Consider the following 56695-nt stretch of genomic DNA (forward strand, 5'->3'; position numbering starts at 1 on the left):
CGAGAGCGCCCCCGGCGTAGGCGAAGAGCCCGGGGATCGCACTGATCAGCCGCGCCCGAACACTGTCGTAGGCGATGCCGACGGAGACCGCGCCGACGATGCGGTGGTCCGCGTCGTACAGCGGCACCTTGCCGCGCGCCGAGCGTCCGAGGGTGCCCCTGTCGATCTCCATGACCTCGTCGCCGGCCAGCGCGTCGGTCGGGTCGGTGGAGACGCGCCGGCCGATCCGGGAGGCCGTGGGATGCGACCAGCGCACCCAGTCCCGGCCCAGCACCACGATGTACTCGGCGTGGGTGGCCCGCCGGATCCGTTCCGCCTCCCGCTGCACCGGGCCGTCCGCGGTCGGCCGGGTGGCGCGGACCCCCTCGGCGATCTGCGGGTCCTGGGCGGTGGTCGCGGCGATGGCGAGCGCGCGCCGCATGGCCTCCTGGTCCAGCTGCCTGCTCAGCGGCGCGAGGAACAGTCCGGTCGCGAGCACCGCGACTCCCGCGGCGATCGCCACCTGCATCAGCAGCACCTGTGAGAACACCCGCCGCGGCAGACCCAGGCGCAGACGGCGGGCGGGGGAGGTGGGGCTCATGCCCCCGACGGTACGTGTCGGGCACCGACGCACCCCAGGGGGTGTGGCGTGGATCTCCTGGCCGGTTCTCGGGGCAACGGCGACTCGTCCCGGCGGGGGCTCGGACCCCTCTCGGCGAGCTTGACGCAGATCGCCGCTCGGCAGGCCGGCGCCGTCGGTCGTGCGTCACGCGCAGACCCGGTGGCGTTCAGGTAGGCCGGCGCCGTCGGTCGTACGTCACGCGCCTGCCCGGTGGCGTTCAGGCAGGCCGGCGCCGTCGGTCGTACGTCACGCGCCTGCCCGGTGGCGTTCAGCGGGCCGGTTCCGTCCGTCGGTCGGTCGTACGTCACGCGCCCGTCCGATGGCGTTCAGCAGACCGGTTCCGTCGGTCGGTCGTACCTCGCGCGCCCGCGCAACGGCGTGCCACAGGCCGGCGCCATCGGTCGCACCTCGTGCGCGAGCGCCGCTCAGCGGGCCGGTTCCGTCGGTCGTACCTCGCGCACCGCCACCACGTCCATCCGCGCGGGAGTGCCCAGTACCGCCGCGCCGCAGCTCTCCGGGCGCGGCGGCAGCGACGCCGCCTGTGCCACGCTGACCCGCCAGCGGCGGCCGTCGGCGTGGCCGACGGTGACCTCCCAGCGCGGGGCCGCCCCGTCGGTACGCAGGACGTTCAGCACGCCTGCCCGGTATTCGCCCGCAGCCGACCGGACGGCCAGCTCGGCCGCCTGGCCGGGCCGTTCCCAGGCGGAGCACCCGCGGCACCCCTCGACGACCACGCGGCCCTCCTGGACGCCGTGCAGGGCCTCCTTGACGGTGTGTGCCTCGGCGCGGCCGTACGCGTAGCCGTACGGCAGGACGAGCACCGTCGGCGAGAAGCGATGTCCACCCAGATGGGTGACCTCCCAGACCCCGTGCACCCCGGAGGCGATCAGCTCCGCGGCGAGGGGGCGGCCCAGGAGGGCGCAGCAGCGGTCGCGCTTGCCGTTGGTGCACACGAGCGCGAGGGGGTCGCCGCGGTCCGGACGGCCACCGAGCACCGAGCCGAAGGAGCGGTGGTCGCCCGCGCCGAGGGCGGCGAAGTCGAGTTCGAGCAGCCGCCGCGGATCGCGGGTGCTGGTGCTGTGCAGCCACACCCGGCCCGGAACGGTGTGGGCGGCGTACACCCGCCGGATCGGAGGCGGCCCGGGGTCGGCGTGGCGCCCCGGGCGCCGGATGAGCGCGACGCGCACACCGGTGCCCTTCGCCGCGGCCTCCAGGGCGCGGCCCAGCGCGGGGTCCAGGTGGCTCGAGGTGAGCGCCTTGGCACCCCACGGGCCGGGCTGTTCCAGCAGCAGCCATGTCGTCGCCGTGGCGGCGGTACCGGAGACGGGCTCGTCGAGGCCCCGGGAGACGGTGGCACACCTACTCACAGAGGTGAGCCTAACCTGAGCCTGCCCAGGGCGACTTCCGGCCGTGCCCGCGACCTGCCCCGTGCCCTACTCCGGCAGGGGCTGCGGCGGTCGCGGGCCGACGTAGTGACCGCTGGGCCGCATGCGCAGCGGCCGCTCGCCGTACTCCTCCATGGCGTGCGCGATCCAGCCCGCCGTCCGGGCGACGGCGAAGATCGTCTCGCCTGCCGTGGCCGGCATCCCGCAGGAGGCGGTGAACACCGCGAGGGCCAGGTCCACGTTGGCGTGCAGGGGAGTGTGCCGTGCGGTCGTGGCCACGATGTCGCGGGCGGCGAGCAGCGCGGGCTCCGCGCGCGGGACCTGCTCCAGCAGGCCGAAGAGCACGCGGGCGCGAGGGTCCTCGCCGGCGTAGAGCCGGTGTCCGAGACCGGGGACGCGGCGGCCCGCGCGCAGTTCGTCGGCGATCACCGGAACCGCTGTGCCCTGGTCGAGCACGTCGAGCAGCATGCGGTGGGCCAGTCCGCTGGCGGCGCCGTGCAGCGGGCCCTCCAGGACGCCGAGACCGGCCGAGACGGCCGCGTAGGCGTGCGCGCGTGCCGAGGCCGCGACGCGGACGGCGAGGGTGGAGGCGGCCAGGTCGTGGTCGGCGAGCAGGGCCAGCGCGGTGTCCAGGACGCGCAGGGAGGCCTCGTCGGCGGGACGGCCGGTCAGCCGGCCCCAGAGCCGGTGGGCCAGCGGGCCGTCGCTCCGGTGGCCGTGCGGGGCGGGGGGCAGCGCCGCGACGAGTGTGGGGATGAGCAGGCGCGCCGTGTTCAGCACGGCCTCTTCGGACAGGTCGAAGCGCAGCGGGTCCTCGGCGGCCGCGGCGATCGCCGCCACCCGCAGACGGTCGGAGGGGGAGGCGTGCTCGGACAGGGCGTCCACCGCACGCCGGGCGACCCGGACGGTGGTCCCGGGTGCAGAGAACGTCACGCCCGGGGTCAGCCGGCCCGTCCACAGCCACTCCGCGACCTCTTCGTAGGAATGCCGGGAGGCCAGCTCCACGGCGTCGACGCCCCGGAAGAAGTACCGGTCCTTCTCGATGAGCGTGATGCGGGTCCGTACCGACAGGTCGCTCCCGGAGCCCGGCCCCCCGGCGGCCTCGCGCCGGTTGCGCCGGGCGAGGGCCTCCACCTCCTTCGCCTCGAAGGTGCTGGCCCGGCCGCCGGGTTCGCGTCGGCTGCTGAGCAGGCCGCGACTCACGTACGCGTAGACCGTCTCGGGCTTCACGCCGAGCACCTCGGCGGTCTCCTTGGTGGTCAGCCGCCCCTCGAGGCGGCCGGGAACGGGTTCGTGATCGCGCATGGGGGTCACCGTAGCCGCCTCTGCACACCTTGATGGATCTACATTGATTGATCAATATTGACAGGCAATCAGTCAAGCATGGACAGTCTGATCAAGTCCAGGGAGGAGAATCATGGCCATCAACAGGACCGCCACGCCCCTCATCGACGCACCGCGCGGTCTCGCGGGTGTCGTCGTCGCCGAGACCCGCATCGGTGACGTCCGGGGGACCGAGGGCTTCTACCACTACCGCCAGTACTCGGCCGTCGAACTCGCGCGGACCCGGGGCTTCGAGGACGTCTGGCACCTCCTGGTGCACGGCGAACTCCCGGACGCGCGGCGCGGCGCCGCGTTCGCCGCCGAGACCGCGGCGCTGCGGACACTGCCCGCGGAAGTGCGCGCGGCGCTGCCGGCCATCGCCGCGGCCGGCCGGGTCTCAGGCCCGCTGGCCGGACTGCGCACGGCCCTGTCGCTGTTGGGCGCGGCACGGGGGCTCCGGCCGGTGTACGACGTCGACGCCGGCCGGCGTCGGGACGACACCGTGGCGGTCTGCGCGGTCGTGCCCACGCTGCTCACCGCGCTGCACCGGCTAGGGCAGGGCCTCGATCCGGTCGAGCCGCGCGAGGATCTCTCCTACGCGGCCAACTACCTGTACATGTTGACGGGTTCGGAACCGGACCCGCGTCGGGTCCGTGCGGTCGAGCAATACCTCATCTCAACCATTGATCACGGATTCAATGCGTCAACCTTCACCGCGCGGGTCATCGCGTCCACGGGGGCCGACGTCGCGGCCTGCCTGGCCGGCGCGGTCGGTGCGCTGTCGGGACCGCTGCACGGGGGTGCTCCCAGCCGGGCCCTGGACACCCTGGACGCGATCGGCACGCCGGACCGGATCGACACCTGGATCCGGCAGCGAGTGCTCGCCGGGGACCGGATCATGGGCTTCGGGCACGCCGTCTACCGCACCGAGGACCCCCGTTCGCGGATGCTGAGGGAGACGGCCCAGTCCTTCGGCGGCCCACGCGTGGACTTCGCCGTGGAGGTCGAACGCCGGGTGGAGGCGATACTCGCCGAACTGAAGCCGGGCCGCGAACTCCACACGAACGTCGAGTTCTACGCGGGCGTGGTCATGGAGCTGTGCGGTCTGCCCCGCGAGATGTTCACCCCCACCTTCGCGGCCGCACGCGTGGTGGGCTGGAGCGCCAACATCCTGGAGCAGGCGGCCGATCCGAAGATCATTCGCCCGGTGGCACGCTACGTCGGGCCCGAGCCGCCGGTCGCGGTGCCGGTGGCCGGGTGAGCCGGATCGGAGCCGGTGGTCGCGGTGCCGGTGGCCGGGTGAGCCGGATCGGAGCCGGTGGTCGCGGTGCCGGTGGCCGGCGCGCCGCGGATCCGCCCGCTCGTATGCTGGTCGCGTAGTCGATCCCCGTCCCGGCGCCGGGCCCGAGCCGGCCGGTGCGCGGAGGGGGATCCATGTGGAACCGTAGGAAAGAGGCCGTCCGTTGGGGAGCAGCAGTCCGCAGCAGATCCCGGTCGTCGTGCTCGCCGGATTCCTGGGCTCCGGGAAGACCACGCTCCTCAACCACCTGCTGCACCGCAGCGGAGGCAGCCGCATCGGGGCGATCGTCAACGACTTCGGGGCCATCGAGATCGACGCGATGGCCGTGGCCGGCGCGCTCGGCGACTCGACCGTCTCGCTCGGCAACGGCTGTCTGTGCTGTGCCGTGGACGCCGGCGAACTGGACGTCTATCTCGACCGGCTCGCGGCGCCCGCCGTCGGCATCGACGTGATCGTCATCGAGGCGAGCGGGCTCGCCGAACCGGAGGAGCTCGTGCGGATGGTGCTCGCCAGTGAGCATCCCCGCATCGTCTACGGGGGGCTGATCGAGGTCGTCGACGCCGCAGAGTTCGACGGCACGCGTGCGAAGCACCCCGAGATCGACCGGCACCTGGCCCTCGCCGACCTCGTCGTCGTCAACAAGCTCGACCGCGCGGACGACGCCGACCGGGTCCTGGGGCTCGTCCGCTCGCTCACCGACCGCACCGCCGTCGTCCCCGCCACCTACGGCCGCATCGACCCCGAGTTCCTCTTCGACTGCAGGCCGAGCGAGGAGCGCATCGGTCAGCTGTCCTTCGACGACCTGCACGACCGCACGGCGCCGGCGGACGCCGGCCAGGAGCACACCGGCGACGAGTACACCGGCCACGAGTACCCGGCGCACGGCCGCAGCGCACAGGACCACACCGGACAGGACCACACCGGGCAGGTCCACACCCGACGGGACCACACCGGACAGGTCCACACCACACACGACCACGGCCCCCACCTGCACACGGGGTACGACAGTCTGCCCTTCACCTCTGATATGCCGATGGAGCCCCGGCGACTCATGCGGTTCCTGGACAGCCGGCCCGAGGGCCTGTACCGGATCAAGGGGTACGTCGATTTCGGGCCGTACGACACGGCCAACCGGTACGCGGTGCACGCCGTCGGCCGGTTCCTTCGCTTCTACCCCGAGCCCTGGACGCCCGCTGACACCCGCCTCACCCAACTGGTGCTGATCGGCTCCGGTATCGACGCCGACGCCCTCGGCAAGGAGCTGAGGGAGTGCGAGAACGACGCCCCGCACACCGACGAGCACGGCATGTGGGGCGTCCTGCGCTATGTGCAGGGGCCGCAGGAGGCGGCGCCGGGCGGGGTGGCCGGCCCGGACGAGGCGGACCTGGAGGATCCGCCCGCCTAGACCACCTGCCGGGACAGCGCCTCGAGCAGCCGAGGCCGGGCCGGGACAGTGCCTGGGGCAGCCCGCCCGGGACGCCGCCTGGAGCAGTCCGGCCGGGATGCCGCCTGGAGCAGCCCGCCCGGGACGCCGCCTAGAGCACCGGACCCGCGACCACCGCCACCGTCTTCGGCAGCGAGGTGCCCGAGCCGTCCCGGCGCGGGTCCGGCTCCGGCAGCTCGACCGGCGTGCCGTTCTTCTGCGCCGCGTGCGCGGGGACCGGGCCCGCCCAGCCGAGCGACAGGCAGTCCTCGCCCTTCAGGAACCGCTGGCAGCGCACGCCGCCGGTGGCCCGGCCCTTGCGCGGGTACTGGTCGAACGGGGTCAGCTTGGCCGTCGTCTGCACCGAGTCGTCCAGCGTGCCGCGCGACCCCGCCACCGTGAACACCACCGCGTCGGTCGCCGGGTCGACCGCCGTGAAGCAGATGACCTTCGCACCCTCGGCGAGCTTGACGCCCGCCATACCGCCCGCCGGACGGCCCTGCGGACGCACGATCGAGGCCTGGAAGCGCAGCAGTTGCGCGTCGTCCGTGATGAACACCAGGTCCTCCTCGCCGGTGCGCAGCTCCACCGCGCCGACGATCCGGTCGCCGTCCCTGAGGGTGATGACCTCCAACTCGTCCTTGTTGGACGGATAGTCGGCCACCACACGCTTCACCACACCCTGCTCGGTGCCGAGGGCCAGGCCCGGTGAGGACTCGTCCAGCGTGGTCAGGCAGACCACGCTCTCGTCGCCCTCCAGCGAGACGAACTCGGCCAGCGGCGCCCCGCCGGAGAGATTCGGCGCGCCCGTCGCCTCGGGCAGCTGCGGCAGGTCGACCACGTTGATCCGCAGCAGGCGGCCCGCCGAGGTCACCGCGCCGATCTCGCCGCGCGCCGTCGCCGGCACCGCCGAGACGATCACGTCGTGCTTGACCCGCTTCGCGCCGGCCGCCTCCGGGAACGGCTCGGCGGTCGCCGTACGGGCCAGCAGACCCGTCGAGGACAGCAGCACCCGGCACGGGTCGTCGGCGACCTGCAGCGGCACGGTGGCCACCGGGGCACCCGCGGACTCCAGCAGGACCGAACGCCGGCCGGTGCCGAACTTCTTGGCGACCGCGGCCAGTTCCGTCGAGACCAGCTTGCGCAGCTCCGCGTCCGAGTCCAGGATCCGGGTCAGCTCCGCGATCTCCGCGGTGAGCCTCTCCTTCTCCGCCTCCAGCTCGACGCGGTCGTACTTGGTGAGCCGGCGCAGCGGCGTGTCGAGGATGTACTGCGTCTGCACCTCGCTCAGCGAGAAGCGCCGCATCAGGCGCTCCTTGGCCTGCGCGGAGTTCTCGCTGGACCGGATCAGCCGGATGACCTCGTCGATGTCGACCAGCGCGGTGAGCAGACCCTCGACCAGGTGCAGCCGGTCCCGCTTCTTGCCGCGGCGGAACTCGCTGCGGCGCCGGACCACGTCGAAGCGGTGGTCGAGATAGACCTCCAGCAGTTCCTTCAGGCCCAGGGTGAGCGGCTGGCCGTCCACCAGGGCCACGTTGTTGATACCGAAGGACTCCTCCATCGGCGTCAGCTTGTACAGCTGCTCCAGGATCGCCTCGGGCACGAAGCCGTTCTTGACCTCGATGACCAGGCGCAGGCCGTGCTCGCGGTCCGTGAGGTCCTTGACGTCGGCGATGCCCTGGACCTTCTTGGCGTTGACCAGGTCCTTGATCTTCGCGATGACCTTCTCGGGGCCGACCGCGAACGGCAGCTCGGTGATCACCAGGCCCTTGCGGCGGGCGGTCACGGTCTCGACCGAGACCGTCGCGCGGATCTTGAAGGTGCCGCGGCCCGTCGCGTACGCGTCGCGGATGCCGTCCAGGCCGACGATCCGGCCGCCGGTGGGCAGGTCCGGGCCCGGGACGTGCTTCATCAGCGCGTCCAGGTCGGCGTTCGGGAAGCGGATCAGATGGCGGGCGGCGGAGATGACCTCGCGCAGGTTGTGCGGCGGCATGTTCGTCGCCATGCCGACGGCGATGCCGGAGGAGCCGTTGACCAGGAGGTTCGGGAAGGCGGCGGGCAGCGCGACCGGCTCCCGCTCCTGCCCGTCGTAGTTCGGCGTGAAGTCGACCGTGTCCTCTTCGATCGACTCCGTCATCAGGCTCGTCGCCTCGGCCATCCGGCACTCGGTGTACCGCATGGCGGCCGGCGGGTCGTCGTTGCCCAGCGAGCCGAAGTTCCCGTGGCCGTCGACGAGCGGCACCCGCATGGAGAAGGGCTGGGCCATGCGCACCAGCGCGTCGTAGATCGACGCGTCGCCGTGCGGGTGCAGCTTGCCCATGACCTCGCCGACGACACGCGCGCACTTCACATAGCCGCGCTCGGGGCGCAGCCCCATGTCGCTCATCTGATAGACGATCCGGCGATGCACCGGCTTGAGGCCGTCGCGGGCGTCCGGCAGGGCGCGCGAGTAGATGACCGAGTACGCGTACTCGAGGTAGGAGCCACGCATCTCGTCCACGACGTCGATGTCGAGGATCCTCTCCTCGAACGAATCGTCGGGCGGCGGGGTCTTCGTGCTGCGGCGGGCCATCGCTGCCGGCTCCTCCTGATCTGGTCGCTCACCGAGGGGGCGCGCACCCCCCGGTTCGCTCTTGCTGAAGCGATTGACGGATCTGTCGCGGACCATTGTGGACCGCGGTACTGACAACCCGGGCCGCGACCCGGTCTCCGCGGGCCCGTCCGGTGCCGGGGAGGCGGCCGGAGACGGGTCGGACGCAGGCTACGCGATCCGCTGTGGGCGTACGTCCGGCGGGAACTTCGCCGAGGCCCCGCACGCTTTGCATACAGTGGCAGGAACGGCAGGAAAACCGCGGTTTCGACGACCGCCTCCGCTCGCGAAGGGACGTACATGCCCATGGGTCACACGACCACGGCCGAGGCAGGCTCCGGGGGCCTGACAGCGACCGAGCACCGGCTGGCCAACGGTCTCCGCGTGGTGCTCTCCGAGGATCACCTGACCCCGGTGGCGGCGGTCTGCCTCTGGTACGACGTCGGTTCCCGCCACGAAGTCAAGGGGCGCACCGGCCTGGCTCACCTTTTCGAGCACCTGATGTTCCAGGGCTCGGCGCAGGTCACGGGCAACGGCCACTTCGAGCTGGTGCAGGGCGCCGGCGGCTCGCTCAACGGCACCACCAGCTTCGAGCGGACCAACTACTTCGAGACCATGCCGGCCCACCAGCTGGAGCTCGCCCTGTGGCTCGAGGCCGACCGCATGGGCTCGCTGCTCGCCGCCCTGGACGAGGAGTCCATGGAGAACCAGCGGGACGTCGTCAAGAACGAGCGCCGCCAGCGCTACGACAACGTGCCCTACGGCACCGCCTTCGAGAAGCTGACCGCCCTGTCGTACCCGGAGGGCCACCCCTACCACCACACGCCGATCGGCTCGATGGCTGACCTGGACGCGGCCACCCTGGAGGACGCGCGCCGGTTCTTCCGCACCTATTACGCGCCGAACAACGCGGTGCTGTCGGTGGTCGGCGACATCGACCCCGAGCAGACCCTCGCCTGGGTCGAGAAGTACTTCGGCTCGATCGCGTCCCACGACGGCAAGCCCGCCCCCCGCGACGGCGCCCTGCCGGAGGTCATCGGCGAACAGCTGCGCGAGGTCGTCGTCGAGGAGGTGCCGGCGCGCGCCCTGATGGCCGCCTACCGGCTCCCGCAGGACGGCACGCGCGAGGCGGACGCGGCCGACCTCGCCCTGACCGTCCTCGGCGGGGGCGAGTCCTCCCGCCTGTACAACCGGCTGGTGCGCCGCGACCGTACGGCCGTAGCGGCCGGTTTCGGCCTGCTGCGCCTGGCCGGCGCGCCCTCGATGGGCTGGCTGGACGTGAAGACCTCCGGTGACGTCGAGGTGCCGGTCATCGAGGCCGCGATCGACGAGGAGCTGGCCCGGTTCGCCGCGGACGGCCCCACCCCCGAGGAAATGGAGCGGGCCCAGGCCCAGTTGGAGCGCGAGTGGCTGGACCGGCTCGGCACGGTCGCCGGCCGCGCCGACGAACTGTGCAGGTTCGCCGTCCTGTTCGGGGACCCGCAGCTCGCCCTGACCGCCGTCAAGCGCGTCCTGGAGGTGACCCCCGAGGAGGTCCGCGAGGTCGCCAAGGCCCGCCTGCGACCGGACAACCGCGCGGTGCTCGTCTACGAGCCGAAGTCCCCGGAGGCCGTCGAGGACACCGGCATCCCGGAGGATCCGGAGCGGGAAGCGACCGTAGAGGCCGGTAACGAGAACGAGGAGACGGCCAAGTGACCGAGCTCGCCACCATGGACTTCCACCCCCGGCCGGAGCCGGGCGACGCCAAGCCGTGGGCGTTCCCGGCGCCGGGACGCGGCACGCTGGACAACGGCCTGACGGTGCTGAGCTGCCACCGCCCGGGCCAGCAGGTCGTCGCCGTCGAGGTGCTGCTGGACGCGCCCCTGGACGCCGAGCCGGCCGGCCTGGACGGTGTCGCCACGATCATGTCGCGGGCCTTCTCCGAGGGCACCGACCAGCACTCCGCCGAGGAGTACGCCGCCGAGCTGGAGCGCGCGGGCGCCACGCTGGACGCGCACGCCGACCACCCCGGTGTCCGGCTCAGCCTGGAGGTCCCGGCCTCCCGCCTGGCCAAGGGCCTCGGCCTGCTCGCCGACGCCCTGCGCGCCCCGGCCTTCGCCGAGAGCGAGGTCGAGCGGCTGGTCCGCAACCGCCTGGACGAGATTCCGCACGAGCTGGCCAGCCCCGCCCGCCGGGCCGCCAAGGAGCTCTCCAAGGAGCTGTTCCCGGCGACCTCGCGCATGTCCCGCCCGCGCCAGGGCACCGAGGAGACGGTCGAGAAGATCGACGCGGCCTCCGTACGCGCCTTCTACGACCGGCACGTCCGGCCCGCGACGGCCACCGCGGTCGTCGTCGGCGACCTCTCCGGGATCGACCTGGACGCGCTGCTCGGGGACACCCTGGGCGCGTGGACCGGTACTCCGGGCGAGCCGCGGCCGGTGCCGCCGGTGACAGCCGACGACACCGGGCGCGTGGTCATCGTGGACCGGCCCGGCGCCGTGCAGACGCAGCTGCTCCTCGGCCGGATCGGCCCGGACCGGCACGACCGCGTCTGGCCGGCCCAGGTGCTCGGCACCTACTGCCTCGGCGGCACTCTCACCTCCCGCCTGGACCGCGTCCTGCGCGAGGAGAAGGGCTACACCTACGGCGTGCGCGCCTTCGGCCAGGTCATGCGGTCCGCCCCGGACGGCTCGGGAGCCTCGATGCTCGCCATCAGCGGCTCGGTGGACACCCCCAACACCGGTCCGGCGCTGGACGACCTGTGGAAGGTGCTGCGCACGCTCGCGGCGGAGGGTCTGACCGACGCAGAGCGGGACGTCGCCGTGCAGAACCTGGTCGGGGTGGCACCGCTCAAGTACGAGACCGCGGCGGCCGTGGCGAGCACCCTGGCCGACCAGGTCGAGCAGCACCTGCCCGACGACTTCCAGGCGACGATGTACCAGCGGCTGGCCGCGACGGGCACGGTGGAGGCCACCGCGGCCGCCGTCAACGCCTTCCCGGTGGACCGGCTGGTGACCGTCCTCGTCGGTGACGCGTCCCAGATCAAGGCTCCCGTCGAGGCGCTGGGCATCGGCGAAGTCACCGTCGTCGCCGCCGAGTAGCCGTCGCCGCGGAGCAACCGTCGCCGCCGAGGAGCGGCAACGCGCGCGTGGGGCCCTGACGACCTACGGATCGTCAGGGCCCCAAGCTGTTCCACTCCCTCTCCCAGATGCCCGATTTGGGACGGAGGTTTCCTGTCTGCCCTGTGGGATGCGCTACAAAAGACCGGATCCGTTTGAGGATCGAAAGCCGGGATCCGTACGGTCATGCAGGCTGTTCGTCAGGCACCGCGCCGCACCCGCGGCACCGGACAGTCATCGCCGAGTCCCCGTACGGCGCGAGCCAGGGGAGCCGGGGACCCATCGTCCCTGGGGTGAATCGGGCGCCCGCGCGTGAGCGAGGGGGCCCGTAGGAGACCTTCCTGCTCCGAACCCGTCAGCTAACCCGGTAGGCGAGAGGGAAGGAAAGGACCAGCCACTTCATGGCGTTCATGTGCGCCACCGGGAAGCATCGCAAGCCCGGCCGGGTCAAGCGCACCACCGCTCAGGCGGCCGGTATCGCGGCCCTCACCACCACCGGTGTCATCGGCACCCTCGCCGCCTCCCCGGCGCTCGCCGCCGAGAACCCCGTGGAGCAGACCGGCCTCACGCCCGTCATCGCCGTGAGCGACGACGTGGCCGAGCAGATCGACGCGCAGGCGGACGCCCAGCGGCAGGCCGCCGAGCAGAAGGCGGCCGAGCAGGCCGCGGCCAAGGCGGCCGCCGAGAGGGTGAAGCTGGAGCGTGAGGCCAAGGAACGTGCGGCCCGCGAGGCCGAGCGCAAGCGCCTGAACGCGTTCGTCGCCCCGATAGCGCAGTCCTACGTCTCCACGGGCTACCAGGCCAGCAGCTCGCTGTGGTCCTCCGGCTCGCACACCGGCATCGACTTCCACGCGGCCAGCGGCACGACCGTCCACGCGGTCGGCTCCGGCACCGTCGAGTCCACCGGCTGGGGCGGGGCGTACGGCAACCAGATCGTGATCCGGATGGCCGACGGGACGTACACCCAGTACGGTCACCTGTCGTCCATCGGGGTCACCGTGGGCCAGAAGGTCGTCCCGGGCCAGCAGATCGGCCTGTCCGGCGCGACCGGCAACGTCACCGGCCCGCACCTCCACTTCGAGGCCCGCACGAGCCCCGACTACGGCTCCGACATCGACCCCGTCGCCTACCTCCGCAAGCACGGCGTGAACGTCTAGATCGATCCGCCCGGGCCCGGCGCGTACGTCCGGCACCTCCGCCCGGGCCTGGCGTGTAGGTCCGACGCGCCGTCCGCGCGGCATCCGAAAGCCCCGGCTCACGAGCCGGGGCTTTCGCCGTTTTCGGCAAGGTTCGCCGGCCCCGCTGGCCAAAAAATATCCATGGATTCCGGTCTGCCGTCGGAAATTCCCGCGCATTGGAATAGAGTCGCGGAACACACGTCCATCGTCGACGTTTCACGGTAATTAAGACGGAGGTCGGGCATGCGTATTCCGGCGCACTCGGTGTGCACGGCGATCAGGGACGACATCGTCGCCGGCGTCCACGAGCGCGGCGGCCGCCTCACCGAGGAAGTCCTGGCCCGCCGCTACGGCGTCTCGCGTGTCCCCGTCCGCGAGGCCCTGCGCACCCTGGAGGCGGAGGGGTTCGTGGTGACCCGCCGGCACGCGGGCGCGTGCGTGGCCGAGCCCACCGAGCAGGAGGCCGCCGACCTGCTGGAGATGCGCATGCTCCTGGAGCCGCTCGGCGCCTGCCGGGCCGCGCAGCGGCGTACGGAGGCGCACCTCAAAGTGCTGCGCGGCCTGGTCAGGCTGGGTCAGGAGCGGGCCAGGAGGGGTGGCGGCGAGGATCTGCGCTCACTGGGCGGCTGGTTCCACGAGACGCTCGCGCAGGCCTCCGGCAGCCCCTCGCTGACCTCGATGCTCGCCCAGCTGCGCCACAAGATCGCCTGGATGTACGCGGTGGAGGCCCTGCCGAGCCCACTGGAGGCCTGGGCGGAGCACGGCGCGATCGTGGACGCGGTGGCGCGGGGCGACGGTGAGCGAGCGCGGGCGGTCACGGCGCTGCACGCCGAGCGCGCGACGGCCGTGCACCGCCTTCGGTCCTCCGGCGGCGCGGAACGCGTGAGGACTTCGCAACAAGCCGTAAACATGCCGGGGCGGCGGTATTAACACGGAGGTCGTATACAAAGAAGGGTAATTCCGTGGCGGGCTGCTTACGGTGTCCTCATTCTGGTGTGCCGAAATTCATGCGGGACGCGAAAGCAGTGCCGAGCCTTAATCGAGGAATATCAGGCGGATCGCGGATCGCGGATCGCGGATCGCGGATCGCGGATCGCGGCGCGGACGGTGGACCAGGCGGACCGTGGATCGTGGCGCGGGACGTGGACCACGGCGCGGCCTGTCGGCTGTGGCGCGTGGAACGTCGCGCGCAGACGGCGAAGCCGCGCCGCCCCCGGAGGGGCGACGCGGCTCGGGTCTGCGCGCGCGAGGCGCTCAGACGGTCTCGGGCAGCTCTTCCAGGCCCTCGGCGACCAGCTTGGCCAGCCGGTCCAGGGCGGCGTCGGCGCCTTCGGCGTCGGACGCGAGGACGATCTCCTCGCCACCCTGGGCGCCCAGGCCCAGGACGGCCAGCATGGATGCCGCGTTGACGGGGTTGCCCCCGGCCTTGGCGATCGTCACCGGGACGCCTGCGGCCGTGGCGGCTCGGACGAAGATGGAGGCGGGACGGGCGTGGAGGCCCTCGGCCCAGCCGACGTTGACGCGGCGCTCAGCCATGTGTTGCTGCCCTTCAGTCTTCAGGGTTGTCTAGACCAGTTTCCCATACGGTGAAGCATGCCCGGAGCGGACCTTCGTCCCCTCCGGTGCGACGCCGGACCGCGGCCTCGGTCCGGGGTGCCGTCCTCCACAGACTGCCTCGCGCCGTTGTCGTACGCGAGCCGTACTCTGGGGCCCATGCAGACCCCGGCGGACCGGCAGGACCGGCACGAGTACCCCGCCCACTGGGAGGCGGACGTGGTCCTGCGCGACGGTGGCACCGCGCGCATCCGGCCCATCACCGTCGATGACGCCGACCGCCTGGTCAGTTTCTACGAGCAGGTCTCGGACGAGTCGAAGTACTACCGCTTCTTCGCGCCGTACCCCAGGCTCTCCGCCAAGGACGTCCACCGCTTCACGCACCACGACTTCGTGGACCGGGTGGGACTCGCGGCCACCATCGGCGGCGAGTTCATCGCCACCGTACGCTACGACCGCATCGGGACCGACGGGATGCCCGCCTCCGCGCCCGCCGACGAGGCCGAGGTCGCCTTCCTGGTGCAGGACGGCCACCAGGGCCGCGGGGTCGCCTCCGCCCTGCTGGAGCACATCGCGGCCGTGGCGCGCGAGCGGGGGATCCGCCGCTTCGCCGCCGAGGTGCTGCCCGCCAACAGCAAGATGATCAAGGTGTTCACGGACGCCGGCTACACCCAGAAGCGCAGCTTCGAGGACGGTGTCGTACGCCTGGAGTTCGGCCTCGAACCGACCGACCGCTCCCTCGCCGTCCAGCGCGCGCGGGAGCAGCGCGCCGAGGGCCGCTCGGTACGACGGCTCCTCATGCCCGGCTCCGTGGCGGTCGTCGGGGTCGGCCGCGCCCCCGGCGGGGTGGGCCGCAGCATCCTCGGCAACCTCAGGGAGGCCGGCTACCCGGGCAGGCTGCACGCGGTGAACAGGGCCTTCCCCGAGGACCTCGACGAGGTCGAGGGGGTGCCGGCGTACCGCTCGGTGCGGGACATCGACGGACACGTGGACCTCGCCGTCGTCGCCGTACCCGCCGAGCACGTGCCCGCGGTGGTCGTCGAGTGCGGCGAGCACGGCGTTCAGGGGCTCGTCGTGCTCTCCGCCGGGTACGCCGAGAGCGGCACCGGGGGGCGGGAGCGGCAGCGGGCCCTCGTCCGGGCCGCGCGCGCGTACGGCATGCGGATCATCGGCCCGAACGCCTTCGGGGTCATCAACACCGCCCCCGACGTCCGGCTGAACGCCTCCCTCGCCCCGGAGATGCCCCGCCCCGGGCGCATCGGGCTGTTCGCCCAGTCCGGTGCCATCGGCATCGCCCTGCTGTCCCGGCTGCACAGGCGCGGCGGAGGAGTCACCGGGGTCACGGGCGTCTCCACCTTCGTCTCCGCAGGCAACCGCGCCGACGTCTCCGGCAACGACGTCCTGCAGTACTGGTACGACGACCCCGAGACCGACGTCGTCCTCATGTACCTGGAGTCCATCGGCAACCCCCGCAAGTTCACCCGGCTCGCCCGGCGGACGGCGGCGGCCAAGCCGCTGGTCGTGGTGCAGGGCACGGGGGCGGCGCCGCAGGGCCACGCCGTACGCGCGACGCGGCTGCCGCACGCGACCGTGTCCGCACTGCTCCGGCAGGCCGGGGTGATCCGGGTCGACACCATCACCGAACTGGTCGACGCCGGCCTGCTGCTCGCCCGGCAGCCGCTGCCCGCCGGGCCGCGCGTGGCCATCCTCGGCAACTCCGAGTCGCTGGGCGTCCTGACCTACGACCGCTGCCTCGCGGAGGGGCTGCGTCCGTCGCGACCGCTGGACCTGACGACCGCGGCGACGGCGGAGGACTTCCACCGGGCGCTCGCCGCCGCGCTGGCCGACGACACGAACGACGCCGTCGTCGTCACGGCCATCCCCGCGATCGGCGAGGGGTCGCCGGGGGACGCGGAGCTGGCGGAGGCGTTGCGGTCGGCCGCGGCGGCGGTCCCCGGCAAGCCGGTGCTGGTGGTGCACGTGGAGCTCGGAGGGCTCGCGGAGGCGCTGTCCGCCGCGGCCAGCACCGCCCCCCGGGCAGCCTGGAGAGCGGCGAACAGGGACGGCGGGCCGGGCGGCCCGCCGGCGGTCGGGGACGGCCGGCCGGCGGCGGCCGGGGCGGGGGCGGCCGGGGTGGGGGCGGAAGGGGCGGAGGCGGAAGGGGCGCCCGGTGCACCGGCCGTCGCGGTCGGTTCGCCTCCGGCCGAAGGCACCCGGCTCATCCCCGCCTACCCCGCCGCCGAGCGCGCCGTACGGGCTCTCGCCGAAGCCGTGAAGTACGCGCAGTGGCGGCGCGAGGCCGTCGACCCCGGGAAGGTACCGGAGTACGACGACATCGACGAGAAGGGTGCCGCACGGCTGATCGGTGAGCTGCTCGCGCGGGACGAGGGGCTCACCATCTCCGACGCGGAGACCTGCGAGTTGCTCGGCAGGTACGGCGTGCACGTGCGCCGGGCGTTCCCCGCTGCCACCCCGGACGCCGCCGCCGAGGCCGCCCGCACCCTCGGCTACCCGGTGGCCCTCAAGGCCACCGCCCCGCACCTGCGGCACCGCGCCGACCTCGGCGGCGTCCGCCTCGACCTCGCGGACGAGGAGCAACTGCGCCGCGCGTACGCCGAGTTGACCGAGCTGTTCGGTAAGCCGGAGGAGCTGCGGCCGGTGGTGCAGGGCATGGCACCCCGGGGCGTCGACACCGTCGTACGCGCGGTGATCGATCCGGCGGCCGGTGCCGTGCTGTCCTTCAGCCTGGCCGGTGCCGCCTCGCAGCTGCTCGGGGACATGGCGCACCGGCTGATCCCGGTCACCGACCGCGAGGCGACCTCGCTGGTGCGGTCGATCCGCACGGCGCCGCTGCTGTTCGGCTGGCGCGGTTCCACGCCCGTCGACACCCCCGCGCTGGAAGAACTGCTGCTGCGCGTCTCCCGGCTCGTGGACGATCACCCGGAGGTCGTCGCGGTCACCCTGGAGCCGGTCGTCGTCGCCCCGCGCGGCGTGAGCGTCCTCGGCGCCACCGTCCGGCTCGCGCCGCCGCCCGCCCGCGACGACCTCGGCCCGCGCACGCTGCCGGCCTACTGACCCGGCCCGGGACCGGCGAGACGGCTCGGCTCGCCCGGACGCACGGGCGGTCCCCGGTCCGTACGACTGGCCCGGACCGCCCCTGCCCACGGATTAAGATGGACGCCATGGCCAAGACCAGTACGACGACCCAGGGGCTGCGCGCGGCGATCGAGCGCAGCGGCTACTACCCGGCCCTCGTGGCCGAGGCGGTGGAGGCCGCCGTGGGCGGCGAGCCCGTCCGGTCGTACCTGGTCCACCAGGAGACGACGTTCGACCAGAACGAGGTGCGCCGGCACGTCACCGTGCTGGTCCTCACCGGCAACCGCTTCATCGTCAGCCACACCGACGAGCAGGCCGCCGACAGCACCTCACCGACGCCGTACGCCACCACCTCCACGGAGTCCGTGAAGCTCGGCCGGATCTCCTCCGTCGTGGTGAGCCGCGTGGTCGCGAATCCGGAGCAGTACAAGCCGGGCACGCTGCCCCGCGAAGTCGTGCTGACCATCGGCTGGGGCGCGGTCAGCCGCCTCGACCTGGAACCCGCCGCCTGCGGTGACCCGAACTGCGACGCCGACCACGGCTACACCGGCAGTTCCACGGCGGACGACCTCAGCCTGCGTGTCAGCGAGGCCGGGGACGGCCCGGAGACGGTGCGCCAGACGCTCGCGTTCGCGCAGGCCGTCTCGGAGGCGACCGCGGACCTCACGCGCTGATGTCCCAGCTCTCCGCCTGGGACCACCCGGAACCGCTCGCGCTGGACACCGCGCCGCTGCCCGAGTACGGCAGCGGCTCCCTCGCCGATCTGCTGCCCACCCTGGCCGCGGGAATGGGCGTGCCCGGTCTCACCCCGTCGATCGGGGAACTGACCGCGACCGACCGGGCCTGTGTCTTCCTCGTCGACGGGCTCGGCTGGGAGCAACTGCGGGCGCACCCCGACGAGGCGCCGTTCCTGAACTCCCTGCTGGGCACCTCCCGCGGCGCCACCGGCCGACCACTGACCGCCGGCTACCCGGCGACCACCGCGACCTCTCTGGCCTCCGTCGGCACCGGCCTGCCGCCGGGCGCCCACGGCCTGCCCGGGTACACCGTGCGCAATCCGGCCACCGGCGAGCTGATGAACCAGCTCCGCTGGCAGCCCTGGACCTCGCCGGGCCCCTGGCAGCCGTACCCCACCGTCTTCCAGCTGGCCCACGAGGCCGGTGTGCACGCCGCGCAGGTGTCGTCGCCCACGTTCGCGCAGACCCCGCTCACCAAGGTCGCGCTCAGCGGCGGCACCTTCCACGGCCGGCTGGCCGGCGAGGAGCGGATGGATCTCGCGGCCGAGCAACTGGCCGCCGGGGACCGCTCACTGGTGTACACGTACTACGCCGAACTGGACGGCGCAGGGCACCGCTACGGCATCGCCTCCGACACCTGGCGCGGCCAGCTCATGTACGTCGACCGGCTCGCCCAGCGCCTCGCCGAGCAACTGCCGCCGCGCAGCGCGCTCTACGTCACCGCCGACCACGGGATGGTCGACATCCCGTTCGACGAGGAACACCGGATCGACTTCGACACGGACTGGGAGCTGCGCGCCGGCGTCGCCCTGCTGGGCGGCGAGGGGCGGGCGCGGCACGTCTACGCGGTGCCCGGCGCCGAGAACGACGTGCTGACCGTCTGGCGCGAGGTGCTCGGTGAGCAGTTCTGGGTGGCCTCGCGGGACGAGGCGATCGAGGCCGGCTGGTTCGGCCCGCGCGTGGACGAGCGCGTGTACGCGCGGCTCGGGGACGTGCTCGCGGCCGCCCACGACGACGTCCTGATCACCGCGTCCGAGCGGGAGCCCAAGGAGTCGGCACTGGTCGGCAACCACGGTTCGATGACCCCTGCCGAGCAGCTCGTACCGCTGCTCGAAGTACGCTCCTGAACCGCCCTCCCCGCACGGCGACCCGCCGAACGACTCACCGAAAGGTGCTCAACCCCTCATGCCCGAGCTGGTGTTCTTCTCCGGAACGATGGACTGCGGGAAGTCGACGCTGGCTCTGCAGATCGAGCACAACCGCTCCGCGCGCGGTCTCGTCGGCGTGATCTTCACGCGGAACGACCGCGCCGGGGAGGGCAAGCTGTCCTCCCGGCTCGGGCTGGTCACCGACGCGGTGGAGGTCGCGGACGACCAGGACCTGTACGCCTCCCTGGTCGACCACCTCTCGCAGGGCCGCCGGGCGGACTACGTGATCGCGGACGAGGCGCAGTTCCTCACGCCCGGGCAGATCGACCAGCTCGCGCGCGTGGTGGACGATCTCGGGCTCGACGTGTACGCCTTCGGTATCACCACCGACTTCCGCTCCAAGTTGTTCCCCGGCTCGCAGCGGCTGGTGGAGCTGGCCGACCGCATCGAGGTGCTCCAGGTGGAGGCGCTGTGCTGGTGCGGCGCCCGGGCCACGCACAACGCCCGCACCATAGACGGCGCGATGGTGGTGGAGGGCGCCCAGGTGGTCGTCGGCGACGTCAACCAGTCCGCGGGCGAGGTCGGCTACGAGGTGCTGTGCCGCCGCCACCACCGGCGCCGGATGACGGCCGCGTCGGCCCGCGCGGCGGCCCTGTCGCCGGACGTCCTGCCCGTGTCACCGGCCTGAGAATCCACACCTCGACGGCGCACCGGCTCCCGGTGCACACCGGCAGCCCGACACCTCATCGGCTCCGCGACAGCGCACCCGTACCCGTTCCCGTACAGCGCACCCTTGCCCCGGCAGCGCGCACCGGACCCCGACGGCGCAGCCGGCCGGAGCGGCCGACCGCTCAGCGCGGGTCCTGGAGCACCGAGAACTCCGCTCCCTCCGGGTCCACCACCCTCGCCACCCGGCCGTGCGGGCTGTCGTGGGCCGGCCGCACGATCCGGCCGCCGAGATCCACCACCTGGCGCAGGGTCGCGTCGGCGTCGGCGACCTCGAAATACGTCTGCCAGTGCGAGCCACGGTCCCGGGGCAGCGCGTGGCCCACGCCGTGCAGGCCGGCCACCGGCCGACCGCCGAGGTGCAGCGTCACGTAGTCGAGGCCTGCGGCGACCACGGGCTCCTGCTCGTAGCCGAACACGGTGGCGTAGAACTTGGCGACACTCTCGGTCTCCAGGGTGAGCAGTTCGTTCCACACGGGTGTGCCGGGCACGCCGGTGATCGCCGTGCCGAGGTGAGCGCTCCTCTGCCAGATCCCGAACACCGACCCGGAGGGGTCCGAGGCGATGGCCAGCCGCCCGGCCTCGGCGGCGTCGAGCGGGCCGACCGCCACCGTGCCACCGCACAGCCGTACCGCGTCGGCCGTCTGGTCCACGTCGTTCGTCGCGAGGTACGGCGTCCAGGCGATCGGCAGCCGGCGATCCGGCGGCAGCTGGCCCATGCCCGCCACCTCCCGGCCGTCGAGCAGAGCCCGCACATACGGGCCGAGCTGCTGCGGGCCCGGCCGGAACTCCCACCCGAACAGTTCGGCGTAGAACTCCTCGGTGGCGGCCAGATCGTGCACCATCAGGCTCACCCAGCAGGGCTCGCCGGGCGCGCGCTGCGCGTACGGACCGGCCGATTCCCGTGCCTCGGTCATCGATCACTCTCTCCCCGGCCCCTTGCGGTGGCCGTGTCGCTTCCGCTCTCCGGAAGGGTGTCCACGCCGACCGCGTGTACGCCCGTGCCGGTGCCCGCATCCTCCACGGTGCCGGCCGCCCTGCCGCGCCGCGGCCCACCGGTGCCTCCGGGAGAATGCCCGAACCGCCCTGGTTCGCCGCTTCCTGGCGATGCCGACGGGTGTCCGCCGGCTGTACAGCATGTGCTCGATCCCATACGTCGCGTGATCGAGCCTGTCCGGCCGAGCAGAGTAGCCGTACCTGGACGCGGCGGCCACCCCTGGCGTATGGATGGACGCCATGAGAGCCATCATCACCGCAACCGAACTCGCCCATGAGCTGACCGGCTCGAACCCGCCCGTGCTGCTGGACGTCCGCTGGCAGCTGAGCCTGGCGCGGGCGGCGGGCGCGCCCGCCTTCGACGGACGGGCCGCCCATGCGGCCGGGCACATCCCGGGCGCGGTCTTCGTCGACCTGGACCGCGAGCTGGCCGCCCCGCCGGGGGCGAACGGCCGTCATCCCCTGCCGGACGTCGCGGAGTTCGGTGCGGCGATGCGCCGTGCGGGCGTGTCGTCGAGCCGGCCGGTCGTCGTCTACGACGGTGGGCAGGGCTGGGCGGCCGCGCGGGCGTGGTGGCTGCTGCGCTGGACGGGTCACCCGGACGTGCGGGTCCTGGACGGCGGGTTGCCGTCCTGGGAGGGCGAGCTGTCCACCGACGTCCCGGCCGGAGCCGAGGGCGACTTCACGCCCGTACCGGGTGCCGTGGGGCGGGTGGACGCGGACGGGGCGGCGGAGCTGGCCCGGACGGGCGTCCTGCTGGACGCGCGCGCGGGGGAGCGGTACCGCGGTGAGGTGGAGCCGATCGATCCGGTCGGCGGCCACATCCCGGGCGCGGTGTCGGCGCCGACGACGGAGAACGTGGGTCCCGACGGCCGCTTCCTGCCCGCGGCGGAACTGCAGGACCGCTTCAAGGCGCTGGGCGTGCGTGCGGACACCGAAGTGGGCGTGTACTGCGGTTCCGGTGTCTCCGGGGCCCATGAGGTGCTCGCGCTGGCCGTGGCGGGCATTCCGGCGGCGCTGTACGTCGGTTCCTGGTCCGAGTGGTCCGCGGACCCGTCCCGTCCGGTGGCGGTCGGCGCGGACCCGCAGTAGCGGCGCGTGAGAGGGGCGTGCGCGCCGGAGGGGGCACGCGTGCGTGCCCCCTCCGGCATGCCGTTTCGCAGCCGGCCCGTCACTCCTGCTTCTTGCGGCGCGTGCCGAACACGATCTCGTCCCAGCTGGGCACGGCGGCGCGGCGACCGGGACGGACGCCGTCGGCCTCGGCCTGCCGGTCGGTGGCTCCGACGAGGCGGTCGCGGTGGCTGCCGACCGAGCGGGGCATGAGGACGTCCGCGTACGCCGAGCCGGCCGATGCGGCAGGCGCCGGGGGCTCCTCCTCCGCGGGCTCCTCGACCAGTTCCTCCGGGGCCTCGGACGGGCGTTCCGGGACCACCAGATCGCCCCGGAAGCTCGGCACGGCCTCCAGCAGGCTGGTCAGCGAGTCGCGTTCGGCCGGGCTCTCTTCGAGCGGCTCGGACGGCTGCGCGGGCAGCCCGGGCCGGTCCCGGTCGATCCGTTCGAGGGCGCGGTCCATCGAACGCTCGCGCGGCAGCCGGGCGATGCGCGGGACGAACGGGAAGCTCGGCTCGGGCACGGCGAGGTCGTCGGACTCGCCGATGAGCGAGCGTGCCTCGTCGTCCACGGCCTGTACGAGCCGCCGGGGCGGGTCGTACGTCCACACCGCCGAGTGCGGTTCACCCGCGACCCGGTAGACGAGGAGCACCTCCCAGGTGCCGTCGTCGCGCCGCCAGGAGTCCCACTGCACGGTGTCCTTCTCGACGCCGCGCAGCAGCAGGCGCTCCTGGACGGCCTCGCCGAGCAGTGGGCCGGAGTTCTCGCCGGGACGGCGGACCGGGGTCTTGCGGGCGCGCTCGGCCATGAAGGCGCGTTCGGCGAGGACCGGGCCCTCGAAGCGCCGCACCCGGTCGACGGGGATGCCGGCGAGCTGTGCCACCTCTTCCGCCGTGGCACCCGCACGTATACGCGCCTGGATGTCACGGGGCCGGAGATGGCTCTCGACCTCGATCTCGATCTGGCCGAGCCGGGGACGGTCGCCGCGCACGGCGGCACGCAGCCGCTCGTCGATCGGAAGTGTGTACTCCGTAGAGTCGGCAGCCTTGAGCACCAGTCGTGTGCCGTCATTCGAGACGGCCACGACACGCAGTTCGGGCATGGGGACCTCCCGGGTGGTGCCTGCCGACGTCACGTGCGTCGCTGCTTCCGCTAGTCGAGTGTGGCCTGCCCGGGTGCAGCCTGCCACAACCTTGCCGAGTTGCCCGGCGTGTCGGGCACGGGCCCTGGGACGCCGTTATGGCACGGTTACCTGTTCGCAACGCTAAGTGACCAAATTCGTCACCCTGTGCAACTAGCCCCCCTCCCGGCGGTCCTGGAAGGCCGCGGACACCCTGGTGGGGGACCGGACCCAGGGCTCGCAACAGTACTCCATTCGGACCACGTGCGTGGATCGGCGCGCCGCTCAACTTGTTGCAGCGGATGGGACTTGACTGTCCGCAACCGGTTTCTCCGAACACGATCGTGGCGAACTTCACGCAATCCCCCGAAACGGAACTAATGGTTTCGTTCGCACGTCCCTCTCTCGTGCAGCCGATGGATCAGCGCCGTCGAGCAAGTCGTCGAGCACGGGAGAGGCAGGCAGGTTCCGGGTATGCGTGAGACGCCCGATGCGGGTCGCAAGCGGATCGACCTGAACGTCCCTCAGGTCGCGGGCGGTGCCCTTGCGGCGGTCGTCGCGGCCAAACTGGCCTCGTACTTCGGGGTGTACGGCACGATCCTCGGTGCCGGCGTGGTCAGTGTGGTGGCGACCTGCGGCGGCACGGTGTTCCAGCACTTCTTCAAGCGGACCGGGGAGCAGCTGAAGGAGCGGTCCACGGTTCCCGCCCGGCCGAGGGGACGGCAGGCACCGCCGCCCGGCCGGTTCGGCGAGTCCGACGAGTTCGACGAGTCCGGCGGGCCGGGTGAGTTCGGCAGGTTCGACGAGTCCGGCAGGTCCGGTGAGTTCGGTGAGGGCACCGTCTACCGCGCGCGGGTGAGGAGCCGGCGGCGCCCGGTGGTCGCGGCCGCCGTCGTCTTCGGCGTCACCATGGCCGGCATCACCGGGTACGAGCTGGCGTCGGGCAGCAGCTTCGACGGCGGTCAGGGCACCACGATGAGCGACGCCGTCACCGGCCGCCACTCCTCCCCTTCGAAGTCCGGCACCGGTGGGCCCGGTTCACCGGCACCCGGCTCCTCCCGGTCCGGCGGCGGCTCGCCGTCCCCGGCGCCCTCCCGGACGCCGGGCGGGCAGCGGTCCGGGTCCGGCGAGGGCGCGAGCGGCGGGGCGACGCCCACGCCGGGCGACTCCGCCGGGACGGGGCCGAGCGACGGCCCGAGTCCTTCGGCGACCCCCACGCCCGGCACCTCCGCCGCGACGCCTACGCCCCCAGAACCCTCCGCAAGTAGTCGTTCTGGAACAGCCGATCCGGATCGAGACGGTCCCGCAGCGCCGTGAACTCGGCGAAGCGCGGATACACCCGGGCGAAGTAGTCGGCGTCCCGCGTGTGCACCTTGCCCCAGTGCGGCCGGCCCTCGTGCGCGGCGAGGATGCGCTCGGCGGCGGTGAAGTAGGCCTGGTACGGCGTGCCCCGGAACATGTGCACGGCGATGTAGGCGCTGTCCCGGCCGGAGGCGGTGGACAGGGTGATGTCGTCGGCCGGGGCGGTGCGCACCTCCACCGGGAAGCTGACGCGCAGGCCCGACCGCTCGATCATGGTCCGCAGCTCGCGCAGGGCGTCCGTCAGGGCCGCGCGCGGGACGGCGTACTCCATCTCGACGAAGCGCACCCGGCGCGGCGAGGTGAAGACCCGGTACGGGATGTCGGTGTACGTCCGCGCGGACAGGGCCCTGCTGGAGACCCGCGCGATCGCCGGGACGGCGGCGGGGGCGGCGCGGCCGGCCCACTGGGCCACCTGGAAGACGCCGTTGGAGAGGAACTCGTCCTCGATCCAGCCGGCCAGCCTCCCTACGGGCTGCTCGGGTCCGGCGCTGCGGTTGTTGCGCTTGGTGTTGGTGTTGCCGGTGTGCGGGAACCAGTAGAACTCGAAGTGCTCGTTCTCCGCCCACAGTTGATCGAACTCGGCGATGACCCGGTCGAAGGGCATCGGTTCCTCGCGTGCCGTGAGCAGGAACAGGGGCTCCACGGCGAAGGTGATCGCGGTGATGACGCCGAGGGCGCCGAGGCCCGTCCGGGCGGCCGCGAAGACCTCGGGATTCTCCTTCTCGGAACAGCCGAGCACGGAGCCGTCCGCCGTGACGAGTTCGAGCCCCCGGATCTGCGCGGCGATCGAGCCGGACTCGCGGCCCGTGCCGTGCGTGCCGGTGCTGACGGCCCCGGAGACGGTCTGCTCCATGATGTCGCCCATGTTGGTGAGCGAGAGGCCCTCGCGCGCGAGAGCGGCGTTGAGCCTCTTCAGCGGAGTGCCCGCCTCCACCGTGACCGTCATGGATTCCCGGTCGATGTCACGTATACCGGTCAAGAGTTGAGGGCGGATCAGCACACCGTCGGTGGCGGCTATCGCGGTGAAGGAGTGCCCGGTGCCGACCGGTTTCACCCTCAGGCCGTCCTCGCGGGCCCGCCGCACCGCCGCGGCCAGTTCCTCCACGGAGGCCGGTGCGACCTGCCGGGCGGGCCGGGCGGAGACGTTGCCGCCCCAGTTACGCCAGGTGCCGTTCTTCCCGTTCGCTGTGCTGCTCAACGGTGCCTCCCCGCCCCGCGGCCGGCCTGCGCAGCCGGCGGTACCCGAGGAAACCGACCGCGATCGCGACGGCCCCGGACACGGCCGGAACCCCGTACCCGGCCCGCGCACCGGCTGCGTCGATCATCCAGCCGGCCACGGAGGAGCCGAGCGCGACACCGACCGCGAGGCCGGTGCTCACCCAGGTCATGCCCTCGGTGAGCTTCGCGCGAGGTACGTGCTCTTCGATGAGGGACATCGTCGTGATCATCGTCGGCGCGATGGCCAGCCCCGCAACGAACAGCGCCACGGCCAGAAGCGGCAGGTTTCCGACCAGTAGGAGGGGGATCATACTCACGGCCATCGCCGCCACGCCCAGCAGCCAGCGGCGTTCCGGCGCCCCGGCGAACCGCAGCAGCCCGAAGACGACGCCGGCCGCACAGGAGCCGGCCGCGTACACGGCGAGGACCAGGCTCGCCGCGCCCTTGTGGCCGCGCTCGTCGGCGAAGGCGACGGTGACCACGTCCACCGAGCCGAAGATCGCGCCGGTCGCCACGAACGTGGCCACCAGCACCTGGAGCGCGGTCGAGCGCAGGGCGCTGCCCCCACCCTCGCCGTCGCCGTCGCGCGGGTGCGGTGCGGGTTCGGTCGCGCGCTGGGCGGTGAGCCAGAAGACGCCCGCCGCGAGGAAGCAGGCGGCCAGCAGGGGCCCCGCCTCCGGGAACCAGGCCGTGGACAGCCCTATCGAGACGATCGGGCCGAAGATGAAGCAGACCTCGTCGACGACCGACTCGAACGAGTACGCGGTGTGCAGCTTCGGAGTGCCCCGGTACAGCGCCGCCCAGCGGGCCCGGATCATGGCGCCCAGGCTCGGCACCGCGCCGATCCCGGCCGCGGAGACGAACAGCGTCCAGTCCGGCCACCGGAAGTGCGCGGCGAGCAGCAGCCCGGCTCCGGCGACGAGTGCCACCAGGGTCGCCGGGCGCAGCACCCGGCGCTGTCCGTGCCGGTCCACCAGCCGGGATATCTGCGGCCCGATCGCCGCCGCGGACAGCGCGATGGTGGCCGACAGCCCGCCCGCGAGCCCGTACCTCCCGGTGATCTGGGAGATCATCGTGACCACGCCGATGCCCATCATCGACAGCGGCATCCGGCCGAGGAGGCCGGCGGCGGAGAAGGCCTTGGTGCCGGGTGCGGTGAACAGGGCTCTGTAGGGGCTGGGCACAGGGTCTCCGAGGCGACTCAGTAAGGCGCGAATGCGGCTGATACAGCTTACGAGTTAGGACACCCTTATTGCACCAGGATTTCCGGGGGAAAAACCGGAATAAACCATCGGGAACTCGACTCTTCATCCTGCCGTTGCCCGGCTGTCGGTACCGAATGGCAGGATCGAGACATGCCTGACGCGCTCGATGCCACTCCGTACGACGCCCTGCTCCTGCTCTCCTTCGGCGGCCCCGAAGCCCCGGACGACGTGGTTCCGTTCCTGGAGAACGTCACGCGCGGACGAGGCATCCCGAAGGAACGCCTGAAGGAGGTCGGGCAGCACTACTTCCTCTTCGGCGGGGTCAGCCCCATCAACGACCAGAACCGCGCCCTGCTGGACGCCCTGCGCAAGGACTTCGCCGAGCACGGCCTGGACCTGCCGGTCTACTGGGGCAACCGCAACTGGGCGCCGTACCTGACGGACACCCTGCGTGAGATGGCCGCCGACGGCCGCCGCCGCATCCTGGTGCTCGCCACCAGCGCGTACGCGTCCTACTCGGGCTGCCGCCAGTACCGCGAGAACCTCGCCGACGCGCTGGCCGCCCTGGAGTCCGAGGGTGTCCGGCCGCCGAGGATCGACAAGCTGCGGCACTACTTCAACCACCCCGGCTTCGTGGAGCCCATGGCCGACGGCGTGCTGCGCTCCCTGGCCGACCTCCCCGAGGACGTCCGCGACGGCGCCCACATCGCCTTCACCACCCACTCCATCCCGACCGCCGCCGCCGACACGTCCGGCCCCGTCGAGGCCCACGGCGAGGGCGGCGCCTACGTCGAGCAGCACCTGGAGGTGGCCCAGCTGATCGCCGACGCCGTCCGTGCGCGCACCGGCGTCGACCACCCCTGGCGGCTCGTCTACCAGTCCCGCTCGGGCGCCCCGCACATCCCCTGGCTGGAGCCCGACATCTGCGACCACCTCGAGGAGCGGCACGCCGCCGGTGTCCCGGCCGTCGTCATGGCCCCGATCGGCTTCGTCTCCGACCACATGGAGGTCCTCTACGACCTCGACACCGAGGCCCTGGCCAAGGCCGGCGAGCTGGGCCTGCCGGTGCGCCGTTCGGCCACCGTGGGCGCCGACCCGCGGTTCGCCGCCGCCGTCCGCGAGCTGATCATGGAACGTTCGGCGGTGGAACGCGGCCTGCGGGTCACGCCCTGTGCCCTGGGCACCCTCGGCCCCAGCCACGACCTCTGCCCGGTCGGCTGCTGCCCCGCCCGTACGCCCCGTCCGGCCGCCGCCGGCGCCGACAGCCCCTACGCGTGAGGAGACCCGTGACCGACGCACTGCACCGGGACCTGCTCGAGCTGGCCCAGGAGGCCGCACGCCGTGCCGGCGAGCTTTTGCGGGACGGCCGCCCGGCCGACCTGGCCGTCGCCCGGACCAAGTCCAGCCCGGTCGACGTCGTCACCGAGATGGACATCGCGGCGGAGAAGCTGATCACCGACCTGATCACCGCGCACCGGCCGGACGACGGGTTCCTCGGCGAGGAGGGGGCCTCCGTCGAGGGCACGAGCGGTGTCCGGTGGGTGATCGACCCGCTCGACGGCACCGTCAACTACCTGTACGGGCTGCCGACCTGGGGGGTGTCCATCGCCGCCGAGCGGGACGGGGAGACGGTCGTCGGGGTGGTCGCGGCGCCGATGCGCGGCGAGACGTACCACGCCGTGCGCGGCGGCGGCGCATGGGCCACGGGCGCGTGGGAGGCGGAGCGGGCGCTCGGCTGCCGCCCCGCGCCCCCGCTGGACCAGGCCCTGGTCTCCACGGGCTTCAACTACGTCGCCGGGGTCCGCGCCCACCAGGCCGAGGTGGCCGGGCGGCTCATCCCGCTGCTGCGGGACATCCGGCGCGGTGGTTCGGCGGCGATCGACCTGTGCGACGTGGCCTGCGGCCGGCTCGACGGGTACTACGAGCGGGGCCTCAACGCGTGGGACTACACGGCGGGTGACCTGATCGCCCGGGAAGCCGGCGCGCTGACCGGTGGACGGCCCGCACAGCGGCCTTCGCGGGAGCTGACGGTCGCGGGTGCCCCGGGGGTCTTCGAGCCGCTCCAGAGGCTGCTGGAGGACTTCGGGGCGTGGCACGACTAGGGCGGCCCGCCCGGCAGATCGTGCCGCCCCCGAAGGGCGGCCGGGAATAGCGGGACAGGCCCTGGACCACGCCGGCCCCGGGCCGGACGCAAAGGGACCCCGGCGCTGGATTCGCCGGGGTCCCTTCTTGCGCTTTCGGCCGATCAGACGCGTGACGCGCCGACTTCCACACCATGTTCGGCGGCGAGGCGGCGCAGGTCGTCGAGCTCGGCCTGCTCCACTTCGGCGAGGAAGTCGTCGCCCTCGTCACGAGCCCGCGACAGGTCGGACTCGGTCGCCCTTATGCGCTGCAGAAGTCCTGCGGTGAAAGCGTCCATGCTGCGCCCCCTCGTCCAGGGTCGTGGGTGGGTGGCACGGGGGTGTGCCGGTTGAGAAGGGGCGATCACGTCTCGCGGATGCCCGGCGCAGCCGTGCCGGGCGGCGACGGTGCCGGACACCCACGCCCGCTCTGCGGAAGCGGATGGCGGAGTACCGCATGGTGCTGCGGCACATGCAGAGCGTGATCGCGGGTGTAAAGCGGTCCTCCCCCCGCTTTCTTTCCCGGAAACCTCAACCGGCGGAGAAAATCTCGCATTCCCGCCCCGGAGACCCGCTCGCCGCGGGCCCGTATCCCGTCTTACAGCCGACTTACGGCCGAAAAGGGCAGGATGGAGGCCACACCCCACGAACAGGCCTGCCCGCACGCGCCCAGCGCGCGCTACGCGGGTGGACAGAGGAAGGACAAGCGACGTGCGCGTACTCGTCGTCGAGGACGAGCAACTGCTCGCCGATGCGGTGGCCACCGGACTCCGCCGGGAGGCCATGGCCGTCGACGTCGTGTACGACGGTGCGGCCGCCCTGGAACGCATCGGCGTCAACGACTACGACGTGGTCGTCCTCGACCGCGACCTCCCGCTCGTGCACGGCGACGACGTCTGCCGCAGGATCGTCGAGCTGGGCATGCCCACGCGCGTGCTCATGCTCACCGCCTCCGGCGACGTCAGCGACCGCGTCGAGGGCCTGGAGATCGGCGCCGACGACTATCTGCCCAAGCCGTTCGCGTTCAGCGAGCTGATCGCGCGCGTGCGCGCCCTCGGCCGCCGCACGAGCGTGCCGCTGCCCCCGGTCCTGGAGCGGGCCGGCATCAAGCTCGACCCCAACCGCCGCGAGGTCTTCCGGGACGGCAAGGAGGTCCAGCTCGCGCCGAAGGAGTTCGCGGTGCTGGAGGTGCTGATGCGCAGCGAGGGTGCGGTGGTCTCGGCCGAGCAGCTGCTGGAGAAGGCCTGGGACGAGAACACCGACCCGTTCACCAACGTGGTGCGCGTGACGGTGATGACCCTGCGCCGCAAGCTGGGCGAGCCGCCCGTCATCGTGACGGTCCCCGGCTCCGGCTACCGGATCTGATCCGCCGTGGCGGCCACCCCCGCGCCCCCGCAGGCGCCACCGAAGCCCACCTGGGACCCCAGGCGGCCGCAGCCCCCCTTCCCGTGGCTGCGCCCCACCATCCGCATACGCCTCACCCTGCTGTACGGCGGCATGTTCCTGATCGCCGGCATCCTGCTGCTTTCGATCATGTACCTGCTCGCCGCGCAGGCGATCAGCACCGGAAATCAGCCGCTGTTCAAGATCGTCGGCTATCAGGAGCTGAAGGTCTCCAGCGGCAACTGCCCGGCGATCAACACCACCCGCCTGTCGCTGTCGGACTTCAACGACGCGATCGCGCACTGCGTCGACCAGCAGCGCCAGGCGGCCCTGGACAACCTGCTCAGCCGCTCGCTGCTGGCCCTGCTGGGCCTCGCCGTGATCGCCTTCGCGTTCGGCTACGCGATGGCCGGCCGGGTGCTGTCCCCGCTCGGCCGGATCACCCGCACCGCCCGTCAGGTGGCCGGTTCCGACCTGTCCCGCCGGATCGAGCTGGACGGCCCGGACGACGAGCTGAAGGAGCTGGCGGACACCTTCGACGACATGCTGGAGCGTCTGCAGCGGGCCTTCACCGCCCAGCAGCGCTTCGTCGGCAACGCCTCCCACGAGCTGCGCACGCCGCTGGCGATCAACCGCACGCTGCTGGAGGTGCATCTGTCCGACCCGAACGCTCCGGTGGAGCTGCAGCAGCTCGGCAAGACGCTGCTGGCCACCAACGAGCGCAGCGAGCAGCTGGTCGAGGGCCTGCTGCTGCTCGCCCGCAGCGACAACCAGATCGTCGAGCGGGGGCCCGTCGACCTGGCCGAGGTGGCCACCCAGGCCGTCGACCAGGTGCATGGCGAGGCCGAGGCCAAGGGCGTGAAGATCCGCGGGGAGCGCCGGCCCGCCGTGGTGCAGGGCAACGGCGTGCTGCTGGAGCGGATCGCGCTGAACCTCGTGCAGAACGCGGTGCGCTACAACGTGCGGGAGGACGGCTGGGTCGAGGTGGAGACCGAGGTCGAGCACGGCCAGGCGGTGCTCACCGTCGCGAACACCGGTCCGGTGGTCCCGGCGTACGAGATCGACAACCTTTTCGAGCCCTTCAGGCGGCTCCGTACGGAGCGCACGGGCAGCGACAAGGGCGTGGGTCTGGGCCTGTCCATCGTCCGGTCCGTGGCCCGCGCGCACGGCGGCCACATCGTCGCGCGGCCTCGCGAAGGCGGTGGACTCGTGATGCGTGTCACCCTGCCGTTGTGACCGGAAACCGACACACGCGGAGGATGTTCGCTCGGCGCGGAATTTTCCAGGTGCCGAACGAGGTTGTCGTTGTGTGATCGATCACATGGACAGATTTCTCGCCATGTACTCAGCGTGATCATGATGCATGGTGGAAAGCCGGGAAAGTCCTGGTTTTCAGGGCTCTTGATCACGGGAAGTACACGGGGAGGCGCCTTTGAGGTGCGGCATTCGAACCGTGTACGGTCCTCACCGCCATCCAAGCCGATCACTCCAGGGAGATCGGGTTGGGTGTCGATTGAGTAACAGACCTTGATGTGAGGCAAAATCTCCGCCTCAGGTCGGGCACAAGTCCGGCCTCTCACGCGTTACGTGCGCTGGAGACACCGCAGACACCCAGAGGGGGAGAGCGACTATGGCAACCGATTACGACACTCCACGCAAGACCGACGACGACGTCGACTCGGACAGCCTTGAAGAGCTGAAGGCCCGGCGGAACGACAAGTCCACCTCGGCGGTGGACGTCGACGAGTTCGAGGCCGCGGAAGGCCTCGAACTTCCCGGCGCCGACCTGTCGAACGAGGAACTGGCCGTTCGGGTGCTGCCCAAGCAGCAGGACGAGTTCACCTGCATGAGCTGCTTCCTGGTGCACCACCGCAGCCAGCTGGCCCGCGAGAAGAACGGTCAGCCGATCTGCCGCGACTGCGACTGAGGACGGGTCGGCCGTGTCTGGCTCGACCCCTCCGCGGAAGCGCCGCTTCTCCCTGCGGAGAGCGGACCATGGGCCGTCCGGCGGCCCGCAGGGCGCGCGTGACGACGAGCGGGGCTCAGCAGGTGCGGGAGCCTCGCTCGAACCGGCGGCCGCCGGGGCAGACCTGCCGGCGCCGGAGCGGCACCCCGCGCCCGTCACCAGACGACGGGCCGCGGTGCTGCGTGAGAGAGCCCGGGAAGGGGCCAGGAAGGGCGGTGGCCGCGCCCGCGCGGGGCTGGCGTACCTCGCGGACCGGATCATCGAGATCGCCCCGCGTGTACCCGTACGTGACCTCGCGGCCCTGCGCAGACAGTTCCCGGGTCTCGGCCCCGAGGAACTGGCCGACAAGCTGGTGGCGGGCGCCGCGGCCGGGACCTCGGCCATCGGCGCCGGGGTCGGGGCGGCGGCGATGCTGCCGGTGCCGCCCGCCATGCCGACCGAGCTGGCCGCGGAGATCACCGGCGTGGCCGCGGTCGAGCTGAAGCTCATCGCCGAACTGCACGAGGTCTACGGCACACGTCCGCCCGGCAACCTGAAGACCCGCAGCGCCGCGTATCTGTCCTCCTGGTCGGGGGAGCGCGGCATCGACGTGATGAAGCCGTCGACGTACGACACGGCCCTCGGCGGGCGCATGAAACGCGAACTGCGTCAGCGGATCATGAAGCGGATGGTCCGCGACCTGCCCAACCTGATGCCGTTCATGGTGGGAGCCGCGGTCGGGGCGGTCATGAACCGCCGTGACACCAGAAGACTCGCCGGGCGCATCCGCGCCGACCTGCGCAAGATCCAGGTGCCGTGGGACGAGCTGCCCGAGCTGCCGCCCCTGGAGCGGCCGGCCGAGCCGCTGACGATGCGCGAGCGTCCCGGCGACCTCCCCGGGGAGTACTAGCCGTTCGCCCTGCGGGCCGCCTCGATCGCCGCGGCCAGCGCCTCCGGCTCCCGCGTCGACAGGTAGAGGTAGGGCGTCGGGTCCTCGGGATCGGTGACCAGCACGCGGAGCGCCGTCGGGATGTAGGACCGCAGCAGCAGGAAGGCGCGGGTGTCGGCCTTGTGCGTCCGCCAGGCGCGGGCCTCCGCGGCGTCCAGGATCTCGGACTCGCCCAGCGCCGACACCGGGATCTTCGCCTCGCCCGCGATCAGCGAGTCGCCCACGACACGGATGCGCGGGGAGCCGTACGCGCTGGCCACCACCGCCGCGGCAGCCGTACCGCCGACCAGGCCGCCGAGCAGCGGCAGGGTCCCGAAGGGCAGCAGGATCAGGGCGAAGGAGACGCCCACGAGGAAGCTGATCAGCCACCACGAGCGGGGGGCGGTGAGGCGTTCTTCGTAGGGGGTGGCGGAGAGCTGCATGGGGCCAAGCTTGGCACGGGATCCGAAGTCGGCCGGCGCGCGGGTAAGGTCTGCGCCTGTGAGTGGTAGTTCCGCAGCTCTTCAGCCTCCCGCCGACGCGGTGAAACCGGTACGGCACCCCGATGCGCCGGCACCCGGGCAGCTTCTCGGCGCCCACTACGAACACTGTTTCGGTTGTGGTCCCGGGCAGTCCCACGGTCTGCACCTGGAGGCCCGGGCCGGTGACGGCGTCTCGCTGACCGCCGAGTTCACCGTCCAGCCCGCCCACCAGGGCGCCCCCGGCCTCGCCCACGGCGGAGTGCTGGCCACCGCCCTGGACGAGACCCTCGGTTCGCTGAACTGGCTGCTGCGCACCATCGCGGTCACCGGCAGGCTGGAGACCGACTTCGTGCGGCCCGTGCCGGTCGGCACCACGCTGCACCTGGAGGCCGAGATCACCGCCGTCGCCGGGCGGAAGATCTACTCCACCGCCACCGGCCGCATCGGCGGCCCCGACGGTCCCGTCGCCGTGCGCGCCGACGCCCTCTTCATCGAGGTCAAGATGGACCACTTCATCGACCACGGCCGCACGGAGGAGATCCAGGCGGCCATGAACGACCCGGACCAGATCCGGCGCGCCCGCGCCTTCGAGGTGAACCCGTGAGCCGAGCCCCCCTGAGCGTGCTGATCCGGCGCGTCGATCCGGACGTACCGCTTCCGGCGTACGAGCACCCCGGCGACGCCGGAGCCGATCTGCGCACCACCGAGGCGTGCGAGCTGAAGCCCGGTGAGCGTGCCGTGCTGCCCACGGGTGTGTCGATCGCCCTCCCCGAGGGGTACGCGGCCTTCGTGCACGCGCGTTCCGGCCTCGCCGCCCGCTGCGGTGTGGCCCTCGTGAATGCCCCAGGGACGGTTGACGCCGGGTACCGTGGGGAGATCAAGGTGATCGTGGTGAACCTCGACCCGCGCGAGTCCGTGCGGTTCGAGCGCTTCGACCGGATTGCCCAACTGGTCGTCCAGCAGGTCGAGAGGGTCCGCTTCCAGGAGGTGGCGGAACTTCCCGGCTCAGCGCGGGCCGAAGGGGGCTTCGGGTCCACCGGTGGCCACGCCGCGGTGGGCGACGAGAGCGGCACAAGCGGCCGGGCCGCCGATGGCGGTCCGGCGGGTGGGAATCGATACGCTTCGGTCGTATCCGACCGGGAAGGACAGTGACGTGTTCGGACGTCGCAACAAGAAGGGTGCCGCCGAGGACGCGGCCGGCGAGGCCGAGCAGGTCGTCGACAGCGTCGACACCGAGGCGGACGAGGACGTGGAGGCCGAGCGCGGGCGCGTTCGGCTGGAGCCCGGGCCCCGGCCCGACGGGCCGTGGGACAGCGAAGAGGTACGGGACCCGGGTGAGGGCCGCGTGGACCTCGGCGGACTGTTCATCCCGGGCGTCGACGGCATGGAGCTGCGGGTCGAGGTCGCCGGTGACGCCATCGTCGCCGCGACCGTCGTGCTGCGTGACAGCGCCGTCCAGCTCCAGGGGTTCGCCGCGCCCAAGCGCGAGGGCATCTGGGGCGAGGTCCGCGAGGAGATCGCCTCCGGCATCACCCAGCAGGGTGGCATCGTCGACGAGGTCGAGGGCCCGCTGGGCTGGGAGCTGCGCGCTCAGGTACCGGTGCAGCTGCCGGACGGCACCGGCGGCTTCCAGGTCGTGCGGTTCGTCGGCGTGGACGGCCCGCGCTGGTTCCTGCGCGGTGTGATCTCCGGCCAGGGAGCGGTGCAGCCGCAGGCCGCAGGCCTGCTGGAGCAGATCTTCCGGGACACGGTCGTGGTCCGCGGCGAGGGCCCGATGGCGCCCCGCGACCCGATCGTCCTGAAGCTGCCCGACGACGCCCAGATGGTTCCCGAGGGCGTACAGCAGGAGGAGGGCTCGCGCTTCTCCGGCGGCATGGGCCAGCTGCAGCGCGGACCGGAGATCACCGAGGTCCGCTGACACCGGCACGACGCAAGGGCCGTACCCCTCGGGGTGCGGCCCTTTTCGCATGCCCTTTCCACCTGCCCTTTCGCATGCGTGACCTTTTGACGGCTCACCAAGTACCAGCTCGGCACGGCCGTCCCCGGCCGGCTGTGCGGCGGCGGGGTCACTCGCGCCCGGTCCCCGAGGACGACGGGGAGGGCGGAACGAGCCGGGGGGGGCGGAACGAGCGGGGGAGGGGGAACGCACCCCGACCGCGGGCCCGGCAGGGTCCCTCATCAGGGTTGCGTCAAAGTTGCCCGGTGGCCGCCCCCCGAGTCCCGAATGCCGGGCTCGCCGGCCGTAGGGTCGACGCTGCGTAGGCAGCAGTCACGGGAAGACAATGGAGCCATGGCACGCGGAAGGCTTCGGATCTATCTCGGTGCGGCACCGGGCGTGGGCAAGACCTACGCGATGCTCTCCGAGGCGCACCGCCGTGTCGAGCGGGGGACCGACTGCGTCGTCGCCTTCGTCGAGCACCACCCCAGGCCGCGCACCGACCTGCTGCTGCACGGCCTGGAACAGGTGACGCGCAGGCAGCTGGAGTACCGGGACACCACCTTCGGCGAGATGGACGTCGACGCCGTACTGCGCCGGGCCCCCGCCGTCGCCCTCGTGGACGAACTCGCCCACACCAACATCCCCGGCTCCCGCAACGCCAAGCGCTGGCAGGACGTCCAGGAGCTGCTCGCCGCCGGGATCGACGTGGTCTCGACCGTCGACATCCAGCACCTGGAATCGCTCGGCGACGTCGTGGAGTCGATCACCGGGGTGCGGCAGCGCGAGACGGTCCCGGACGAGGTGGTCCGTCGGGCCGACCAGATAGAGCTGGTCGACATGTCCCCGCAGGCGCTTCGCCGCCGTATGGCACACGGCAACATCTACCCGTCGGACAAGGTCGACGCGGCACTGTCCAACTACTTCCGCCCGGGAAACCTGACCGCCCTGCGCGAGCTGGCACTGCTGTGGGTGGCCGACCGGGTCGACGAGTACCTGAACCAGTACCGCAGCGAGCACCGGGTCTCCAAAATCTGGGGCTCCCGCGAGCGCATCGTCGTCGGACTGACCGGCGGCCCCGAGGGACGCACCCTCATCCGGCGCGCCGCGCGCCTCGCCGAGAAGGGTGCCGGTGGCGAGGTCCTCGCCGTCTACATAGCCCGCAGCGACGGCCTCACCTCCGCCTCGCCCGAGGAACTGGCCGTCCAGCGCACCCTGGTGGAGGACCTCGGCGGCACCTTCCACCACGTGGTCGGCGACGACATACCGGCCGCCCTGCTGGACTTCGCGCGCGGCGTCAACGCCACCCAGATCGTGCTGGGCTCCTCGCGCCGGAAGGCCTGGCAGTACGTCTTCGGGCCCGGTGTCGGCGCCACGGTCGCCCGGGAGTCCGGCTCCGACCTCGACGTCCACATCGTCACCCACGAGGAGGCCGCCAAGGGCCGCGGACTGCCCGTGGCCCGCGGCGGGCGCCTCGGGCGGGCCCGGGTCGTCACGGGCTGGGTGGTGGGCCTGGCCGGCCCGGCGGTCCTCGCGGTGCTGCTGAACACCGCCGGCCTCGGGCTCGCCAACGACATGCTGCTGTTCCTGGCCGTCACGGTGGCGGCGGCGCTGGTCGGCGGGCTGCTGCCCGCCCTGGCCTCCGCGGCCTTCGGCTCGCTGCTGCTGAACTACTTCTACACCCGGCCCCTGCACCGGCTGACCGTCGCCGACCCCAGGAACATCATCGCCATCGCGATCTTCGTCGGGGTCGGTGTGTCGGTCGCCTCGGTGGTGGACCTCGCGGCCCGGCGCACGCACCAGGCCGCCCGGCTGCGCGCCGAGTCCGAGATCCTCTCCTTCCTCGCCGGGAACGTGCTGCGCGGCGAGACGAGCCTGGAGGAGCTGCTGGAGCGGGTCCGCGAGACCTTCGCCGTGGAGTCGGCCGCCCTGCTGGAACGGGCGAGCGACGTGGACCCGTGGACCTGCGCCGGCCGCGCCGGGTCCGGCCCCCCGCTCGACCGGCCCGAGGACGCCGACGTGGACATGCCCGTCAGCGACCACATGGCGCTCGCGCTCACCGGCCGGGTGCTGCCCGCCGAGGACCGCCGGGTGCTCGCCGCCTTCGCCGCGCAGGCCGCCGTCGTCCTCGACCGCAGGCGGCTGCGGGAGGAGGCCGACCAGGCCCGCGTGCTGGCCGAGGGCAACCGCATCCGCACCGCCCTGCTGGCCGCGGTCAGCCACGACCTGCGCACACCGCTCGCCGGGATCAAGGTCGCGGTCACCTCCCTGCGCTCCGACGACGTGGCCTGGTCCGAGGAGGACCGGGCGGAGCTGCTCGAAGGCATCGAGGAGGGCGCCGACCGCCTCGACCACCTCGTGGGCAACCTCCTCGACGTGTCCCGCCTGCAGACCGGCACCGTCACCCCGCTCATCCGCGAGATCGACGTCGACGAGGTCGTCCCGATGGCGCTGGGCGGCGTGCCGGAGGACGGCGTCGACCTGGACGTGCCCGAGACCCTGCCCATGGTCGCCGTCGACCCCGGCCTGCTGGAGCGGTCGGTGGCCAACCTGGTGGAGAACGCCGTCAAGTACAGCCCGCGCGGGCGGCGCGTACTGGTCTCCGCCAGCGCCTTGGCCGATCGCGTCGAGGTGCGCGTGGTGGACCGCGGACCGGGGGTGCCGGACGAGGCCAAGGACCGCATCTTCGAGCCCTTCCAGCGGTACGGCGACGCTCCGCGCGGGGCCGGGGTCGGGCTCGGCCTCGCCGTCGCCCGGGGCTTCGCCGAGGCCATGGGCGGCACCCTGGACGCCGAGGACACGCCGGGCGGCGGGCTCACCATGGTGCTCAGCCTCCGCGCGGCAGGATCTCCTCCCGAACCACCGGCTTCCCGCCCGGACACCGCAGAACCAGAGAGGCAGACCCTATGCTGAGCCCGAACGGGGGGACCCCCACACGGGTGCTCGTGGTCGAGGACGAACCGCAGATCGTGCGCGCTCTCGTGATCAACCTCAAGGCGCGCAGGTACGAGGTCGACGCGGCCCCCGACGGCCGGACCGCCCTGGAGCTGGCCGCCTGCCGCCACCCCGACGTGGTGGTCCTCGACCTGGGCCTGCCCGACATGGACGGCGTCGAGGTGATCCGGGGGCTGCGCGGCTGGACCCGCGTCCCGATCCTGGTCCTGTCGGCCCGCCACTCCTCCGACGAGAAGGTCCAGGCGCTGGACGCGGGCGCCGACGACTACGTCACCAAGCCGTTCGGCATGGACGAGCTGCTGGCCCGGCTGCGGGCCGCCGTGCGCCGGGCCGAGCCGGTCGGCCCCGGCGAGGACGACGTGACGACCGTCGAGACGGCGAACTTCACCGTCGACCTCGCCGCCAAGAAGGTCGACCGCGGCGGCAAGGACGTCCGCCTCACTCCCACCGAGTGGCATCTGCTGGAGGTGCTGGTCCGCAACACGGGCCGCCTGGTCAGCCAGAAGCAGCTGCTGCAGGAGGTGTGGGGACCGTCGTACGGGACCGAGACGAACTACCTGCGGGTGTACATGGCCCAGCTGCGCCGGAAGCTGGAGACGAACCCCTCCCACCCGGAGCACTTCATCACGGAACCGGGAATGGGCTACCGGTTCGAGACGTGAGCTGGCTTACAGTGCTGCCGGCCCTCCCCGGTACCCTTCACATATGACTGCTGTTCCTCGATCCGAAAAGCCGGCCGGCCGGTTCCGGCGCATGCTCGACCGGCTCTCCTCGTCGCAGGAGGACCTGGAGTCCGAGGAGCTGCGCGAGGACGCCGAGACGGCGGGCTGTACCAAGATCGGCGACTGCCATGACCGGCAGATCGTCACCGTAACTGGTACGTTGCGCACGGTCACCCTGCGTCCGCGTGCCGGGGTTCCGGCCCTGGAGGCCGAGCTGTTCGACGGCTCGGCCGCGCTCGACGTCGTGTGGCTCGGCAGGCGCTCCATCGTGGGCATAGAACCGGGGCGCAAGCTGCTCGCATCGGGCCGGATCTCGATGAGCCGGGGCCGCCGGGTGCTGTTCAACCCGAAATACGAACTGCGACCCCTTGGACGGGAGTAGCCGGTGACGTCCCTCGACAAGCCGACCGAAGGTACCGACCAGAGTCCGCCGGCGGATGCCCGCGCGGTCACCGAGGCGGCGCTGTTCGAGGCGTTCGGCGGTGTCCGCGGCATGGTCGAGACGGTCGTGCCGGGCCTGCTGTTCGTCACGATCTTCACGATCGACAAGAACCTCCATCTCGCCGCGATCGCCGCCCTTGCCGTGTCCCTGGTGCTGGTCGTGGTCCGGCTGGCCATGAAGGACACCGTCAAGCACGCCTTCAGCGGCGTGTTCGGCGTGGCCTTCGGCGTCGTGTTCGCGATGTTCACCGGCAACGCCAAGGACTTCTACCTCCCCGGCATGCTCTACACGCTGGGCCTGGCGCTGGCGTACATCGTCACGACGCTCGCCGGCGTGCCCCTGATCGGCCTGATCCTGGGCCCGGTCTTCAAGGAGAACCTCTCCTGGCGCACCCGCAACCCCGGCCGCAAGAAGGCGTACGCGAAGGCCAGTTGGGCCTGGGGCCTGATCCTGCTGGCCAAGTGCGCGATCCTCTTCCCGCTGTACTGGTGGGCCGACACCACCTCGCTCGGCTGGATCCTGGTCGCCCTGAAGATCCCGCCGTTCCTGCTGGCGGTCTGGCTCACCTGGGTCTTCCTCGCCAAGGCGCCCGCGCCCATCGACGTGTTCGCGGAGATGGAGGCCGAGGAGAAGGCCGAGGAGCAGCGCAAGGCCGAGCAGGAGCGCGACGCCGCGCTGGCCGCCGAGGGCGGCGAAGCGGCCGGAGGACGCCACCGCCGGGAGGCGTGAGCAGCCGTCGTACGACGAAGAAGGGCGCCCCCGCTGCCGAGGGCGCCCTTCTCCGTTCGCGGTCGGGCCGGCTCGCGGTCCTGCTGCAAGGCCGGCCCGTGTTCTGCCGCGGTGAGACCGGCCCGCGATGCTGCTGCGGTCGGACCGGTCCTGTCCTTCTCCGTCCGCGGTCGGGCCGGCTCGCGTCTCTGCCGTGGCCGGCCCGGTTCCGTCTCTTCCGCGGTTCTGCGTGCAGGGCCGCTGTCAGGCCTGTTCGCGCCGCACCGACAGCAGCTCCTCCAGCTGCTCCTCCCGGGCCTGCGCGGCCACGAAGAGCAGTTCGTCGCCCGCCTCCAGGGAGTCCTCCTTGGAGGGCGTCAGCACCCGCGTGCCACGGATGATCGTGACCAGGGAGGTGTCCTGCGGCCACTCCACGTCGCCGACCTGGGTGCCGGCCAGGGCCGACTCCTCGGGCAGGGTCAGCTCGACCAGGTTGGCGTCGCCGTGGCTGAAGCGGAGCAGCCGGACCAGATCGCCGACGCTCACCGCCTCCTCGACCAGGGCGGACATCAGACGCGGCGTGGACACGGCCACGTCGACGCCCCAGGACTCGTTGAACAGCCACTCGTTCTTCGGGTTGTTCACCCGGGCGACGACGCGCGGAACGCCGTACTCCGTCTTGGCCAGCAGCGACACGACCAGGTTGACCTTGTCGTCGCCGGTCGCGGCGATGACGACGTTGCAGCGCTGCAGCGCCGCCTCGTCCAGTGACGTGATCTCGCAGGCGTCGGCCAGCAGCCACTCCGCCTGGGGCACCCGCTCCACCGAGATGGCGGTCGGGGCCTTGTCGATCAGCAGGACCTCGTGGCCGTTCTCCAGCAGCTCGCCCGCGATCGAGCGGCCGACGGCGCCGGCACCGGCAATGGCGACCCTCATCAGTGACCGCCCTCCTCTTCCGGGCCTCCGGCGAACGCCGCCTCGACCTTCTCCACGTCGTCCGTCCGCATCATCACGTGCACGAGGTCGCCCTCCTGCAGCACCGTCTGCGAGGTCGGCAGGATCGCCTCTCCCAGCCGGGTCAGGAACGCCACCCGGACGCCCGTCTCCTCCTGCAGCTTGCTGATCTTGTGCCCGACCCACTTCGGGGAGGCGTGCACCTCGGCGAGCTGGACACCGCCGGTGGGGTCGCGCCACAACGGCTCGGCCCCGGACGGCAGCAGGCGGCGCAGCATCTGGTCGGCGGTCCAGCGGACCGTGGCCACGGTGGGGATGCCCAGGCGCTGGTAGACCTCGGCCCGGCGGGGGTCGTAGATGCGGGCGGCCACGTTCTCCACACCGAACATCTCGCGGGCCACGCGCGCGGAGATGATGTTGGAGTTGTCACCGCTGGAGACGGCGGCGAAGGCGCCGGCCTCCTCGATACCCGCCTCGCGCAGGGTGTCCTGGTCGAAGCCGACACCGGTGACCCGGCGGCCCCCGAATCCCGGGCCGAGCCGGCGGAAGGCGGTGGGGTCCTGGTCGATCACGGCGACCGTGTGTCCCTGTTGCTCCAGGGTCTGGGCGAGGGCGGAACCCACTCGTCCGCAGCCCATGATGACGATGTGCACGACCGTCCTTCCGGTGTCCAAAAGTTACTGCTCAGCATCAGGGTCTCAGACCGACGCCCAAAGCTACACACGGGCGGTTCGGGGTGTGCACCCCCGGACCCGGGTTTCCGCGATCAGCGGCGACCCGGGCCCGCGGCCACCTCGATCAGCTGCGCCGCTCCCCGTCGGTGAGCACGGACCGCGCCCACCGGCGAGTGATGCTGCGCACGCTGCACCGGGTCAGGATTCCGAGGCCGACGAGGGCGACCGTGGCCCCGATCAGCTCAGCGGTCGCGGGCATGGAACCTCCGAAGTGCGAAGACAGGCGGGGTTTGCCATCTAGGCACGGAAGACGGACCCACCGCGGAATCCGCAGTTCCAGTGAGGCTGGAGTTCACTCGTGGGGCAGATACGGGACGGCGACTGGGCGGCTGCCTGTTCGAAGGCTTACGATCCTCTCTCGTGTCCAAACTGACCGACGTGCCCAAACGGATTTTGATCGGGCGCGCACTGCGCAGTGACCGGTTGGGCGAAACGCTCCTACCGAAGCGCATCGCACTGCCCGTCTTCGCCTCCGACCCGCTGTCCTCCGTCGCCTACGCGCCGGGGGAGGTCCTGCTGGTCCTGTCCATCGCGGGTGTGTCGGCGTACCACTTCAGCCCCTGGATCGCCGTCGCGGTCGTCGTGCTGATGTTCACCGTGGTCGCCTCCTACCGGCAGAACGTGCACGCGTACCCGAGCGGTGGCGGCGACTACGAGGTCGCCACGACCAACCTGGGTCCCAAGGCCGGTCTGACCGTCGCCAGCGCCCTGCTCGTGGACTACGTCCTCACCGTGGCCGTCTCCATCGCCTCCGGCATCGAGAACCTCGGCTCCGCGATCCCCTTCGTGGTCGAGCACAAGGTGCTGTGCGCGACCGCCGTGATCATCCTGCTCACGCTGATGAACCTGCGCGGCGTCAGGGAGTCGGGCAAGCTCTTCGCGATCCCGACGTACGTCTTCGTGGGCGGCGTCTTCATCATGGTCGCGTGGGGCGCCTTCCGGGGCCTGGTCCTCGGCGACACCATGCGCGCCCCGACGGCCGACTTCCACATCAAGGCCGAGCACCAGGGCCTCGCCGGCTTCGCGCTCGTCTTCCTGCTCCTGCGCGCCTTCTCCTCCGGCTGTGCCGCCCTGACGGGCGTGGAGGCCATCTCCAACGGCGTCCCCGCCTTCCGCAAGCCCAAGTCGAAGAACGCGGCGACCACGCTCGCGATGATGGGCCTGCTGGCCGTCACCATGTTCTGCGGCATCATCGCCCTGGCGATGTCGACCAAGGTGCGTATGGCCGAGCACCCGGCCACCGACCTGATCCACAACGGCAGCCCGGTCGGTTCCGGCTACGTCCAGAACCCGGTGATCTCCCAGGTCGCCGAGGCGGTGTTCGGCAAGGGCAGCTTCCTGTTCATCCTGCTGGCGGCCGCCACCGCCCTGGTGCTGTTCCTCGCGGCCAACACGGCGTACAACGGCTTCCCGCTGCTCGGCTCGATCCTCGCCCAGGACCGCTACCTCCCGCGCCAGTTGCACACCCGCGGCGACCGCCTCGCCTTCTCCAACGGCATCGTGCTGCTCGCCGGCGCGGCCGCCCTGCTGGTGGTCATCTACGGTGCCGACTCCACGCGCCTGATCCAGCTGTACATCGTCGGCGTGTTCGTGTCCTTCACGCTCAGCCAGACCGGCATGGTCCGGCACTGGAACCGCCATCTGGCCGTCGAGAGGGACCCGGCCAAGCGCCGCCACATGGTCCGCTCCCGCGCGATCAACGCGTTCGGCGCCTTCTTCACCGGCCTGGTGCTGGTCGTCGTCCTGGTCACCAAGTTCACCCACGGTGCCTGGGTGGCGCTGCTCGGCATGTGCATCTTCTACGCGACCATGACCGCGATCCGGAAGCACTACGACCGCGTGGCCGAGGAGATCGCGGCCCCCGAGGGCCCCTCCGACGACATGGTCCGCCCCTCCCGCGTGCACTCCGTCGTCCTCATCTCCAAGATCCACCGCCCGACGCTGCGCGCCCTGGCCTATGCCAAGCTGATGCGCTCGGACACCCTGGAGGCCCTGACGGTCAACGTCGACCCGGCCGAGACCAAGGCGCTGCGCGAGGAGTGGGAGCGGCGCGGTATCGACGTACCGCTGAAGGTCCTGGACTCGCCGTACCGCGAGGTGACCCGGCCGGTGATCGAGTACGTCAAGAGCCTGCGCAAGGAGTCCCCGCGCGACGCGGTCTCGGTGATCATCCCCGAGTACGTGGTCGGCCACTGGTACGAGCACCTGCTGCACAACCAGAGCGCCCTGCGCCTGAAGGGCCGCCTGCTGTTCACCCCGGGCGTCATGGTGACCTCGGTGCCCTACCAGCTGCAGTCCTCCGAGGCGGCCAAGCTGCGGGCCCGCAAGCGCCAGGAATGGAACGCTCCGGGCGCGGTCCGCCGCGGTCCGGCGGTGGAGCGGCCGAAGGAGTCGGCACCCGCCAAGGACTGAGGCGCGGCGGGGAGGCCGTAGACTGGTGGGCTGTTGTCCGGCCCGACCGGTGTACGGCCGTCCCCGCGGCGCTGTTTCCGCCCGCTCGAGTCCCCTTCTTCGATCTGGAGTCACCCCACCATGCAGGCAGAACCGACGAAGTCGCTGGTGGGCGAGGAGTACGAGGTCGAGATCGGCCCCGTCGCCCACGGCGGCCACTGCATCGCCCGTACCTCCGAGGGCCAGGTGCTGTTCGTCCGGCACACGCTGCCCGGCGAGCGGGTGGTGGCCCGGGTGACCGAGGGTGAGGAGGGCGCCCGCTTCCTGCGGGCGGACGCGGTGGAGATCCTGCAGGCCGCCAAGGACCGCATCGAGGCCCCCTGCCCCTTCGCCGGCCCCGGCCGCTGCGGCGGCTGCGACTGGCAGCACGCCAAGCCGGGCGCCCAGCGCCGCCTCAAGGGCGAGGTGATCGCCGAGCAGCTCCAGCGGCTCGCGGGCCTCACGCCCGAGGAGGCCGGCTGGGACGGCACGGTGATGCCGGCCGAGGGGGACAAGCTGCCGGCCGGCCAGGTGCCGCAGTGGCGGACGCGGATGCAGTACGCGGTGGACGCCGACGGCAACGCCGGCCTGCGCCGCCACCGCTCGCACGAGGTCGAGCCGATCGACCACTGCATGATCGCCGCGGCCGGCGTCAGCGAGCTGGGCATCGAGGACCGGGACTGGTCCGGCATGGCCTCCGTCGAGGCGATCGCCGCGACGGGTTCCCAGGACCGCATGGTGATCCTGGAGCCGCGCCCCGGCGCCCGGCTGCCGCTCGTCGAGCTGGACCGGCCCGTCTCCGTCATGCGGGTCGACGAGCACGACGGCGGTGTTCACCGCGTCCACGGCCGCGCCTTCGTGCGCGAGCGGGCCGACGACCACACCTACCGCGTGGGCAGCGGCGGCTTCTGGCAGGTCCATCCGCAGGCCGCCGACACCCTGGTCAAGGCCGTCATGCAGGGTTTGCTGCCCCGCAAGGGCGAGATGGCCCTGGACCTGTACTGCGGCGTCGGCCTCTTCGCCGGCGCCCTGGCCGACCGCCTCGGCGAGAAGGGCGCGGTCCTCGGCATCGAGTCCGGCAAGCGGGCGGTGGAGGACGCGCGGCACAACCTGGCCGGCTTCCCGCGCGTCCGGATCGAGCAGGGCAAGGTCGAGTCGGTCCTGCCGCGCACGGGGATCACGGAGGTCGACCTCGTCGTCCTCGACCCGCCCCGCGCGGGCGCCGGCCGCCAGACGGTCGCCCACCTCGCCACCCTGGGCGCCCGCCGCATCGCCTACGTCGCCTGCGACCCCGCCGCCCTGGCCCGCGACCTCGGCTACTTCCGCGAGGGCGGCTACCGGGTACGGACACTGCGCGCGTTCGACCTGTTCCCGATGACGTCGCACGTGGAGTGCGTGGCGATTCTCGAACCTGCGGGCAAGGGTGCCTGACCCGCTGTTTGTTCGCTGCCTGAGCGCGTCACGGATACATGCCTGGTGCATCTCTGCATGGCGATGACACTCCGACTCCCCGACGACCTCGACGCGAAGCCCACCGAGCGGGCTCGTCGGGAGGGGACCACCTCAAGTGACCGGCCCGCGATCACGCGCTGTTCGACGGGAACAAGCGCACCGAAGAACAGGCTGCGGCTGCTGGAGACGTACCGCGGCTGGCCACGTAGGCCGGCCCGGTCGGCGCCGCCTGCCGGTTGGTCAGCGGTCGGACATCGCAGGCGGTGACGACATCAGGTGCATGTCGCCCGAGAGGATGGCCCGCTGCAGATCCTGCAGCGGGCGCCCGGGCTCGAGCCCCAGCTCGTCGTTGAGCGTCTTGCGCACCGACTGGTACACCTTCAGCGCGTCCGCCTGCCGCTCCGAGCGGTAGAGCGCCAGCATGAGCTGGCGGTAGAACGCCTCGCACATGGGGTTCTCGGCGGTGAGGGAGTAGAGCATGCTCACCGCCTGGCGGTGCCGGCCGAGTTGGAGCTGGCACTCGGCGAGCATCTCCTGGCACTCCCGGCGGATCTCGGTGAGCCAGGTCGAGAAACCGTCGATGATCGGGCCCTTGGCGCCGGTTCCGTCGACGCTGTGGCCCAGGATCGGGCCGCGCCACAGCGCGAGCGCCTGGCTGAAACAGGACGCGGCCTCGTCCGTGCGCTGCTCGCGGAGCAACGATCGCCCCACGTCGACGATTTCGGGGAAGATCTGGGCGTCTATCTGGTCGTCGCCCTTGTGCAGCACGTAGCCCGGCGCCCGGGTCTCGACGGGGTTGCCACTCGCGCCGGGCAGCTTCAGGAACTTGCGGAGCCGGGAGATGTACACGTGCAGACCCGCGGCGGCGCGCCGTGGCAGATTCTCGCCCCAGATCTCCCGCATCAGCTGTTCCGGGGAGACCAGATGGTCCGCCCGGATGAGCAGCACCGTGAGGACGATCTCCACTTTCTGCGCATGAAGCGTGAAGTACGTGTTCTCGTCCCGGACGCGGAGCGGGCCCAGAATCTCGTACCTCACCGGGCGCCCTCCCCTGCGGTCGCGGGTATCGGGGGACGGTGACCGCCGACCGATACGCCGGAGTGGGGGCGGTCCGACACAAGGGGTGGGAGAGAGGCAGGCACGGTCTATCCCTTCGTCAGGAACGCTGACAACGTTCTCGCCACATTGCGGAGCCGGTCCCGATCATGCACACCTCAAAGATTAAACGGCAATATAGACACGTCGACACCGGGGCGGAATGAGACATTCCGTATTCTGTGTCGCGCGATTTCCGGACGCCAGTGGTGTGGCATTCTGGAGAGGATTGTTACCTCCTCTTGGTTGAATATGGCGAGACGCTGCTGACCTGGGAGATCATTATGGCTTCGGTGGCGACCGGAAACGCTCTGTTCTCTGAGGGGCGTCGGAGCCGGAACCATCGGCGCCACGATTGTGTCTTGTTGTTTTCTGCCACGCGCCGTGTCGAACGCCCTAAACCGGTCGTCGCTGGACGGCGTCGGTGATCACCGCGGTCACCAGCTTGTCGACGGCGTCCGTGGCCGGCGGGCCGGGGTCGCGGTCCGCGAACAGGAGATGGCCGCCACCGGTCAGGGAGAGCGTGAGCGAGTCGATGTCGGCGTCGGCCGCGATACGCCCCCGGTCGCGTTCGTCGGCGAGATAGGCGGAGAGGGCGCTCGAGACCTGAGCGAGGATCGCGATGCCGCCACCGGGCATGACCTGCCGCAGCCGGGCGCGGAGCTCGTCCCGGAACGTGATCAGCGGGATGATCGCCACCGGCACCGGCCCGAACAGGGTGAACAGCGCGCTGGTGAGGTTCTCCGCCACGGTGCCGGTCCCGGCCGACTCGCGCAGCGCGCTCGCCTCCTTCTCCAGCCGCCCGGCCCGGTCGAGCACGAGGTCGGTGAGGAAGGCGTCGAAGTCGCTGAAATGCCGGTACAGGACGCCCTTGGCGCAGCCCGCCTCGTCGGTGACGGCCCGGCCCGTCAGGCCGTTCGGACCGCTGCGCAGGAGCACGCGCTCGGCGGCGTCGAACAACTGCTGTCTCGCGTCGCGAAGGTGCACCCCAGTCGGCACTCGCCCGTCCTCTCGTACGCCGACCCGCCCGCGCCCGGTCGTCGCCCACTGAGCGCACGCCCATAAAGGTGGGCACCTGCTCATCTTACCGTGAGGCGACAACAATGTCTTCGGCCAGGGCATACAGAAGCCGGTGACCCTCTGCAAGGGCCGCGCCCGCCACGACGCGTCGGGATTTATCCGGCGACGATCCCGGCGGCGACTGCCAGACCGACCAGATGCGATTTGGTGCTGGCCCCGACACGGCGCCGCGCCTCGGTGAGGTGTTCGTCGACGGTGGTCTTCGAGATGCCGAGCCGCCGGGCGGTCTCCTTCGCCGTCAGCCCCAGTGCCGCGAGCCGCACCACCTCGGTCTGTCTCGGTGTGAGCGCGTGGGCGACATCTGAGATGTCCGGTTCGAGGATGGCCATTCCGGTCCTCTCTCGTGCTCAGGCTCTGGGACGGGCTCGACGTGTTCCGAAAGATTCTGCGCTTCCGGGACGTAACCGTGCGTCACGTCCCGGGGCTGCGCGTTTTGCGACCATCCTGAAGGGCGCCCCTAAAACTGTTCTTGCGCGAGTCTTGCGCCGGCCGGCCGCCGCATCGCCCCTCGGGCCCGGGTCTTCAGCGCGGCGGGCAGCTCCGCGCAAGACCGGGGCTAGGCCGGCTTTAGCCGCACGGGCCACACTGTGCCGGGCCGCCCGCCCCTGCATCGCGTGCCGGCCAACCACCGCCTGCCCCCGCAACGCCCACGGCGACGGCGAGGAGAACCCATGAGTGACCGACTCGCGCACATCCTCGACGAGGTACGCCAGTACCACCGAGAGACCAGTGACGACAGGGAATTCGCCGCCGGCGTCACGGAGATCTGGCCGTCCGGGGCCGTGCTCGACGACGCGGACAGGGCCGCCGTGGTCGAAGCGGCCCTGATGCTGCGGATCGCGGCGGGCCGATCGGCCCGCAAGTTCGAATCGGCCTTCGCCCGGCGCATGGGCCACCGGAAGGCGCATCTCACCAACTCCGGTTCCTCGGCGAACCTCCTGGCCCTCACCGCCCTCACCTCACCCCAGCTCGAACAGCGCAGGCTCGTGCCGGGTGACGAGGTGATCACGGTGGCGGCGGGCTTCCCCACGACCGTCAACCCCATCCTGCAGAACGGCCTCGTGCCGGTCTTCGTCGACATCGACCTGCGCACGTACAACACGACCGCGGAGCGCGTCGAGAAGGCCATCGGGCCCCGCACCCGGGCCATCATGATCGCGCACGCCCTCGGTAACCCCTTCGAGGTGGCGGAGGTGGCCCAACTCGCCGCCGAACACGACCTGCTGCTGATCGAGGACACCTGCGACGCGGTCGGCAGCACCTACAAGGGACAGCTCGTGGGAACCTTCGGCGACCTCGCCACCGTCAGCTTCTATCCGGCCCATCACCTGACGATGGGCGAGGGCGGCTGCGTGCTCACCTCGAACCTGGCCCTGGCGCGGATCGTGGAGTCGCTGCGAGACTGGGGCCGGGACTGCTGGTGCGAACCGGGGGAGAGCGACACCTGCCGCAAACGGTTCGGCTACCAGATGGGGACGCTGCCGGCCGGCTACGACCACAAGTACATCTTCTCCCACGTGGGCTACAACCTGAAGACGACCGATCTGCAAGCCGCACTCGGTCTGTCCCAGCTGGACAAGCTCGACGACTTCTGCGCCGCGCGGCGGCGCAACTGGGGACGGCTGCGCTCCGGTCTCGCCGAGGTGCCCTGGCTGCTGCTGCCGGAACCCGCGCCCGGCAGCGACCCGAGCTGGTTCGGCTTCGCCATCACCGTCGACCCCGAAGCGCCCTTCAACCGCGCGGAGCTCGTGGACTTCCTGGAGAACCGCAAGATCGGCACGCGCCGGCTCTTCGCGGGCAACCTGACCCGCCACCCCGCCTACCTCGGCCGCGAGTTCCGCGTCTGCGGCGAGCTGACCAACAGCGACATCGTCACCGAGCACACCTTCTGGATCGGCGTCTACCCCGGCCTCACCGAGGAGATGATCGACTACGTCATCGCCTCCGTCACCGAGTTCGCAGGGGCCCACAGGTGACCGTGCCCGGCTCCATCCGGACCGCGCCGCGGCTCAAGGCCCGGCGGGCCGCCGGGCTGCCCGACCGGATCGCCCGGTCCGCGGCCGCGCCGGCCGGCGAAAGCGCGGACGAGATCCGCCAATGGCTCGGGCGGCGCCGCGCGCAGGCCTCGTTCGCGGTGGACCGCATTCCCTTCGAAGCGCTGGAGGACTGGTCGTTCGCCCCGGAGACCGGAAACCTCGCCCACCGCAGCGGCCGGTTCTTCACCGTGGAAGGGCTGCACGCCGCGATCGGTGAGCATCCCGAGCGGACGGAGTGGCACCAGCCCGTCATCGTCCAGTCGGAGGTCGGGATCCTGGGCATCCTCGCCCGGGAGTTCGACGGAGTGCTGCACTTCTTGATGCAGGCCAAGATGGAGCCGGGCAACCCCGGACTGCTCCAGCTCTCGCCCACCGTGCAGGCCACGTACAGCAACTACACCAAGGTCCACAAGGGCGCGGCCGTCCGCTACCTGGAGTACTTCACCGACCCCTCCCGGGGGCGCGTCCTTACGGACGTGCTGCAGTCCGAGCACGGCGCCTGGTTCCACCGCAAGCGCAACCGCAACATGATCGTCGAGACCAGCGGCCCGGTACCCGAGCACGAGGACTTCCGCTGGCTCACCCTGCGCCAGATCCATCAGCTTCTGCGGCACGACAACACCGTGAACATGGACGCTCGTTCGGTTCTCGCCGCCCTGCCGGTGTGCGGCGCGCCGCACGCGTTGCACTCGGACACGGAGCTGCTGTCCTGGCTGGCCCTGCGCCGGTCCGCGATCCCGATCCGCAGCGAACGCATCCCGCTCGCCGGCGTAGCGGGCTGGACGCGCGGCGCCTCCTCGATCGACCACGACGACGACCGCTACTTCCGCACCGTGGCCGTGTCGGTACGGGCGAGCAACCGCGAGGTCGGCCACTGGACCCAGCCGTTGATCGAGCCTCGCGGCGAAGGCGTGGTCGCCTTCGTCACCCGCACGTTCGCGGGCGTGCCCCACGTGCTGGCCCGGGCCCGCGCCGAAGGCGGCTCCACCGAGGTGGAGCTGGGCCCCACGGTCCAGTGCCAGCCCAGAAGCCATGCCCATCTGCCCGTCGCGGAGCGACCGCTCTTCCTCGACCTGGTCACGACGGCGCCCCCGTCGCGGGTCCGCTACCGCGCCCTGCACTCCGAGGAGGGCGGCCGTTTCCTGAACTCGGTGAGCCGCTACCTCGTCGTGGCGGCCGACGAGGGCGACGTGCCGCTCGCCGCGCCGCCCGGGTTCTGCTGGGTCTCCCGGGCCCAGCTCGCCGCGCTCACCCGGTACAGCCACTACGTCAACGTCCAGGCGCGGACCCTGCTGTTGTGCCTGAACGCGCTGGACGAAGACGCCTGAGCCGGTACCCGCTCACCGCCCGGGGCCACCCGCGAGCGGTTCCCACCAGGAGCGGTGGTCCCGGTACCAGGCGACCGTCTCGGCGAGCCCGGACTCGAAGTCGCGTCGAGGGCGGTAGCCCAGTTCGCTGCGGGCCTTGACGTCGAGGATCGAGTACCGCCGGTCGTGCCCCTTGCGATCCGCCACGTGGCGCACCTGGTCCCAGGTGCCGCCACAGACCTTGAGCAGCAGCTCCGTCAGTTCGCGGTTGGTCAGCTCGGTGCCGCCGCCGAGGTTGTAGACCTCGCCCGGACGCCCGCCGGTGCGTACGAGATCCACCCCGCGGCAGTGGTCCTCGACGTGCAGCCACTCCCGTACGTGCTCGCCGTCGCCGTACAGCGGTACATCGTCGCCCGTCAGCAGCCGGCAGACGAAGAGGGGGATGATCTTCTCCGGGAACTGCCGCGGCCCGTAGTTGTTGCTGCACCGGGTCACCCGGACGTCCAGGCCGTGGGTGCGGTGGTAGGAGAGAGCGATCAGATCGGAGCCCGCCTTGGAAGCCGCGTAGGGGGAGCTGGGGCCGAGGGCGTCCTCCTCGGTGAAGCGGCCGGCCGCGATGGACCCGTAGACCTCGTCGGTGGACACGTGCACGAAGCGGCCGACCCCGCGGCGCAGTGCCGCGTCGAGGAGCGTCTGGGTGCCGGTCACGTTGGTGCGTACGAACGCGCCCGGGCCTGCGATGGACCGGTCGACGTGGGACTCGGCCGCGAAGTGCACCACCTGGTCGGTCCGGGACATGAGGCGGTCCACGAGCGCGGCGTCGCAGATGTCCCCCTGGACGAAGCTGAGCCGCGGGTGCGTGACGTCCAGGTTGTCGATCCGGCCCGCGTAGGTCAGTTTGTCGAGCACGGTGACATGGGAGACCTCGACGGGGCCGGGCGCGAGCAGCATCCGGACGTACGCGGAACCGATGAAGCCGGCCGCGCCGGTGACCAGCAGACGCATCACTCCTCCATCAGCTCGGCGGGTGTCGGGTTGAGCTGGTGGGCGAGCGCGCTGCGCATGACGTACTGGCCGTAGGGCGAACCGTCCATCTCGGCGCCGAGGCGGTAGCAGGCGTCCGCGCCGATGAAGCCCATGTACATGGCGATCTCTTCGACGCAGCCCAGACTGATGCCCTGGTGATGTTGTATGTCCCGGACGAACCGGCCCGCGTCGAGCAGCGATTCGTGGGTTCCGGCGTCCAGCCAGGTGACGCCCCGGCCGAGCCACACGAGGTCGGCGCGGCCCTCGGCCAGGTACGCGCGCAGGACGTCCGTGATCTCCAGCTCGCCGCGCCTGGAGGGGCGCAGCCCGCGGGCGATGTCCGTCACCGTGTCGTCGAAGAAGTACAGGCCCGGGATCGCGAGGTTGGAGCGCGGCTGCTCCGGTTTCTCCTCGATGGAGACAAGCCGGCCCTTCGCGTCGATCTCGGCGACGCCGAAGTGCTGGGGCTCGGCGACCTGATGCCCGAAGAGGACACAGCCGCGCAGCTTGCGCACCGTCCTGCGCAGCATGGAGGGCAGCTTGGCGCCGTGGAAGAGGTTGTCACCGAGGATCAGGGCGCACTCCTCGCCCGCGATGTGCGGGGCACCGACTAGGAAGGCGTCGGCGATGCCCCTCGGTTCCTCCTGGGCCGCGTAGTCGATGCGCATGCCCAGCCTGCTGCCGTCGCCGAACAGCTTGCGGAACAACACGAGTTCCGCGGGCCGGGCGATGATGAGCACGTCGTCGATGCCGGTGAGCATCAGCACGGACAACGGGTAGTACACCATGGGTTTGTCGTAGACCGGAGCGAGCTGCTTGGAACCCACGAGGGTGAGGGGCTGAAGCCGGGTCCCGTTGCCGCCCGCCAGGATGATGCCCTTCACCGGCGAGGATTCTTGTAGAGGGCCTGCCAGAGATAGCTCCACGGAAGGGCGCGGCCGTCACCGACGCAGGTCCAGGCGGAGCCCGGCCGGTACCCGTCGACGAAGGCGGGGACCGCGGCCTGCACCGCCTCGCTGTCGTGGATGTCCAGCAGCTGTCGCAGGGGCCCGTTCTCCAGCGCCATCTGTACGGCCTCCTCGCCCTGCAGATAGCCGTCCAGGCTCTTGTCGATGTACTTGCCGACCGGGTTCTTCACGTAGAAGGCCGAACAGGTCGCGTCGATCAGGTCGAGATAGGACCGGACCGTCTCCGGAGCCATCTCGGTCATCGAGTGGATGTTGATACACAGGTCGAAGCGCTCCGAGCGCAGGGAGGTGTCCGTCAGGCTCTCGACCTCGATGAAATCGATCAGCTTGAAGCGGGGCTCGTCCAGGACCTCGCGCAGATAGGCCCTGCTCAGCTCCAGCGTGTTCTTCAGATCGACGATGCAGTAGCCGGAGAGATCGTGATTGGACATGATCATGTGGCACGTGCGTCCGTAACCGGCGCCGATCTCCAGGACCCTGGCGCCGTCCAGGTCGATCTCGCTCTCGATGAAACCGACCTCGAACGTTGCCTGCAGATAGTCCAGGCAGAGCGTCTCACCCTGGCACCGCACCGTGGTCGGGCCGCCGACCTCCCGGTGGGGGGTCCTGCTGATCCGCGCTAGCTCCCGCGGGGTCAGCGCCATGCCCAGGTTGTAGGCCAGTGTCTTGAGGTAGCGGACCCCGTTCGTCGACGGGTCCCAGAGGGAGAGCTTGAAGTTCCTCGGGTCGGACTTCAGCTGCGTCAGGTCGGCGCCGGCGTCCTCAGTGATCCAGCGGTTCTGTATGCGCTCCCACTGGCGGCTGGCCTGGAAGTTGTGTTCCATTTCGCTCCATCCTGGTCTGACGATGCGGTGCGAACGCCTCGCGGAGCAGATCGGCGAAGGGCTCGGGGTGTTCCTGAAAACCGGTGTGTCCCGCGGGGAAGGCGGCCAGCGGGGTGTCGAGCAGCTCGGCGAGGGCCGCCGCGGTCCGGTGGTAGAGCTGCCCCCGGGACGTCGTGCCACCCGCCACGACCACGGGGACGGACGCGGTCCGCAGCGCGTCGAGGTCGGGCCGGTAGCGCGTGGTGGGCTGGAGAATGCGGCCGAAGAAGCGGTCGAGGATCGCCCGGACGTCCTTCGGCGGCGTGTACAGAGCACGGGTCGACGCCTGCCCGGCCGGAGGCGGCGAGGCGAAGCCGACACCGGACAGGGCCGAGTACTTGCGCAGGGCCACGTCCCGGCGCCCTGCGGCGTAGTCCTCGCAGAGATCGTCGATGGCGGCCCGCACCTGCCGCGCGTCGGGCAGGAGCTCGGTCACCGGCGGCTCGTGCGCCACCAGGCTGCGCACCGCGTCCGGATGCCGGGCTAGCAGGGCCAGACCGGTGGTGGCTCCGCCGCTGTTGCCGAACACATGCGCCGGTCCGGCGTCCAGCTCCGCTATCAGCCGGCGTACGTCGTCCGCGACCAGCTCGGGCGGGGCCGGCTGGTCCGGGTCGCTGAGGGTGCTGCGCAGGATGCCGCGGGGATCGTAGGACACGACGGTGAAGTCCGCGGCGAGCAGGGTCGCGAGGGCTGTGAACCCCCTGCTGCCCATGGGCGAACCGATCATCAGGAGCAGGGGGCCGTGGCCGCGTACGTCGTAGCACAGCCGCGCCCCCGGCACGTCCAGGGTGTGGGTCGTGGTGGTGACGTGGGCCGGGCTCTCCTCGTCCGCGCCCTGCCGGGCGCCGTCCGTCGCCGCGTCCATCAGTACGCTTCCTTGGCGTTGACCCAGTCCGGTACGTAGCGCTGCCCCGGCACCGGGCGGTAGTGGCCCCAGCGGGGCTCGTCGCCCGAGGGGGTGTCGCCGAGCACCACGACGCGCAGGCCCCGGCGGTGCTCGGAGTAGTCGTCGACCGCGTAGTGCTGCGTGACCCTGTTGTCCCAGATCGCCACCGAGCCCGGCCGCCACTGGTAGCGGCAGGTGAACTCGGGGGAGGTGGAGAAGCGGTACAGGTACTGCAGGAGCGCGTCGCTCTCGTTCCGGTTCAGTTGCGCGATGTGTGAGGTGTGGGCCCGGTTGACGAACAGGGCCCGGCGGCCCGTCTCCGGGTGGACCCGCACGACGGGGTGCTCGGCCTGGCTGTCCAGGCCCGGAATGTGGATGGAGTGGACGGCGGTGAGCCCGTCGAGCAGATCGCGCAGCGGCGCGGACAGCCCCTCGTACGCCAGATACTGGTTCGACCACATCGTGTCGCCGCCCTGTGCGGGACCGTCGACGATCTGCAGGACGGAGCCGATGGGCGGGTTCGGGGCGTAGGTCATGTCGGTGTGCCAGATCGGGATCTTGCCGTTCTGCTCCGAGTCGATGATCTGGATCTGCGGATGCCCGTCCAGGTGAGGCAGGTAGGCGTGCTCCTCCAGCTCGCCGAACCTGCGGCCGAAGGCGATGCGCGACTCGGCCGACCAGCCCTCCTGGTCCGGAATGAAGATCACCAGGTGTTTCAGCAGCAGCCGCCGCAGCTCGGCGAAGTCCGCGTCGGTGATGTCCTCGAGGCGTACGCCGTGGATCTCGGCGCCCAGCGCACTGGTGAGCGGCCTGACCTCGAAGGCCGTGGTGATGATGTCTGACACGTCAATCCCTCTGTCCGTTGTCTCGGCCTGCCGGGGTTCCACGGCCGGCCCGGTGCCCGGCAGGCCGCGGGGGCGTGAACGACCGCGCTCGCAGATCGGGTACGACCCCCAACTGCACGAGCCGGTCGAACCTGGTGAGCGGGCGCATGCCGAGGCCCGACATGTTGTACGTGATCAGATAGCTCAGGCGGCGGCTTCTGGCGGTGCCGCGCATGAGGCGCCGGCCCA

52 protein-coding genes and 1 riboswitch (2 of these 53 only partly in view) are annotated in these 56695 nt (G+C 71.7%); of the genes, 29 read left to right on the forward strand and 23 right to left on the reverse strand.

What is annotated here, in order from left to right; genetic code table 11:
- From ACGFT2_RS26370 to ACGFT2_RS26380, 3 genes are all read right to left on the reverse strand, one after another.
- Positions 1–580, reverse strand: the start of a protein-coding gene (locus tag ACGFT2_RS26370; RefSeq protein WP_393282428.1) for an ATP-binding protein. It extends 1127 nt beyond the left edge of the window; only the first 580 of its 1707 coding nucleotides appear in the window; it begins with the start codon at positions 578–580; its stop codon lies off the left edge, out of view.
- 446 nt (positions 581–1026) lie between these two features.
- Positions 1027–1968, reverse strand: coding sequence for a sucrase ferredoxin (locus ACGFT2_RS26375; protein WP_393282431.1), 942 nt, complete (start codon positions 1966–1968; stop codon positions 1027–1029).
- Between the two features lie 66 nt (positions 1969–2034).
- Positions 2035–3291: a citrate synthase gene (locus tag ACGFT2_RS26380; protein ID WP_393282434.1), complete on the reverse strand. Its 1257-nt coding sequence runs from the start codon at positions 3289–3291 to the stop codon at positions 2035–2037.
- A 112-nt stretch (positions 3292–3403) separates the two neighbouring features.
- Here ACGFT2_RS26380 and ACGFT2_RS26385 point away from each other — a divergent pair, with 112 nt between their 5' ends.
- Together ACGFT2_RS26385 and ACGFT2_RS26390 are read left to right on the forward strand one after the other, a co-directional pair.
- A complete protein-coding gene (locus tag ACGFT2_RS26385) occupies positions 3404–4570 on the forward strand; it encodes a citrate synthase/methylcitrate synthase (RefSeq protein ID WP_393282437.1) in 1167 nt (388 codons plus the stop codon).
- Positions 4571–4772: 202 nt separating this feature from the next.
- Positions 4773–6014 carry a CobW family GTP-binding protein gene (locus tag ACGFT2_RS26390; protein WP_393282440.1) on the forward strand — a complete coding sequence of 414 codons (1242 nt, stop codon included), beginning with the start codon at positions 4773–4775 and terminating at the stop codon, positions 6012–6014.
- Between the two features lie 130 nt (positions 6015–6144).
- Here the strand turns inward: ACGFT2_RS26390 and ACGFT2_RS26395 are convergent, their stop codons facing one another.
- Positions 6145–8604 carry a DNA topoisomerase (ATP-hydrolyzing) subunit A gene (locus ACGFT2_RS26395; RefSeq protein ID WP_393282443.1) on the reverse strand — a complete coding sequence of 820 codons (2460 nt, stop codon included), beginning with the start codon at positions 8602–8604 and terminating at the stop codon, positions 6145–6147.
- 318 nt (positions 8605–8922) lie between these two features.
- On the opposite strand from ACGFT2_RS26395, the gene ACGFT2_RS26400 reads away from it, so the two are divergent.
- The 4 genes from ACGFT2_RS26400 to ACGFT2_RS26415 all read left to right on the forward strand — a co-directional run bounded on the left by ACGFT2_RS26400 (position 8923) and on the right by ACGFT2_RS26415 (position 13828).
- Positions 8923–10317 carry a M16 family metallopeptidase gene (locus ACGFT2_RS26400; RefSeq protein WP_393282446.1) on the forward strand — a complete coding sequence of 465 codons (1395 nt, stop codon included), beginning with the start codon at positions 8923–8925 and terminating at the stop codon, positions 10315–10317.
- Entirely contained in the window at positions 10314–11702 is a 1389-nt protein-coding gene (locus tag ACGFT2_RS26405) for a M16 family metallopeptidase (protein ID WP_393282449.1), read from the forward strand. The genes ACGFT2_RS26400 and ACGFT2_RS26405 overlap by 4 nt, the downstream gene beginning before the upstream one ends.
- A gap of 246 nt (positions 11703–11948) precedes the next feature.
- Positions 11949–12109, forward strand: a riboswitch (cyclic di-AMP (ydaO/yuaA leader).
- A 12-nt stretch (positions 12110–12121) separates the two neighbouring features.
- A complete protein-coding gene (locus ACGFT2_RS26410) occupies positions 12122–12877 on the forward strand; it encodes a M23 family metallopeptidase (protein WP_393282452.1) in 756 nt (251 codons plus the stop codon).
- A 264-nt stretch (positions 12878–13141) separates the two neighbouring features.
- Positions 13142–13828: a GntR family transcriptional regulator gene (locus ACGFT2_RS26415; protein ID WP_393282455.1), complete on the forward strand. Its 687-nt coding sequence runs from the start codon at positions 13142–13144 to the stop codon at positions 13826–13828.
- 324 nt (positions 13829–14152) lie between these two features.
- On the opposite strand, the gene ACGFT2_RS26420 is transcribed toward ACGFT2_RS26415, so the two are convergent.
- Positions 14153–14434: an HPr family phosphocarrier protein gene (locus ACGFT2_RS26420; RefSeq protein WP_030563197.1), complete on the reverse strand. Its 282-nt coding sequence runs from the start codon at positions 14432–14434 to the stop codon at positions 14153–14155.
- 177 nt (positions 14435–14611) lie between these two features.
- On the opposite strand from ACGFT2_RS26420, the gene ACGFT2_RS26425 reads away from it, so the two are divergent.
- The 4 genes from ACGFT2_RS26425 to ACGFT2_RS26440 all read left to right on the forward strand — a co-directional run bounded on the left by ACGFT2_RS26425 (position 14612) and on the right by ACGFT2_RS26440 (position 20121).
- Positions 14612–17527, forward strand: coding sequence for a GNAT family N-acetyltransferase (locus ACGFT2_RS26425; RefSeq protein ID WP_393282458.1), 2916 nt, complete (start codon positions 14612–14614; stop codon positions 17525–17527).
- Positions 17528–17625: 98 nt separating this feature from the next.
- A complete protein-coding gene (locus tag ACGFT2_RS26430; protein ID WP_393282461.1) occupies positions 17626–18222 on the forward strand; it encodes a DUF5998 family protein in 597 nt (198 codons plus the stop codon).
- Entirely contained in the window at positions 18222–19412 is a 1191-nt protein-coding gene (locus tag ACGFT2_RS26435; RefSeq protein ID WP_393282464.1) for an alkaline phosphatase family protein, read from the forward strand. Before ACGFT2_RS26430 ends, ACGFT2_RS26435 begins: the two co-directional genes overlap by 1 nt.
- A gap of 58 nt (positions 19413–19470) precedes the next feature.
- Positions 19471–20121: a thymidine kinase gene (locus ACGFT2_RS26440; RefSeq protein ID WP_393282467.1), complete on the forward strand. Its 651-nt coding sequence runs from the start codon at positions 19471–19473 to the stop codon at positions 20119–20121.
- 163 nt (positions 20122–20284) lie between these two features.
- Here the strand turns inward: ACGFT2_RS26440 and ACGFT2_RS26445 are convergent, their stop codons facing one another.
- Entirely contained in the window at positions 20285–21076 is a 792-nt protein-coding gene (locus ACGFT2_RS26445) for a VOC family protein (RefSeq protein WP_393282470.1), read from the reverse strand.
- 319 nt (positions 21077–21395) lie between these two features.
- Here ACGFT2_RS26445 and ACGFT2_RS26450 point away from each other — a divergent pair, with 319 nt between their 5' ends.
- Positions 21396–22247: a sulfurtransferase gene (locus tag ACGFT2_RS26450; protein ID WP_393282473.1), complete on the forward strand. Its 852-nt coding sequence runs from the start codon at positions 21396–21398 to the stop codon at positions 22245–22247.
- A gap of 79 nt (positions 22248–22326) precedes the next feature.
- Here the strand turns inward: ACGFT2_RS26450 and sepH are convergent, their stop codons facing one another.
- The gene (gene sepH, locus ACGFT2_RS26455; RefSeq protein ID WP_393282475.1) at positions 22327–23367 is read right to left on the reverse strand and encodes a septation protein SepH; all 1041 of its coding nucleotides are present in this window, start codon (positions 23365–23367) and stop codon (positions 22327–22329) included.
- A gap of 492 nt (positions 23368–23859) precedes the next feature.
- On the opposite strand from sepH, the gene ACGFT2_RS26460 reads away from it, so the two are divergent.
- Positions 23860–24702 carry a hypothetical protein gene (locus tag ACGFT2_RS26460; protein WP_393282478.1) on the forward strand — a complete coding sequence of 281 codons (843 nt, stop codon included), beginning with the start codon at positions 23860–23862 and terminating at the stop codon, positions 24700–24702.
- Here the strand turns inward: ACGFT2_RS26460 and ACGFT2_RS26465 are convergent.
- The gene (locus ACGFT2_RS26465; RefSeq protein WP_393282480.1) at positions 24626–25945 is read right to left on the reverse strand and encodes a D-arabinono-1,4-lactone oxidase; all 1320 of its coding nucleotides are present in this window, start codon (positions 25943–25945) and stop codon (positions 24626–24628) included. The genes ACGFT2_RS26460 and ACGFT2_RS26465 overlap by 77 nt on opposite strands.
- Entirely contained in the window at positions 25905–27149 is a 1245-nt protein-coding gene (locus tag ACGFT2_RS26470; protein WP_393282483.1) for an MFS transporter, read from the reverse strand. The genes ACGFT2_RS26465 and ACGFT2_RS26470 overlap by 41 nt, the downstream gene beginning before the upstream one ends.
- A 171-nt stretch (positions 27150–27320) precedes the next feature.
- On the opposite strand from ACGFT2_RS26470, the gene ACGFT2_RS26475 reads away from it, so the two are divergent.
- Together ACGFT2_RS26475 and ACGFT2_RS26480 are read left to right on the forward strand one after the other, a co-directional pair.
- On the forward strand, positions 27321–28448 hold the full coding sequence (locus tag ACGFT2_RS26475) for a ferrochelatase (RefSeq protein ID WP_393282485.1): 1128 nt from the start codon (positions 27321–27323) through the stop codon (positions 28446–28448).
- Between the two features lie 8 nt (positions 28449–28456).
- Positions 28457–29272, forward strand: a complete 816-nt coding sequence (locus ACGFT2_RS26480) for an inositol monophosphatase family protein (RefSeq protein ID WP_393282488.1) — start codon at positions 28457–28459, stop codon at positions 29270–29272.
- Positions 29273–29415: 143 nt separating this feature from the next.
- On the opposite strand, the gene ACGFT2_RS26485 is transcribed toward ACGFT2_RS26480, so the two are convergent.
- Positions 29416–29589 carry a hypothetical protein gene (locus ACGFT2_RS26485; protein WP_186581674.1) on the reverse strand — a complete coding sequence of 58 codons (174 nt, stop codon included), beginning with the start codon at positions 29587–29589 and terminating at the stop codon, positions 29416–29418.
- Positions 29590–30001: 412 nt separating this feature from the next.
- Between ACGFT2_RS26485 and ACGFT2_RS26490 the strand changes: the two genes are divergently transcribed.
- From ACGFT2_RS26490 to ACGFT2_RS26505, 4 genes are all read left to right on the forward strand, one after another.
- Positions 30002–30655, forward strand: coding sequence for a response regulator transcription factor (locus ACGFT2_RS26490; RefSeq protein ID WP_007387794.1), 654 nt, complete (start codon positions 30002–30004; stop codon positions 30653–30655).
- 6 nt (positions 30656–30661) lie between these two features.
- The gene (locus ACGFT2_RS26495; RefSeq protein WP_393282490.1) at positions 30662–31909 is read left to right on the forward strand and encodes a sensor histidine kinase; all 1248 of its coding nucleotides are present in this window, start codon (positions 30662–30664) and stop codon (positions 31907–31909) included.
- 394 nt (positions 31910–32303) lie between these two features.
- Complete coding sequence (locus ACGFT2_RS26500; protein ID WP_005481602.1) at positions 32304–32600, forward strand: DUF4193 domain-containing protein; 297 nt, start codon at positions 32304–32306, stop codon at positions 32598–32600.
- A gap of 13 nt (positions 32601–32613) precedes the next feature.
- Complete coding sequence (locus ACGFT2_RS26505; protein ID WP_393282493.1) at positions 32614–33528, forward strand: hypothetical protein; 915 nt, start codon at positions 32614–32616, stop codon at positions 33526–33528.
- Here ACGFT2_RS26505 and ACGFT2_RS26510 read toward each other — a convergent pair.
- Complete coding sequence (locus tag ACGFT2_RS26510) at positions 33525–33989, reverse strand: DUF3093 domain-containing protein (protein ID WP_393282495.1); 465 nt, start codon at positions 33987–33989, stop codon at positions 33525–33527. The genes ACGFT2_RS26505 and ACGFT2_RS26510 overlap by 4 nt on opposite strands.
- 58 nt (positions 33990–34047) lie before the next feature.
- On the opposite strand from ACGFT2_RS26510, the gene ACGFT2_RS26515 reads away from it, so the two are divergent.
- From ACGFT2_RS26515 to ACGFT2_RS26545, 7 genes are all read left to right on the forward strand, one after another.
- Complete coding sequence (locus ACGFT2_RS26515) at positions 34048–34632, forward strand: PaaI family thioesterase (RefSeq protein ID WP_393282497.1); 585 nt, start codon at positions 34048–34050, stop codon at positions 34630–34632.
- Complete coding sequence (dut, locus tag ACGFT2_RS26520; protein WP_393282500.1) at positions 34629–35180, forward strand: dUTP diphosphatase; 552 nt, start codon at positions 34629–34631, stop codon at positions 35178–35180. The genes ACGFT2_RS26515 and dut overlap by 4 nt, the downstream gene beginning before the upstream one ends.
- 1 nt (position 35181) lies before the next feature.
- Entirely contained in the window at positions 35182–35946 is a 765-nt protein-coding gene (locus ACGFT2_RS26525) for a DUF3710 domain-containing protein (RefSeq protein WP_393282503.1), read from the forward strand.
- Between the two features lie 372 nt (positions 35947–36318).
- On the forward strand, positions 36319–38877 hold the full coding sequence (locus ACGFT2_RS26530; RefSeq protein WP_393282506.1) for an ATP-binding protein: 2559 nt from the start codon (positions 36319–36321) through the stop codon (positions 38875–38877).
- Positions 38871–39581, forward strand: coding sequence for a response regulator (locus ACGFT2_RS26535; RefSeq protein ID WP_393282509.1), 711 nt, complete (start codon positions 38871–38873; stop codon positions 39579–39581). The genes ACGFT2_RS26530 and ACGFT2_RS26535 overlap by 7 nt, the downstream gene beginning before the upstream one ends.
- A 43-nt stretch (positions 39582–39624) precedes the next feature.
- Entirely contained in the window at positions 39625–40023 is a 399-nt protein-coding gene (locus ACGFT2_RS26540) for an OB-fold nucleic acid binding domain-containing protein (RefSeq protein ID WP_393282512.1), read from the forward strand.
- 3 nt (positions 40024–40026) lie between these two features.
- Positions 40027–40812 carry a DUF3159 domain-containing protein gene (locus tag ACGFT2_RS26545; RefSeq protein ID WP_393282515.1) on the forward strand — a complete coding sequence of 262 codons (786 nt, stop codon included), beginning with the start codon at positions 40027–40029 and terminating at the stop codon, positions 40810–40812.
- A gap of 243 nt (positions 40813–41055) precedes the next feature.
- On the opposite strand, the gene ACGFT2_RS26550 is transcribed toward ACGFT2_RS26545, so the two are convergent.
- The 3 genes from ACGFT2_RS26550 to ACGFT2_RS26560 form a co-directional block, all read right to left on the reverse strand.
- Positions 41056–41727 carry a TrkA family potassium uptake protein gene (locus ACGFT2_RS26550; RefSeq protein ID WP_353599743.1) on the reverse strand — a complete coding sequence of 224 codons (672 nt, stop codon included), beginning with the start codon at positions 41725–41727 and terminating at the stop codon, positions 41056–41058.
- Positions 41727–42398, reverse strand: coding sequence for a TrkA family potassium uptake protein (locus ACGFT2_RS26555; RefSeq protein WP_225827021.1), 672 nt, complete (start codon positions 42396–42398; stop codon positions 41727–41729). Before ACGFT2_RS26555 ends, ACGFT2_RS26550 begins: the two co-directional genes overlap by 1 nt.
- Positions 42399–42543: 145 nt before the next feature.
- Complete coding sequence (locus ACGFT2_RS26560) at positions 42544–42678, reverse strand: hypothetical protein (RefSeq protein WP_393282519.1); 135 nt, start codon at positions 42676–42678, stop codon at positions 42544–42546.
- A gap of 161 nt (positions 42679–42839) precedes the next feature.
- On the opposite strand from ACGFT2_RS26560, the gene ACGFT2_RS26565 reads away from it, so the two are divergent.
- Both ACGFT2_RS26565 and ACGFT2_RS26570 read left to right on the forward strand, forming a co-directional pair.
- A complete protein-coding gene (locus ACGFT2_RS26565) occupies positions 42840–44891 on the forward strand; it encodes an APC family permease (protein WP_393282522.1) in 2052 nt (683 codons plus the stop codon).
- A gap of 120 nt (positions 44892–45011) precedes the next feature.
- Positions 45012–46340 carry a class I SAM-dependent RNA methyltransferase gene (locus ACGFT2_RS26570; protein ID WP_393282525.1) on the forward strand — a complete coding sequence of 443 codons (1329 nt, stop codon included), beginning with the start codon at positions 45012–45014 and terminating at the stop codon, positions 46338–46340.
- Between the two features lie 261 nt (positions 46341–46601).
- On the opposite strand, the gene ACGFT2_RS26575 is transcribed toward ACGFT2_RS26570, so the two are convergent.
- From ACGFT2_RS26575 to ACGFT2_RS26585, 3 genes are all read right to left on the reverse strand, one after another.
- Positions 46602–47399: a BTAD domain-containing putative transcriptional regulator gene (locus tag ACGFT2_RS26575; RefSeq protein WP_393282528.1), complete on the reverse strand. Its 798-nt coding sequence runs from the start codon at positions 47397–47399 to the stop codon at positions 46602–46604.
- A gap of 453 nt (positions 47400–47852) precedes the next feature.
- Positions 47853–48455, reverse strand: a complete 603-nt coding sequence (locus tag ACGFT2_RS26580; RefSeq protein ID WP_393282531.1) for a TetR/AcrR family transcriptional regulator — start codon at positions 48453–48455, stop codon at positions 47853–47855.
- Positions 48456–48631: 176 nt separating this feature from the next.
- Positions 48632–48865: a helix-turn-helix transcriptional regulator gene (locus ACGFT2_RS26585; RefSeq protein WP_007821235.1), complete on the reverse strand. Its 234-nt coding sequence runs from the start codon at positions 48863–48865 to the stop codon at positions 48632–48634.
- A gap of 342 nt (positions 48866–49207) precedes the next feature.
- On the opposite strand from ACGFT2_RS26585, the gene rfbH reads away from it, so the two are divergent.
- Both rfbH and ACGFT2_RS26595 read left to right on the forward strand, forming a co-directional pair.
- Positions 49208–50512: a lipopolysaccharide biosynthesis protein RfbH gene (rfbH, locus tag ACGFT2_RS26590; protein WP_393282534.1), complete on the forward strand. Its 1305-nt coding sequence runs from the start codon at positions 49208–49210 to the stop codon at positions 50510–50512.
- On the forward strand, positions 50509–51900 hold the full coding sequence (locus ACGFT2_RS26595) for an NDP-hexose 2,3-dehydratase family protein (protein ID WP_393282537.1): 1392 nt from the start codon (positions 50509–50511) through the stop codon (positions 51898–51900). Before rfbH ends, ACGFT2_RS26595 begins: the two co-directional genes overlap by 4 nt.
- A gap of 12 nt (positions 51901–51912) precedes the next feature.
- Here the strand turns inward: ACGFT2_RS26595 and rfbB are convergent, their stop codons facing one another.
- The 6 genes in view from rfbB to ACGFT2_RS26625 are tightly spaced (at most 1 nt apart) and all read right to left on the reverse strand, a layout consistent with a single transcriptional unit that may run on beyond the window.
- Positions 51913–52884 (reverse strand): dTDP-glucose 4,6-dehydratase, encoded by a 972-nt coding sequence (gene rfbB / locus ACGFT2_RS26600; protein WP_393282540.1) that lies wholly within the window; start codon positions 52882–52884, stop codon positions 51913–51915.
- Entirely contained in the window at positions 52884–53789 is a 906-nt protein-coding gene (gene rfbA / locus ACGFT2_RS26605) for a glucose-1-phosphate thymidylyltransferase RfbA (protein WP_393282543.1), read from the reverse strand. Before rfbA ends, rfbB begins: the two co-directional genes overlap by 1 nt.
- A complete protein-coding gene (locus ACGFT2_RS26610) occupies positions 53786–54697 on the reverse strand; it encodes a putative sugar O-methyltransferase (RefSeq protein WP_393282546.1) in 912 nt (303 codons plus the stop codon). The genes rfbA and ACGFT2_RS26610 overlap by 4 nt, the downstream gene beginning before the upstream one ends.
- The gene (locus tag ACGFT2_RS26615) at positions 54636–55601 is read right to left on the reverse strand and encodes an alpha/beta fold hydrolase (protein WP_393282549.1); all 966 of its coding nucleotides are present in this window, start codon (positions 55599–55601) and stop codon (positions 54636–54638) included. The genes ACGFT2_RS26610 and ACGFT2_RS26615 overlap by 62 nt, the downstream gene beginning before the upstream one ends.
- Positions 55601–56467 carry a TauD/TfdA dioxygenase family protein gene (locus tag ACGFT2_RS26620; RefSeq protein WP_393282551.1) on the reverse strand — a complete coding sequence of 289 codons (867 nt, stop codon included), beginning with the start codon at positions 56465–56467 and terminating at the stop codon, positions 55601–55603. The genes ACGFT2_RS26615 and ACGFT2_RS26620 overlap by 1 nt, the downstream gene beginning before the upstream one ends.
- 1 nt (position 56468) lies before the next feature.
- On the reverse strand, positions 56469–56695 hold the 3' end of the coding sequence (locus ACGFT2_RS26625) for an FAD-dependent oxidoreductase (protein WP_393282554.1). Its footprint extends 1138 nt past the window's final position; only the last 227 of its 1365 coding nucleotides appear in the window; the start codon falls outside the window, past its right edge — the gene reads right to left on this strand; its stop codon occupies positions 56469–56471.

Origin of the sequence: Streptomyces sp. NPDC048514, assembly GCF_043199955.1 — a bacterium.
GTDB lineage: Bacteria > Actinomycetota > Actinomycetes > Streptomycetales > Streptomycetaceae > Streptomyces.

Excerpts from the sequence above, each read along its gene's own strand:
- ACGFT2_RS26380 (WP_393282434.1), bottom strand. The coding sequence starts at position 3,291 with ATGCGCGATCACGAACCCGTTCCCGGCCGCCTCGAGGGGCGGCTGACC.
- ACGFT2_RS26385 (WP_393282437.1), top strand. The coding sequence starts at position 3,404 with ATGGCCATCAACAGGACCGCCACGCCCCTCATCGACGCACCGCGCGGT.
- ACGFT2_RS26395 (WP_393282443.1), bottom strand. The coding sequence starts at position 8,604 with ATGGCCCGCCGCAGCACGAAGACCCCGCCGCCCGACGATTCGTTCGAG.
- ACGFT2_RS26400 (WP_393282446.1), top strand. The coding sequence starts at position 8,923 with ATGCCCATGGGTCACACGACCACGGCCGAGGCAGGCTCCGGGGGCCTG.
- ACGFT2_RS26410 (WP_393282452.1), top strand. The coding sequence starts at position 12,122 with ATGGCGTTCATGTGCGCCACCGGGAAGCATCGCAAGCCCGGCCGGGTC.
- ACGFT2_RS26415 (WP_393282455.1), top strand. The coding sequence starts at position 13,142 with ATGCGTATTCCGGCGCACTCGGTGTGCACGGCGATCAGGGACGACATC.
- ACGFT2_RS26420 (WP_030563197.1), bottom strand. The coding sequence starts at position 14,434 with ATGGCTGAGCGCCGCGTCAACGTCGGCTGGGCCGAGGGCCTCCACGCC.
- ACGFT2_RS26425 (WP_393282458.1), top strand. The coding sequence starts at position 14,612 with ATGCAGACCCCGGCGGACCGGCAGGACCGGCACGAGTACCCCGCCCAC.
- ACGFT2_RS26430 (WP_393282461.1), top strand. The coding sequence starts at position 17,626 with ATGGACGCCATGGCCAAGACCAGTACGACGACCCAGGGGCTGCGCGCG.
- ACGFT2_RS26435 (WP_393282464.1), top strand. The coding sequence starts at position 18,222 with ATGTCCCAGCTCTCCGCCTGGGACCACCCGGAACCGCTCGCGCTGGAC.
- ACGFT2_RS26440 (WP_393282467.1), top strand. The coding sequence starts at position 19,471 with ATGCCCGAGCTGGTGTTCTTCTCCGGAACGATGGACTGCGGGAAGTCG.
- ACGFT2_RS26445 (WP_393282470.1), bottom strand. The coding sequence starts at position 21,076 with ATGACCGAGGCACGGGAATCGGCCGGTCCGTACGCGCAGCGCGCGCCC.
- ACGFT2_RS26450 (WP_393282473.1), top strand. The coding sequence starts at position 21,396 with ATGAGAGCCATCATCACCGCAACCGAACTCGCCCATGAGCTGACCGGC.
- sepH (WP_393282475.1), bottom strand. The coding sequence starts at position 23,367 with ATGCCCGAACTGCGTGTCGTGGCCGTCTCGAATGACGGCACACGACTG.
- ACGFT2_RS26460 (WP_393282478.1), top strand. The coding sequence starts at position 23,860 with ATGCGTGAGACGCCCGATGCGGGTCGCAAGCGGATCGACCTGAACGTC.
- ACGFT2_RS26475 (WP_393282485.1), top strand. The coding sequence starts at position 27,321 with ATGCCTGACGCGCTCGATGCCACTCCGTACGACGCCCTGCTCCTGCTC.
- ACGFT2_RS26485 (WP_186581674.1), bottom strand. The coding sequence starts at position 29,589 with ATGGACGCTTTCACCGCAGGACTTCTGCAGCGCATAAGGGCGACCGAG.
- ACGFT2_RS26500 (WP_005481602.1), top strand. The coding sequence starts at position 32,304 with ATGGCAACCGATTACGACACTCCACGCAAGACCGACGACGACGTCGAC.
- ACGFT2_RS26510 (WP_393282495.1), bottom strand. The coding sequence starts at position 33,989 with ATGCAGCTCTCCGCCACCCCCTACGAAGAACGCCTCACCGCCCCCCGC.
- ACGFT2_RS26530 (WP_393282506.1), top strand. The coding sequence starts at position 36,319 with ATGGCACGCGGAAGGCTTCGGATCTATCTCGGTGCGGCACCGGGCGTG.
- ACGFT2_RS26535 (WP_393282509.1), top strand. The coding sequence starts at position 38,871 with ATGCTGAGCCCGAACGGGGGGACCCCCACACGGGTGCTCGTGGTCGAG.
- ACGFT2_RS26540 (WP_393282512.1), top strand. The coding sequence starts at position 39,625 with ATGACTGCTGTTCCTCGATCCGAAAAGCCGGCCGGCCGGTTCCGGCGC.
- ACGFT2_RS26550 (WP_353599743.1), bottom strand. The coding sequence starts at position 41,727 with ATGAGGGTCGCCATTGCCGGTGCCGGCGCCGTCGGCCGCTCGATCGCG.
- ACGFT2_RS26560 (WP_393282519.1), bottom strand. The coding sequence starts at position 42,678 with ATGCCCGCGACCGCTGAGCTGATCGGGGCCACGGTCGCCCTCGTCGGC.
- ACGFT2_RS26570 (WP_393282525.1), top strand. The coding sequence starts at position 45,012 with ATGCAGGCAGAACCGACGAAGTCGCTGGTGGGCGAGGAGTACGAGGTC.
- ACGFT2_RS26585 (WP_007821235.1), bottom strand. The coding sequence starts at position 48,865 with ATGGCCATCCTCGAACCGGACATCTCAGATGTCGCCCACGCGCTCACA.
- rfbH (WP_393282534.1), top strand. The coding sequence starts at position 49,208 with ATGAGTGACCGACTCGCGCACATCCTCGACGAGGTACGCCAGTACCAC.
- rfbB (WP_393282540.1), bottom strand. The coding sequence starts at position 52,884 with ATGCGTCTGCTGGTCACCGGCGCGGCCGGCTTCATCGGTTCCGCGTAC.
- ACGFT2_RS26610 (WP_393282546.1), bottom strand. The coding sequence starts at position 54,697 with ATGGAACACAACTTCCAGGCCAGCCGCCAGTGGGAGCGCATACAGAAC.
- ACGFT2_RS26615 (WP_393282549.1), bottom strand. The coding sequence starts at position 55,601 with ATGGACGCGGCGACGGACGGCGCCCGGCAGGGCGCGGACGAGGAGAGC.